Source organism: Rhodococcus jostii RHA1 (assembly GCF_000014565.1).
Lineage (GTDB): Bacteria > Actinomycetota > Actinomycetes > Mycobacteriales > Mycobacteriaceae > Rhodococcus_F > Rhodococcus_F jostii_A.
Window position 1 is genome coordinate 7449878 of record NC_008268.1, and the last position, 56464, is coordinate 7506341.

The following is a 56464-nucleotide window of genomic DNA, read 5'->3' on the forward strand; positions in this document are numbered from 1 at the left end:
CGTCCGATCTTCTCGACCGCACCCGGGCCCCGTTCCAATCGGTGATCAAGGACGCGAAGATCTCCGTCAAGGACATCGACCAAGTCGTGCTCGTCGGTGGCTCCACCCGTATGCCGGCCGTGACGAATCTGGTGCGCGAGCTGACCGGCGGGAAGGAACCGAACAAGGGTGTCAACCCGGACGAGGTCGTCGCCGTCGGCGCCGCCCTGCAGGCCGGTGTTCTCAAGGGCGAGGTCAAGGATGTGCTGCTCCTCGACGTCACCCCGCTGTCCCTCGGCATCGAGACCAAGGGTGGCGTGATGACCAAGCTCATCGAGCGCAACACCACCATCCCGACCAAGCGTTCCGAGACGTTCACCACCGCTGACGACAACCAGCCTTCGGTGCAGATCCAGGTGTTCCAGGGTGAGCGCGAAATCGCCTCGCACAACAAGCTGCTCGGCTCGTTCGAGCTGGCCGGGATTCCGCCGGCACCGCGGGGGGTGCCGCAGATCGAGGTCACCTTCGACATCGACGCCAACGGCATCGTGCACGTGACCGCCAAGGACAAGGGCACGGGCAAGGAGAACACGATCAAGATTCAGGAGGGTTCCGGTCTGTCGAAGGAAGAGATCGACCGGATGATCAAGGACGCCGAGGCTCACGCTGCCGAGGACGCCCAACGCAGGGAGGAAGCGGAGGTGCGCAACCAGGCCGAGTCGCTGGTGTACCAGACCGAGAAGTTCATCAAGGACAACGAGGACAAGGTGCCCGCCGACGTCAAGGAGAAGGTCGAGTCGTCGATCACGAATGCCCAGGAGAAGTTGAAGGGCAGCGACGTCACGGCCATCAAAGAGGCCATCGAGAAACTGACCACCGACTCGCAAGCTTTGGGCCAGGCGATCTACGACGCGCAGGCGAAGGACTCGGCCGCCACCGGCGGTGGGAACGGTTCCTCGGGAGGGGCCGAGGAGGTCTTCGACGCTGAGGTGGTGGACGAACCCGGACGGGAGGACAACCGATGAGCAGCAGCGAGCGCCGCGACGGCGACAAGCCGCCGCGGGAACCGATCTCGATCACCGACAAACGCCGCTTCGATCCGGATACCGGCCGGGTACGCGAGCACACTCCGAGCGAGCCCGTCACCCCGACACCACAACGGGAACCCCAGCCGACCACGTCCGACGCGGAGATGCACCCCGGTGACCGGGCCGATCGGGCGGCGCGCGAACACCCTGATCGAGTGGCGGAGTTGACCGCCGATCTGCAGCGGGTGCAGGCCGAGTACACCAACTACCGGCGCCGGATCGAACGCGACCGACACGCGGCAGTCGAGGCCGCGACGGCGTCGGTGGCGGCGAAGTTTCTCGGGATCCTCGACGACCTCGATCGAGCCCGCGAGCACGGCGACCTCGAAACCGAACCCCTGCGTGCGATCGCGGCCGGGCTCGATGCGATCCTGACCGGCCTGGGAGTGGCCGCATTCGGTGAAGAGGGTGACCGCTTCGATCCCACCTTGCACGAAGCGATCCAGCACGAAGGTGCCGGGGGCGATCCCGTCGTGGGCAGGGTGCTGCGACGCGGCTACACCTTCGGTGACCGCAAGGTGCTGCGGACCGCGACGGTGACCGTGGTCGAGGGGCCCGCGTCGCCGGGGAACGTCACGGGCACCGCACCGGTCGACGGCTCCTGAGACACCGCACACCAGTCTGACGACGCCGATCTCGGAACGCATTGCGCTCTCGTCGCGGCCTGGAGAAGGAAGGAGGATGCCAAGTGTCGCAGCAGGAATGGCTCGACCGCGACTTCTACGCCGTCCTGGGTGTCCCTTCGACGGCGTCGGCCGAGGAGATCAAGAAGGCGTACCGCACATTGGCTCGGGAGCTGCATCCGGACGCAAACCCGCACAACACCGAGGTGGAGGAGCGGTTCAAGAAGGTCAGTGAGGCGTACGCGGTGCTCTCGGACCCCGCCAAACGCAAGGATTACGACCGCGTGCGCCGGCTGCTCCGATCAGGGGGGTTCCCCGGGACGGGTTTTCCTCCTGGCACCGGCTCGGGCGGCTTCGACTTCGGGGACCTGTTCGGGAGCGGTTCGCCCTTCACCATAGGCGATCCTCTGGGTGGGGTCGGCGATGTGCTCGGAGACCTGTTCCGGCGCGCAGGAACCCGAACTGCATCGGCCCGGCCGAAGCGAGGCAGTGACGTCGAGACCGAGACCAGACTGTCGTTCCGGGAGGCGGTTGCCGGGATGGTGTTGCCGCTGTTGATGACCGGGCCGATGGTGTGCACCAGCTGTCACGGCTCCGGCACACGGCCGGGAACCCGGCAACGAACGTGCCCACACTGCCGCGGCGTCGGGGTGCGCAACCGGAATCTGGGCGGCTTCGGGTTCAGCGAACCCTGCGAGGATTGCCGGGGCACGGGATCGATCGTCGACACCCCCTGCCCGGATTGTCAGGGCGCCGGGATCGGGGACCGCACCCGCACTATCTCCGTCCGTGTTCCGCCCGGGGTGAGCGACGGGCAGCGCATCCGGTTACCGGCGCAGGGCGAACCTGGTCTCGGTGGGGCGCCGTCGGGGGACCTGTATGTCACCGTGCGCGTCGAACCGGATCCGGTGTTCGCCCGCAGCGGCGATGATCTCACCGTCACCGTTCCCGTGTCGTTCGCCGAATTGGCCTTGGGGACCGTGCTGTCCGTCCCAAACTTCGATGGTCGGGTCAGTCTGAAGATCCCGCCGGGAACCCAGTCGGGGAGAACGTTCCGGCTGCGCGGACGCGGGGTGCCCCGCCGCGGCGACGCGGTCGGCGATCTGCTGGTCACCGTAGAGGTCGCGGTCCCGTCCGATCTCGGCCACGAAGCCGCTGAGGCGCTGCGGGCGTACGCTCGGGCAGAGGAAATGGGCGGATTCGACCCCCGCTCCGGTTGGGCGGACAGCCGATGATGTCGGGAACGATGTCAGCACCGAGGGACCGCCTCGTCATTTCCGCCGTCGAGATCGACACCCGCATTTTGTACCTGCTTCCCACCCTCGCCACCCAACCGTGAAAAGGAGTGTCCGATGACCCCACCGGACGAATGCGCCGGCGTCCGTTACCTCGTCGATGACGTGTCCGCAGCCACGACTTCTATACCAGCCACCTCGGCTTCACCTTGCATACCAATCTCGCCCCTGCGTTCGCCGACGTGATCCGTGACCCCTTGCGATTGTTGTTGTCCGGCCCGGCCAGTTCGGGTGCTCGCGCCACCACGTCGGACATCACCGGCCCGGGCGGCAACCGTATCCACCTCATCGTCAGCGACCTCGACGCCGAGATCACCCGACTGCGTGACGCCGGTGTCGCCTTTCGCAGCGATGTGGTCAGCGGCCCGGGTGGTCGCCAGATTCTGCTCGCGGACCCCGTCGGCAATCTGATCGATCTGTTCCAGTCCTCCGCACCGGCCAGGTGACCTCGGATCAACCTCACCACCGTACCCGGTTCCGCCGTGCGGGCTTCCGCATGACGTCACCACCCGACGTGATCTCAGGAAGGCTTGTTCTGCGATTCCACGATCCACGCCGCGATCTGAGCGCGTGAGGTGAATCCCAGCTTGGTCAGAAGGTGCTCGACGTGGCCCTGCGCGGTGCGGGGTGAGATCGTCAGGCGGGCGGCGATCTCCTTGTTGGTCAGCCCCTCGGCGACCAGTTCGGCGACCTGGCGTTCGCGTTTGGTCGGATCGGCGGCGGACGTCGGCGTGGGCGGGAGTTGCTCGCCCAGCGCGTAGGCGACGGCTCCGCTGAAACCGAGCGCAGCGCCCTCCCGGTGGGCGGCGGCGTAGGCCTGATCACTCAGGGCCCGCCGAGTCTGACGTTCGCACTCCTGTTGGTACTCGAGCAGACCGGGGAAGACCACCACCGGGCTCCCCACCGACCAGGCGAGTTCCTCCGCGGCCCCCATCAACACGGCCGCGAGCCGGGAGTTGTGCTCCTCGGCGGCAATCCATGCCAGTGCCTGTAGGCAGAGGCTGGCGTTCAGGCGACCGTTGACCCCGCGATTGAGTTGCAGCGACTGCTCGAGTAACCGAATCGCTCGCGCGCGATCACCGTGCCGCCACACCGCGACAGCAAGTGCCCAAAGGGTGTACGACCGATACACCACTTCCCCCCGTGGCTCGGTGATCGCCAGGACCCGCTCGTGGCAGTCGATGGCCCGCTCAGCCTCGCCGAGCATGTCGTGCGTCAATTCGAGGCCGAGGAGAGCGACGACCTGGCAGAGAAGGTCGCCGCGTGCGGCATACACCTGAACGGCCTCGTCGAGATGCGCCCGTGCGTCGGGTAGCTGACCCCCGAACAGTGCCAGGAATCCCTCGGCCAGGTCGAGGTGTGCGCGCGAAATCGGGTCGGTCCGCTGGTCGGCGAGCAGACGACCCTGCCGTACCAGGGCGGTCGGCACCTGAAGGTCGCCCTGTAGTCCGGCCAGGATGCTGTCGGCGTAGAACGCTTTTGCCCGCTCGACAGTAAGGGGGCCCGTCAGGTGGGTGAGGAGGCGGTCGAACCAGTGCCGTCCCTCGCTGAGCAAACCCCGGGAAAGCCAGAACGGGAAGAGGGCGGCGGTGATCCGAAGCCCGGTGTGGGGATTGTCGGACGAACAGAACTCCAGCGCCTCCCGCAGATTCGGCTGCCCCCTGCCGAGCCCGGTGATCCACTCGAGTTGCCGGGAACTGATCCAGTCGGCTTCCGCCTCGAGTGCCAACCGCTCGTAGTATTCCCGGTGTCGGCGACGAAGGTCGGGATACTCGCCGGCCTCCTGCGCCTTTTCCCGGCCGTAGTCCCGCAAGATCTCGAGCATGCGGAAGCGGACTGTCGCGCCGACAGCTTCCCGGGTCAGGATCGACTTGTCGACCAGGAACGTCACCGTGTCGAGGAGTTCGTCCGCTGCGGGATCCGCGTCGCAGACTTCTTCTGCGGCATCGAGTTCGAAGCCCCCGGCGAACACCGACAGCTGTGCCCACACCTTTTGTTCCATGGGCGTGCACAGGTCGTAGCTCCAGTCGATGCACATCCGTAGTGTCTGTTGCCGCGACGGTGCGCTCCGGTTGCCGCGGGTGAGCAATGCATAGCGGTCCGTCAGCCGCGCCAGGATCTGCTCGGGCGACATCGCGCGTAGTCGTGCTGCCGCCTACTCGATCGGCAGCGGCAACCCGTCCAGTCGCCGGCAGATGCGGGCAACGGTGACCGTGTTGTCGTCGGTGAGCACGAATCCGGGGGCGGCCACGGATCGCGACTGGTCACGAAGTTCGGCCAACTCCACCAGGAACACTCCGTCGGGGAAATCCCGTTGCGCCGTGGTCGCGACCCGCACCGCCAGTCGAGTCTTGCCGACTCCGCCGATCCCGGTCAACGTGCCCAGCCGTGAGGTCGACAACAAGTTCTTCGCCTCGGCCAGCTCCGTGCGGCGGCCGACGAAACTGGTCAACTCCAGGGGAAGGCCGCCGGTCCGGACCGAATCCGATGTTGGTGCCGGCCAGCGTCCACCCGGCTCGCGTTCCGGCGAGGAAGAATCCGCGGGGGCCGAGCGCGTGCTCTCCTGTACTACGCCCGGATCGGGGGTCAATGCCATCTCGTCGACCGGGAACCCATGACGACGCTGAGATGCCTGCAGTAGTTCGCCCAGTTCCGCGGCGGAGGGGCGGCGTCCCGGGTCGCCGGACATTGCATGTTCGATGATGGCGCTGACGTCCTCGAGGACGCCGTGCTCCCGGGGATCCGGCACGGGCGCGGAGCTGATCCGGAGGAACTGGGCCACCAACTGCTCGCCGCTGCGACGTTCGAAGGCGGCGTGCCCAGTGATCGCCGCGAACAACGTCGCCCCCAGTGCGTAGACGTCCGCGGCCGCACTCGCCGACTCCCCGGCCAGAATCTCGGGGGCGGTGAACGCCGGCGACCCCGTCACCACGGCGGTCGTGGTCTCGAACCCGCCCGCGATGTGGGCGATGCCGAAGTCCGTCAGCGCCGGCTCGCCATAGTCGGTGAGCAAGATGTTGCCGGGCTTGACATCGCGATGAAGGATCCCTTGGCGGTGCGCGGTCCCCAGTGCCCCGGCCAACTTGACCCCGAACCGCAGCACCTCCTCCAATGGAAGCGTTCCGTCGCGGTGGATCCGCGCATCGAGGGAGCCCTGGGCCAAATAGGGCGTCACGATGAAAGGCCGGCCGTTGTCGGTGACGCCCACCTGCAGCACATTGACGACGTTGGGGTGGCCGGTCAACTGGCCCGCCGCGCGCTGCTCCCGAAGGAACCGCGTCCGGTTCAGCTCGTCCAGGTCGGCGATGAGAACCTTGACCGCCACGGTGCGAGCCAGCGAGATCTGCAGGCACCGGTAGACGACGCCGAACCCGCCGCGGCCGATCTCCCGAGCGTCCTCGAACCCGGCCGCCGCCAGCTCCGCGGTGACCGAACCGGACACGTCCCCTTGCGTCGCGAATGGATCCGCCTCTGTCACCGGCAACACCGACTCATCTACCGCACGCCTCTCGCAGGTATGTCCCCAGAATATCGTTCGACCTCGCCAGCGGAAGCCCATACCGGCACTCCGAGGGAGAAGGAAGCCTTGCCCATTCATAGCGGGTGTCCGACGAGAAACGTCACCAGCGGTGTTGTCGAGCATGCTGATCGCCCACGCACTTGTCTCCAGCACAGACCAGAACCCCGACCACCAACTCGATGCTCAACACCCACCTGATCCAGACGACCGCGGGCGGCGGATTGCGACCAGCCGGTTCCGTGACTAGACGATATGGAGTGACGCACGACTTGTCGTGAGCTCGCTCCCGTTGCGGCGGGACGTCCCCTCGGTCCGATGAAAGGGTGCGCCCGGCGCGGGGGACGATCTCAACGTCGTTCATGCTCGCTGCGCTGCGCGTGCTCCACGTTGACATCGCCGGCCTGCGCCGGGCGGGTCAGCAGTAACCGAGGGACGCCCCCCCGAAAGGAGCCGGTAGAGCGCTCTTGCGGGCCGAGGCCTCACGCACAAGATTCGTGGGTTACCGAGCAGACGAACCTGCCTGCCCGGCCTATCCGACAATTGTGGGAGGCCCCGGTGTTTACCGAGCGTACGAGCATTGGACTGGACGTGCACGCACGTTCGGTCGCGGCAGCGGCCATCGACAGTCTCACCGGTCAGGTGGTCCAGGGACGATTGACCCCGTCCTATGAGCACATCCGATCCTGGATATCGAGCCTGCCGGGGCCGGTAGCAGTTGCGTACGAGGCCGGCCCGACCGGTTTCGGACTGCATCGGGATCTGGCCGCCGCCGGCGTCCGGTGTGAGGTTGTCGCGCCGTCCAAGCTGCAGAAACCATCCGGGGACCGGGTCAAGACCGACGCCCGCGACGCTCTGCACCTGGCCCGGTTGCTGCGCCTGGACGAGGTCACCTCGGTAGCGATCCCCAGCGTCGATCAGGAAGCGGCCCGGGATCTGGTGCGGGCCCGGGAGGATTGCCGCGGGGATCTGATGCGGGCGCGTCACCGCCTGTCGAAGCTGCTGCTTCGGCACGGCATCGTCTACTACGGCGGCCGAGCATGGACCGGAGCGCATGACCGGTGGTTGCGCACCGAAGCGGCGCCGCAGTTGATCTTGCCTGCGACACGGATGGCGTTCGACGCCGACTACGACCATGTGCTCACGATGCAGGCCCGACGTCGGCGACTCGATGCCGCGATCGAGGAGATGGCCGCGGCGAGTGAGTTCACCCCGATTGTCCGCCGGATGTGTTGCCTGCGCGGGGTCAGCACCTTGACCGGTTTCGCGTTGGCGGTGGAAATCGGTGACTGGAATCGGTTCACCGGCAACACCATCGGCTCATTCGTCGGATTGGTGCCCTCGGAGTACTCGTCCGGTTCGTCCCGGGTGCAGGGATCGATCACCAAGACCGGCAACACCCACGCCCGACGGCTCTTGGTGGAAGCTGCCTGGCATCACCGGCCGCGCTATCACATCGGGGCAGTGATGCGGTCCCGGTGGGAGCAGGCACCGGCCGCGGCCCGCACCCGAGGCGACGACGGCAACCGTCGCCTGCACCAGAGGTGGGTGGGGTTTCTCGAACGCAGCAAACGACCCGTGACAGCGAACGTGGCCATTGCGCGGGAACTGGCGGGCTGGTGCTGGTCTCTGGCGGTGATGGACTGCTGACGGTCAACCCCCTGATCTGCTTCGCCGACGACCTCCAGCGGTGACGGCGCGTGGATCGACCCGCGACACAACTATGAGCAGGCCGTCGAGGCCGACGCTCGACCCTAGACACGCGGATGCGATCCAGCCGAAAAACCGTCCTGCGGTACCCAACCCGCGTATATCAGTCTGACCGCGCGTCGCATATCGACACGCTCACCACTGGGACCTGTCGATGAAGTGCAGAGGCGCCTCCAGGGTCGCTCCCCGGAGGCGCCTCACTCTGCCCTCTTGACAGACTCCTCTACATATCAGACGTACTGACCACGGACGTTGGTGACGGCGCTGCTGTTCCCTCAGATCCTCGTCGCGCCCGCCCACGCCTCGTATCCGCCGAGTAGATCGGACACGTCGGCGAGGCCGACCAGGGAGAGCAGGCTCGCCGCGATCATCGACCGGTAACCGCTCGCGCAGTACACGACAGTTGGTGTGCCATAAGCGAATTCGCCCACTCGATCAAGCAATCGAGCCAGGGGAATGTGCACAGATCCGTCAATCACGCCGCGCTCGAGCTCACCGCGACTGCGCACGTCGACGACGACCAGGTCGCCGAGCTCGGCGCGGCGCACGTCAAGCTCGTCGGCCGTGAGCCGAGAGCTGCGCTCGACGAGCTGGGGGTGGCCCAGGGCGCGCGTCGGCTCCTCGAGATACCCCGCGACATTGTCGAAACCGATACGGCCGAGCCGAACCTTCGCCTCGAGTTCGCGCCCTGGCTCACACACCAGGACGATGGCTGTGTCGGGCCGCAACACATCGCCTGCCCACTCCGCGAATCGGCCGCCGAGCCCGACGTTCACCGAGCCGCGTAGGTGGCCGGCGGCGAAGTCGGCCGGTTCACGGGTGTCCAGCACGACCGCGCCACGCTCGCGCAGAGACAACGCGGTGGACAGCGACAGTGCGGGCGGGAGCTGATGGTCGTCGAGCAGCGGCCGAAGCTCGCGATTGCGCCGGGCGTCGAAGGAAAAGTACGGGGGCGTGACGGGTTGGCCTTCCGTGACGACGGCAACGAACTGGTCCTCGGTCATCGGGGCAAGCGCGTAGTTCGTCCTCCGCTGCTCGCCGATCGTCGAGGAATTGCTGGTGGACAGGTTCTTGCCGCACGCCGACCCGGCCCCGTGGGCCGGGAACACCCGGGTTCGGTCGGGAAGGGTGAGGAACTTCTCGGAGATCGACCGATACAGCTGCCGGGCCATCATGTCCGCCGACAAATCGACCGAGCCGAGGAGGTCGGGTCTGCCGACGTCACCGATGAACAGCGCGTCCCCTGTGAGGACCCCGTAGGGCTCGGCGTCGGCCGGGTGGGCATGGATCACGACGCTAATCGACTCGGGCGTGTGACCGGGCGTTGCCCGGATCTCGAGCTGGACCTCACCGAGGTCGAGTCGCTGGCCGTCAGCCAGAACCTCGATGTCGAAGTCGGCCTGCGCACCCTCGCCGTAGCAGATCGTCGCTCCTAGTGCAGCGAGCTCGAGGTGTCCGGAGAGGAAGTCGGCGTGAAAGTGGGTCTCGATGACCCGCTCGATGCGTAAACCCGCCTGTTCGGCATCGGCGAGATAGACCGACACGTCGCGGTGGGGATCCACCACGACCGCCCGGCCCGTCGTCTGGTCACCAACCAGGTAGGACAGCTGGGACAAACAGCCCAGGACGTACTGCTTGAATATCATTCCGCCACTATGCGCGGGGCGTGTTCCCGAGGCGTTCCCCGGAAGGCATCATCGGGGCCGTCCCGCGATGGTGACGGATGCTGCCTGGCTGCGGCAGCGGTCTCGATCGAGCGGTCGGCCGACCTCGTCGAAACGGTCGGCCGCCTCCAAGTAGAAGGAATGTGCGCGCTCGAGGTCGCCCGCGGCCCGGCGCAGTGCACCGCGCGCTTCCCATACCGCCGCCTGCCAGGCGCCGCCTGGCCACATTCCGGCTAGGCGCTCAGCGTCGGTCAGTCGCCGCCTGGCCTGATCACGATGGCCCGTGTCGGCGAACGTCTTCGCTGCCGCCACGAGGTATCCGAGCGAACAGGGTGGGCAGACATTTCTTCCGACGAGGGCGCGGTCGGCCCGTTCGACCTGCCGGACCGCCGACGGGCCGGCGCCGGCCGCCTCGACCAGAATCGCGTACGTCCGCACCACCAGGTGTGGTTCGAGCCATCCCTTCTCGGCCAGGGGAAGGACGCCCTTCAGCTCGCCGACGGCAGCGGACCGCTCGCCTGACGCGAGCATCGCCTCGGCGAGCCGCAATCTCGAGAGAACAAGACCCGCGATCGTGCCGCCGTGCTCGTACAGCGCCGCTGCCGCCGCCAGCCGTGACCGCGCCTCCCCCAATCGCGCCGAGAACAGTGCGCTCTCACCGAGCAGCAGTTCCGCCATCGCCCGGCCCTGGATCGAATCTGCCGTCTGCGCGGTCGAACGAAGGCTCTCGGCGTAGTCGCCGATCCATTCGTGGCCCGCGGCGCTGTACAGGCTGAATTCCGCGAGACAAAGGTGGGCATCGAGAACGTGGCCGGCCAGCTCCGGATCACGCCTGACCGAATCGGCGAACTCGGCGCGGAAGAGTTCGGGCCAGCCGCCTCGCATGTTGGCCAGGATCCCGAGCACCGCGCTCGCTTCCCCCATCTCGCGCCCCAATCCGGACTCGATGGCCAGCGACCGGGCCCGTCGCGCGGTCCGCTCGCACTCGCCATGATCGCCCGAGTTGAGCTGGACGAGTGCCCTGGCCAGCAGGCTCTGGGTAAGCTCACGAGCCGTCGGCGCGGTCGTGGCAGCACCCATCGCGAGGGCCTTCTCATACAACCCGATCGACGTACGGTCCGGCCCGACGCCCAGATCAGCGCGCAGGTGGCGGCGCAGGAGCTCGAACTGCCTCACCACTGCTGCCCGATCCCCGGCCTCGAGCGCACTCTGCATGAGACCGCGGTGGGCCTGTTCGTCGGCCGGGTCGATCGCGAGCACACGGTGCCAGAGCCCCGCGGACTTGAGCAGCTCGAGCCGGAGGGTCCGGAGGCGGTCGCGGGGTTCCTCGGCCCAGGATGCATATCGGTCCTCGGGCAGCAGGTCGCCCGCGTACGAGTCGGCGACGCCGTATCCGGCCCGGGCCGCCAGCGCTCGCCGGGCGCCGGTCTCGAACACCTCGGCGTCGACCATCACCGTGCCGTTCGGAAACAGCGCGATCATCTCGCTTCTGCTGTCGATCGCATCCGGTGACCCGAGCGCGCGGCGAGCAAAGTGTATTGCCTTGCGTAAGTTGGCCGCCCCAGCGGCCGGGTCGAGGTCGGGCCAGAGCTGATCGATCACCTGCTCGCGGTTCATCCGGCGGCGGTCGGCGAGGGCGAGCATCTTCACCAGCTCCGCCGCCCTGGTGTGGCGCCATTGGTGATCGGGAACCGGTCGGCCGTCCACGCGGACGGCGAATCCGCCCAGCAATACGATTTCGCACACCGTCACACAGCCACGGTAATCGAGGAACGGTCGGGGAACATCCCGCCACTACCGTCTATTTCGTCCAGTTCAGACGAGGTCGAGGAGGCGGTGATGGCCGAGCACTACGCGTCGGGTACTTGGAATGTCCGGCCGGGATGCGAGCAGGACTTCGTCGAGAGGTGGATCGAGTTTCTGCAGTGGACGCGCAAAGACTATCCGTCGATGCTGGCCGCGACCCTCATCAGAGATCGCCGTGTACCCGGCCATTACCTGTCGTTCGCCGAATGGGCGGACGAGCAATCACGGGCTGCGTGGCGCGCCGCACCGGAGTTTCGAGCACGCCTCGGCGCGTGCCGAGCGCTGTGCGACGACATGCTCGGAGCCGACTACGACCGCGTCGCGACCGTATAACGCCGGCCACCACAGCATTCACCAGCCACACGATCCACGACGACACCCGGAGGGCAACCATGACACTACAGTTGGGCGACACCGCCCCCGACTTCCACGCAGACACCACCGAGGGCCGCATCGGCTTCCACGATTGGCTGGACGGCTCGTGGGCGGTGCTGTTCTCCCACCCGAAAGACTTCACCCCCGTCTGCACGACCGAGCTCGGATATCTCGCGAGGATCAAGCCCGAATTCGACCGGCGCGCAGTGAAAATCATCGGCCTGTCAGTCGACCACGTCGACAAACATCGCGACTGGGCCACCGACATCGAGCAGACCCAAGGCGTCGCGCCCAACTATCCGGTCATCGGCGATTCGGACTTCGCTGTATCAAAGCTGTACGGGATGCTCCCCGCGTCCACCACCGGCGATCCGGCAACCCGAACGCCCGCCGACAATCAGACCGTCCGCAACGTCTTCGTCATCGGCCCGGACCGCAAGATCAAGCTCATCCTCGTCTATCCCATGACCACCGGCCGAAACTTCGACGAAGTGCTCCGCGTGATCGACTCGTTGCAGTTGACGGCCAACCACAAGGTTGCCACCCCCGTCAACTGGCGCCAGGGCGACGACGTCATCATCGCGGGAGCGGTCTCGAACAGCGAGGCCAAGCAGATCTTCGGCACCTGGGAGGAGCCCAAACCGTACATCCGGATTGTTCCCCAGCCAGTCTGAAAACAACTCGTCACCCCCTTTCCGTTTTGCGCAGGACGTGTGCGCCGGCGGCGTAATGATCGCCTGTTCACCACTTAGTGTCGGTCCTGCTGATTGTCGCCGGTCAACGTTCCCCCAGGGTCGGCGAATATGATTCCGACGCGGGCATGTGGTTTTCGTCGGCGAGGTGCTTATGATCCGGGCGCGTAGCCGAGCGGAAGGCGAAGAACGATGCCCGAGAGGAAGGCTCACAGTCCGAGACCCGAACCCGGTCCATTCGGCGCGGGCGCGCGGGTGCTGGTGCGCCGGCCGTCCGAACCGGCGCAGTCCGGTCGGATCATCGAGGACTACGCCGAGCTGACCGACACCGAGGAGCGCGGGCACGCCTGGGCGCCGGTGCACCGGTGGGCTGTCGCCCTCGACGACGGGCGTCTGGTCTTCGCCGACACCGACGACCTCACCGCCGACCCGAGCACGGAAGGATCCACCGGGTAGACCGGACCTGGCCGGTGGAAGAACCAGCGAGAGACCGTGTCCCCGGGGACCAACCAAGCGAACAGCAGGCGATCGCGCAAGTGCCCGCACGCATCAAGAATGGTCTGGACCTCGTCCGGCGCCAGAAGCCGAGGAATCTTGGACGTCGTTGGAAGCCTCACAACCCGCCTCGCATGCGGCGCGCTCTTGCTGATGCGATGCGGGAATGGCCTCCACCCACTGCGAGCCGCGCCACGGTCCCCGAACGTCACCAGCTCACCAAGGTCGAGCCCATGACGGGTGGCGTGCTGATAACACCGAGATCGTGGACAGCTTGCGGTTCACGGTTGCCTCGCTGCAGTGATGCCCCACCGAGGGCAGTACGGATACCGACTGCTGCCGGACACTCGGGGGTCGCCGCAGCCAGCGGATGAACGCTCCGAGTTCTTCTATTCGTACTGTCTGCCAATCACATTCGACTTCGCTCAGGAAGATGAACCAGTCCTCGAGGTCGTGGGCGTGCGCCCGTGTTCGGCGACCGCTCGACATCGGCCAGGTACCGCAAATAGCGTTCGGCCGGCGCCACGACACCGTTTTCGTCGAGCAGCGTGAATGACGCCGCATCACTCGCCGGATCCAACACCCGCGTCACTTGCATCAAATCTCCCACCGTCGTCGTCATGGACGGCAGCGACGGTAACCCGTCCATGACGCGGCGTGGATCCCAAAACATCGCGTGAACTACGTGAAGGACAGCATCGGGAGGGCTATAGACATCGAACGATTCTCGACAGGAATGCACCGAGAACCCATCGGACACCCAGGCCGCCGGAGCGCTGGCGACGGCCGACGGGGCGGTCACGAATGAACGCCGATCGATCCACTAGATGATTTATCTAGACCGCCTGACGGTTTATGTGCTAGCTTCGTGTTATCGGAACATGACCTGGATCACTCCCCACCCCAGCTGGTGGGGGTCCGTCACAGACATGGCCTGTCGGGCTGTTTTTACGGAGGAGCACCATGCACTCGACCATCGATCAATCGTCGCTCTCGTCGTCGTCCTTCGAGGCGCCGGTTCTGGTTCGCATGGAGGGCGTGAACAAGTACTTCGGCACCCACCACGTGCTGACGGACGTCGACCTCGACATCACGACCGGCGAGGTGCTGGTGGTGATCGGCCCGTCCGGGTCGGGAAAGTCGACCCTGTGTCGCACCATCAACCGCCTCGAGCCGATCAGCTCGGGCCGGATCCTGCTCGACGGCGTCGAACTGCCCCAGGAAGGCAAGCACCTCGCGCGGCTACGTGCCGACGTCGGAATGGTGTTCCAGTCGTTCAACCTGTTCTCGCACATGACAATCCTGCAGAACGTCATGCTCGGGCCGACCAAGGTTCTCGGCGTTCCGAAGAAGGAGGCCGAGGCCACCGCCCGCAGGCTCCTCGACCGGGTCGGGGTGGGTAATCAGGCGGAGAAGATGCCGGCCCAGCTCTCCGGCGGACAGCAGCAGCGCGCGGCGATCGCGCGCGCCCTGGCGATGAAGCCGAAGGTGCTGCTCTTCGACGAGCCGACGTCCGCCCTGGACCCGGAGATGGTCAACGAGGTCCTCGAGGTGATGAAGGAACTCGCCGAGACGGGTATGACGATGGTCGTGGTCACCCACGAGATGGCCTTCGCGAAGTCGGCAGCAAACCGGGTGATCTTCATGGACGCCGGACGCATCGTCGAAGAGGCGGATCCGCACGAGTTCTTCGCCAATCCCCAGACCGAGCGCGCCAAGGACTTCCTGTCGAAGGTCCTGCACTGACCGCCGCACCGTCGACACGAAAAAGGTTGTCTATCATGAGGTTTTCCCGTAAGGCGATCGTGCCGCTGGTGGCCGTGGTCGCCATCGCCGGTATCGCCCTGTTCGGTACCCGCTCGACCGTGACCACGGGCATCACCCCGGCGGTTGCGCAGGCCCCGCAGTTCGCACCCGGCACGACGATGGAGAAGATCGCTCGTGAGGGGGTGTTGCGGGTGGGTACACGGTTCGATCATCCCGGGCTGTCGGCGCGCAACCTGCGCGGCGAGCAGGAGGGATACGAGATCGATCTGGTCCGGTACATCGCCGGCAAACTCGGTGTCCCCGCCGACCGGATCGAGTGGACCGAGGCCAACTCCGCGAGCCGCGAGCAACTACTGCAGCAGGACAAGGTCGACGTCGTCGTCGCGACGCTGTCGATCAACGACAAGCGACGTCAGGTGATCAGCTTCGGCGGCCCCTACCTGGACATCAACAACGACCTGGTGACGGTGAAGGGCAATCCGAAGAACATCACCGATCCCCAGACTCCGAACGGGGTGACGGTGTGCTCGACCCTCGGTGGGGCGGTGTCGGCGTCGCTGCGCAAGAACTTCCCGCAGACGAACCTGATCGAGTTCGACGTCTCGTCCAAGTGCATCGATGCCCTCAAGAACGGGTCGGTCGACGCGCTCGCCACCCAGGGGCCCATCGGCGCCGGGTACGTCAGTAAGGATCAGAAGGACATCGAGCTGATCAACAAGCCCTTCGCGGTCGAGTCGTGGGGGGTGGGTATCGCCAAGGGCGATGTCGCGTTCTGCGAGTTCCTCAACAGCGCGATCACCGATTACTACAGCGACGGCTCCGCCGAGGAAGCCTGGGCCGACAGTCTCGGCCGTTACACCAAGCAGCAGCCGGTCATGCCGGAACTGCAGCCCTGCACCTAGATCTTTCGTCTCACTTCGAGGACATCCCATGCACACCGTAGTCGACCATTTCGGCGCCCTGATGGAGGGTTTCGCGGTCACGCTCACGCTGATCGGCGTCTCCACCGTCCTGGCGCTGATCGGCGGAACGATCCTCGCATCGTTCCGTGTCTCCCCGATCCCACTCCTGCAATCGATCGGCTCCGGGTACGTCGAGACGTTCCGTAACGTCCCCACCGCCGTCATCTACTTCATGACTCTGTTCGCGTTTCCGCAGCTCGGCATCAAGATCCCGTTCTTCTGGGCGGCCGTCGCCGCCCTGGCGATCTACTACTCCGCCTTCTTCTGCGAGGCCGTCCGCTCGGGCATCAACGCGATCCCGGTCGGGCAGTTCGAAGCCGGACGCTCCATCGGTCTCACCTTCGGCGGCTCATTGCGCTACATCGTGCTCCCGCAGGCGTTCCGCAGTGTCGTGCCCCCGCTGATCAACGTGTTCATCGCACTGACCAAGAGTTCGGCGATCGCCAGCGCGTTCGGTGTCGCGGAACTGCTCACCCGCGCCGAAGGCGTGATCGCCGAGGAGAGCCAGGCGGTGCTGTGGATCCTCGCGGCCACCAGCCTCCTGTACCTGGTGATCACCATCCCCGCGGGGACCATCGCCAACCTCGTCGAGAAGAAAGTCGCGGTGGCGCGATGACAACGACAGCAACCAAACCGGCAGCTACCAAACCCACGATCGCCATGTACGACGTACTCGGACCGCAAGGTCAACGGAAAGTCCGCAACGCCACCTGGGTCGGTGCCGCCGTGGTCGCGATCATCGTGGCCCTGGGGCTCTACCAGCTCGGCTCCCACGGTCAGCTCAGTCCCGATCTGTGGTCGGTGCTGCTCGACCGGGACCTGATGCGCAGCGTCCTGAAGGGTTTGCTCGCCACGATTCAGTGCGCGATCGTCTCCATCGTGCTCTCGGTGGTGTTCGGCATGATTCTCGCGGCAATGCGGATGTCCGACAGCAGACTCCTGCGGGGAGTTGTGCGGGTATGGGTGGAGATCTTCCGCGGTCTGCCGCTGCTGGTGCTGATCTTCTTCATCTTCCTCGGCGCACCCCAATTCGGGATCATCGTCCCGACGTTCTGGGCATTGGCCCTCGGCATCTCGCTCTACAACAGCGCCGTGATGAGCGAGATCTTCCGCGCCGGCATCGCGTCGTTGCCCCGCGGTCAGGCCGAAGCGGCGGCCGCGATCGGCATGCGCAAGACCCAGATCTTCCGCATCATCCTGCTGCCGCAGGGCATCCGGATCATGCTGCCCGCCCTGATCAGCCAGGTCGTGACGATCGTGAAGGAAACCTCCCTCGGTTTCGTCATCGGCTACACCGAACTGCTGCGCAGCGGCCGGGTCGCAGTGGAATACCTCGGCGGACAGTACGCCATCCCGGTCTATGTCTTGATCGCGATCATCTACCTGCTGATGAACGTCGGGCTGTCGAAGCTGGCGCGCCGAATCGACGCCCGCTCGTGAGGTAGGAGAAGCCCTTTCCCTCGGCCGATATTTTCCGGGTGGAGAGCGCGATCAGTGCCGGTATCTCGACCGCCCGTACCCCGGTCGAGATACCGGCATTTGTTCTATGGGGAGCCAAGGGGGATGAGCGCAGTTCCGGCATCACCTGCCGTGGCGCGGATGCGCAGAAGCGACGCATCGAGGCTCGCGCGCTGGCCGTTGGCGACTCTCGGGGGCCGGGCGCCGTGCCCGGACGGGTTCAGTCCAGACCGGGCAGGCCGATGGCCGAAATCTCCTCTGCCGCAGCCCGGGTGCATTCGATGTAGTGGGGTGTCCGGTCCTCGGTGAACCGGCCGGTGGGACCACCCAGGGTCAACGCGGCCACGACCGTGCCGTGGGAGTCGACAAGCGGGAAGGACAACCCGGACGAGCCGAGCTCACGCTCGCCGTGGACGAGCTGATATCCGCGTTCGCGCCCGTCCTCGACCTTCTCACGCAACTGGTCGGCGAATTCGGGGCCGTGCGGGGAGTCCGCGGCCACGTCGTCGATCAGTTCGGGGGCGGCCAGCAGCAAAATCTTGCCGGCGGCGCCGGCCCACAGCGGGTACGGCACTCCGAGCGGGATGACGCTTCGCACGGTCGCGGTGCTCTCGCACTGGGCGACCACCACACGGGACAGGCCCTGCCGGATGTACAGGTTCACCGTCTCGCCGGTGTCGGCGCTGAGCTGGCGCATGATGTCGACGACCTCTTCCGGCGGCGCCCAGGTCCTGCCCGCCAGGCGCACCCAGCGCAGCATCTCCGGGCCGAGGCTGTAGGACCCGTCCGCGCGGCTGGTCAGGACGCTGCGCGCACACATCGTCGCCACCAGGCGGACGACGGTGGTTTTCGGCAGTTTCGTCCCCTCGACGAGTTCTTTGAGGCTGCGGGTGGGGTGCGCTGCGTCGAACAGTTCGAGCAGGTCGATCACCCGGGTGACGCTGCGGACACCCGCGTCGGCGACGGCCGGCTTCTCTGCTGAATCCGTAGGTACTGCAGTCACCCTCTGGTCCTCCCTGCTCAGCAACTCTTCCGATGCACCACTCTACGGTTCGGAGAAACCGATCTCTACGGAAACAGGCGAATCGACGAGCGATCTAAACCATCAGGCGGTGTATGTAGACCGCTAGATGGTTTTTGTGGTAGGGTTAGGCACGTCACGCGACGACACCCTTGCTTGGTGGGATTCGCCCACGGAAAGGATCTTCCGATGAAGCTGCTCGACGGAATCCGAGTCTTGGATCTCACCAACGTCCTTGCCGGCCCGTATGCGAGCTACCAGCTCTCGCTGATGGGTGCCGACGTCGTCAAGGTCGAAGTACCCGGCAGCGGCGACCTGGCTCGACAGCTCGGTGCCGACACCGCGCTGTCGAGCCAGAAGCTCGGCGCCTCGTTCGTGGCCCAGAACGCCGGTAAGCGCTCGATGACGGTCAACCTCAAGAGCCCTACCGGCCGGAACGTGTTCGACCGGTTGATCGCCGGCGCCGACGTCCTCGTCGAGAACTTCCGCCCGGGAGTACTCGCCCGGCTCGGCTACTCCTGGGACGAGTTGCACGCGATGAACCCGCGGCTGGTGTACTGCGCGATCTCCGGTTTCGGGCAGACCGGGCCGATGCGGGAGCGCCCGGCGTACGACCAGATCATCCAGGGGCTGTCCGGGATGAGCGCGGTCACCGGCACACCCGACACCGCACCGTTGCGCGTCGGATTCCCGGTGTGCGACACCCTCGGCGGGATGACCGCCGCCATGGCCATCAACGGCGCTCTCGCGTCCCGCGCCCGGACCGGCGAGGGCGTCTACCTTGATGTGTCGATGCTCGACAGTTCACTGACCGCACTGGGCTGGGTGGTCTCGGACTACCTCATCGCCGGACGGCAACCCAGCGCGAACGGCAACGAAAACCCCACCGGCGCACCGTCGGCGACCTTCCAGACCGGATCGGGTGCCCTCAACATCGCGGCCAACAAGCAGGAACAATTCGAGATCCTGTGCAAGCTGATCGGCCGTGAAGACCTCATCGACGACCCCCGGTTCGCGCTGCGCGACGACCGCAAGAACCGTCGCCCGGAACTGCGCGTCGAGATCGAGGCCGCCCTCGCCGCCAAGTCCGCCCGCGAGTGGGAGCCCCTGCTCAACGAGGCGGGGGTGCCCGCGGGACTGGTCCTCGACGTCACCGACTCCCTCGACCTCGACCAGATCACCGAGCGTGAACTGGTCCACCAGGTCGACCTGCCCGACCGCACGGTCAGCGTCCTCGGCACCGGCTTCCACGTCAACGGCCGCCCCCTCGCCCCGGGGTCGGCGCCCCCGACGCTGAGCGAACACACCGACGAACTGCTCACCGATCTCGGCTTCACCGCCGACGAGATCACCGAACTGCACACGGAAGGCGCGGTATGACCACCACCGAACGCCGCCCGGTCCCCGGCGCGACCGAGACCACCATCGACGACGTCACCGGCTGGTGGCGCACCGAGATCAGCGACATCTCACCCGGCGTCATCCGCTACCGCGGCTACGCCATCGAGGACCTGATCCCGACCACCTCCTACGCCGGCATGGTCTGGCTGATGATCCGCGGGCAGCGCCCCACCCCCTGGCAGGAACGACTCCTCGACGCCGCCCTGGTCGCTGCCGTCGACCACGGCCCGCAGGCACCGTCGATCGCGGCCTCCCGCATGGCCGCCACCTGCGGGGTCGGACTCAACAACGTGATGGCCACCGGCGTCGGGATGCTCGGCGACGTCCACGGCGGCGCAGGGGAGCAATGCATGAGCGTGCTCGCCGACATCGTCGAGCAGGCCACCGACGCCACCGATCTGCGCCCCGTCGCCGACCGCATCGTGGCCGACTACCGTTCCGCCAAAAGGTATGTGCCCGGGTTCGGGCACCGGTTCCACCCCCGCGATCCGCGCCGCGACCCGCTGCTCTCGCTGGTCGCCGCGGCCCGCGACGACGGCGCCGTGTCCGGCCAGTACCTGCACGCCGCCCTCGCCCTCGAGCAGTCCCTCGCCGCCGGACGGACCCGACCGGTCCCGATGAACATCGACGGCGCCACCGCCGTGGTGTATGCCGAACTCGGCTTCCCGCCGCCCCTCGGCCGCGGACTGTTCGTCCTGTCCCGCTCGGTCGGCATCCTTGCCCACGGCTGGGAACAGACCCAGCAGGGCGGCCGCAACAAGGGACCGATCCCGCGCACCCTGCTCCCCACCTACACCGGCCACCCCGCCCGCGCCGTCGAGGACACCACCCATGCCGACCGATAACCCCACCACCGGCACACCGACCGCGCCGACGCGCTCGACCTGGGGACAGTTCGAAACCACGCCCGACCGGGGAATGGCCAACTACGCCGGCCCCGACCACGTTCGCGACGCCGCCACCCTGGTCCAGCGGGGAGCCGTCTTCGGCCTCGACTACCTCCTCGACGCGTTCGTGCCATCCCTGGCGACGCTGCGCAGCGCCCCCGAACATCACGTGGTCTCCCGGCACCGCGACCACCGCGACGACTATCTGGACGGATTCTGGCCGCAGGCCGCCAGCCACCTCGACGGGTTGCGGCACCGCCGCCACGCCGAGCACGGCTTCTACAACGGCACCCCCGACGCCGCTATCGCCGCCGGCAATCCGGCCCTCGGCATCAACCACTGGTCCCAGCACCCGATCGTGGGCCGAGGAGTCCTCATCGACATCGGCCGCCACCGCACCCACCTCGGGAAACCCATCGATCATGCCGGCGGCGAAGCCCTCGACATCAGCGAACTCGACGACACCTTGGCCGCCCAGGACGTACAGCTACGCACCGGTGATCTGCTGCTGATCCGCACCGGTTGGGCACAGTGGTTCCTCGACGAGGCCACCGCCGACCAGCGCGCGCAGATCCATACCAGCAAAATCTGCACCGGCCTCGCCCAGTCGCAGGCCGCAATCGACTGGTTCGCCGACCATCAGGTCGCCCTCGCCGCCTCGGACACCTTCGCGCTCGAACGCCTTCCCGCAGTAGCTGATTCACCCTTCGGATCCGACACCGACCACGGCATGATGCACCAGGAACTCATCGCCCTGCTCGGCCTGCCCATCGGTGAGCTGTGGAAGCTCGACGAACTCGGCGAGGACTGCGACCGCGACCGCCGCTACGAATGCCTGCTGACCGTCAAACCCCTCAACCTCACCGGAGGCGTCGGCTCACCCGCCAACGCCACCGCCATCAAGTGACCGCCAAGTACCGTGCCGCGGCGCTGTCAACCGAGGACGGATGGACCGAGGTGATCGACAACGGTTTCATCGCCCTGGTCGGCCCCTTCTACACCCGCACCGACGGCGGTCATATCGAGGTCGCGGTCGTGTGCCAGGACAAGCACCGCAACCGGCGAGGGATCGTGCAAGGCGGGCTGGTGATGACGTTCGCCGACCGCGCACTCGGCATCGCGGCCCGCGCGCACAGCGGCGCCCCCACCACGGCAACGGTGCACCTCGACGTGCATTTCGTCGCTCCCGTCCACGTCGGCGACGTCCTGCGCGCCCGCCCCCACACCGCACCCGGGACCCGGTCGCTGCTGTTCATGCGAACCGACCTCACCGTGGAGGACACCCTGGTCGCGACCGCCACCGGGGTGTTCAAACCCCTACGGACCGCACCCCTCGTCGACGAGTGAGATTCGGTACGACCCAGAGCCCGCAAAACCATCCGAAGGAGGTGTCGTGGTGCAACCCGACAAGCTCGTCGCAGCGTTCGCCCGTATCCCCACCGCCACCATTGGTGACGCCCAGGACCGCTTCGGCTGCCCGACCGGAATACGACCCATGTGGTCGGGAGCGACCGTCACCGGGCGAGCGTTCACCGTCTGCACCCGAGCCGGAGACAACCTCTACATTCACAAGGCGCTCGACCTCGCCGCCGCTGGAGACATCCTCGTCGTCAACGGCGGCGGCGACGAAACCCGCGCACTCATCGGCGATCTCATCGGAACCCGCGCACGAGCCATCGGGCTGGGCGGCTTCGTGATCGACGGCGCGGTCCGTGACGTCGCCGCCCTCGAGCAAATGGGCATGCCCGTCTTCGCCCGCAGCACCACTCCCGCCGGGCCCTACAAACACGGACCCGGCCGGCTCGGTGAACCCGTAGCCATCGGCGGAACCGTCGTCCAGGCATCCGACATCGTGATCGGCGACGCCGACGGGATCGCCGTCGTCGCAGCACGCGCCGCAAACGACGTGCTGAACAACGCCAGACAGATCGCCGACAACGAGATCGCCAAACGCCACCGGTACGCGATGTCAGGCGAGGATCGGCAGCCTCCGCCGGGACCTTGAGAGGCTGAAGTGAAGCGCTCGCCAATTCAGCCAAATTTGATGGCTTTCGCACCGAATCCGTACGGGTTCATCGCGGTGTATGACCGAGAATCCCGGAACTCACACGCTTTTGAATGTCGGCGACAAGGTCAAGGTTCATGCTGAGGGGACCTCGGTGTTCACGATCGTGAGCATTGACGGCGACGAAGCTCTGATCGAGTCGGTTCTCGGCGCCCCAGGGACTTACCCGTTCCACTGCACGCTCGAACGCCTAGTTCCGTTCGAGTCCTGACACAGTGAAAAATGCACCCTGAACTGCTCAGATGACCCGTCCCCTGTCGGAGATGACCCTCGCCGGTTCAAAGCGGTGACCGCATCGCGGATCTGGGCGCGCTGCCCGGCGTAAAGGTCACGAATTCGGGTGTCCGCGGTGATCCCGAGCATGACCATGAAGCCGGTGGGGGCCTGGCCTGCGCGGGCCACCACTCCCGGACGGGTTGTGCCATGCTGGGGACACATTGTCGAAGTCGCGGGGGTGACATGACTGTTCATACGTTGGTGCTTTCGACAGGCCCGAACATCACTCGCCGCCACCACCGATCAAGTGGACTGGGGTCGGGCCATTGGATTGGATCGTCAGTAGGTCCACGAGGGTGCCGGCCGGCCCGCCGTTCTCGTCGCGGTCGGTGTACATCGCCTGGATCCGTTGCAGGATCTCCGGTGTGCTCAACACCCGGTGGGTGGGAATCGCATGGTGCGGTGCGCTCGCGGAGGGGTGCAGGCGTGTCATGTGGTTACTCTCGGTCGCACAGGTGTGGGCCGCGCGCTGTGGTCGAGGCGCGCGGGTCGTGCCGGTCATCGTCGGCCCGCTCCCTGTCAGTGTTCGGGCTCATGCGACGGCGAGGCTAGGGGACAAGGTCCTTTCCCGTTGAGTGGTGCCAGGACCGGGGTATCGGAGCGGGCGGCGACGTGCAGGGCAGCCGGGGAGTTTTCGAGGGCGGGGCGGTTGTCGAGGTCTCGGCGGGCGGCCTTCTCGACGAGCAGCGGAACGTAAGCGCGGACCCTCCCGTTGTCGAACCGTTTGTGGATGATGCTCCCAATCATCGTGACGGTGTTCGCGGTCGAGTCGGGGTTCCTGCAAAATTTCCTCATGACCACGTCGCCGACCGGCGGCCAGTGGCTCGCCTGCCTCGGGCGGTCACTGATCATCCCGATTGTCGTCCAAGCGGAGAAGGCGATCCGGCGGCGTTGCCACCACTACTCGGAGCCGCCCGCACCGACGACCGCCCCCGCCGTCGTCGACCCCCACCGCGCACGCTGAGCCGCGAACCATGTCCTGGACAGGAAGCCTCGGCCGGTTACCCGGGATCGCGACGGCGCGGCGTACCACCGGGAGTGGCTACGCCCCGCCGGACTGGTCCTCGCCGCTCTACCGATTCCCGACGGGATGGGGTGCGCGGAGGCCGCCGAGTTACCCGCCTACGCTGGCGTCGACCGGCCGGTTGCTGCGTCAGTTCTCGCGTTCGAAGGTGATAAGCAATCCCTCGACGCCGCCTGGGCCGAGTCGGCCTTTGACGTCGGTCGAGGTGATGGTTTTCAGGCGCCAGCCCTGTTGGGCGTGCTGGTTCAGTAGCCTTTCGAGCTTGTCGCCGGACATCTTGCCGCCGATCATCTTCTCGCGGATCTCGACGACCTTGTATGAATACACCATTACCCTCTCTCCTTCTCTCGAGGTTTGAGGTGGTCGAGAACCTGGTCGTCGTCACTTCCGATCTGGCATCGGCACACCCTGTCTCGGCATTGTGTAGCAGCCGAGCACTCTATGGGGCTGGTGGAGCGATTCCGACGCCCGAAAATTGGAATACTCGGTTGCGCACGCCTTCGATTGTGCCGTGGGTGGGAGTGATGACGAGGGAAGCGCGGTGCGGAAGGGGATTCGCCGAGCAAAGGTGACCGACCCCCGTGGGGCTTGGAGGGGGACGGAGGCCGGTGAATGACTGGGCTACCCCACCAAGCTTGGTGCCGGGTGCGTGGGACAGCGACCGAACACCCTGGTTCAACCGAGCGCGGTAGGCCGAAGTCCTCCTGTACTCCCCGACAAAAGGAGCTTTGTACTCGATTCCTTGACCGCGACAGGGACGCTAATCGGTGTCTTTGGTGTGCTGCCGATGCCGCGCGCGGAGAAGAGCGCGGTGCCGCTCGAGGGCAGCGTCGGTATCGCGGAGGATCTGCCGTTGCCGGCGAGCGAGGGCGTATCGCACGGCGGCACTGCGCTGCCGCAATGTGCATGGGCGGCTGCGGAATCGTCGTCGAACAGAACCGCGGCGGCGTTTGTCGCACTCGATCAGCACCCAGTCGTACGCCAGCCGGGCTGGGGCCCCTTTGTCGAAGAGCACCGGCATCACGGTGTCGTCGAACAGGTCAAGGGGGATAGGCGCGAGTCGGTGCTGGAGGCGGCCGAGCGCTTGTGCCGCGGTGACGACTCCCATGACATGCGATGGTAAGCGGCACTTCGTGCGCACGGAGTCAATAAGTGTGTCTCACGGTCGAACCGAGGTCCTTGTGAGCGGTGTCGCCGACGTGCCCGCTGAGGATCGGCACCCGATCAGAGGGCCGGTGGGGTCGCCCGGGCTCGGCGCTTTGCTCGCGCTCGAACTGCTCATCCGCTCGGCCCGCACAGCCACCGCTCAGGACTCCACCGCTGGAGCCGACCTCGTCGTGAGCAATGATTCGCGCCTCAGTGTCGTGAACTACGTTCGTACTGCAGGACAACTGATGGGATATGGGGATCAGATCTCATCTGTCGCTTCGCCCGAGTTCTGTGGTGTCGGGTCCGGGATCCGCCTCATGCGGAACGAGTTGAACACCCCGATGAGGCCGGCGAGGATGGGGATGAGCAGGGCGACCTGAAGGGCGAGGGGTCGTGTGCCGGTGTTGATGCGGACGATCTCGTCCTGAATCGCCGGGGGTTGGTCGACGAGTAGTTGTTCGAGTTGGGTGTTGCTCATGACTTCGGCGTCGTCCTCGAGCACCTGCGCGACCTGTTGCTGCTCTGCCGGCGGGAGCACGGTGCTCGATTCCGTCATCGAGGTGAAGGTGAGGGACAGTGTTGCCAGCATGATGGCGCCGGCGAACGCCAGCCCGAACGAGAGCCCGAACGATCCCGCTGCGGAATTGACGCTGGCGGCCTCGCTGATCCGTTCCTCCTCGATCGGGGCGAGTGTGTAGTTGTTGAGCTGGGATACCAGCAATCCCAGCCCGGATCCGGCGATCACCAACGGGATCACCAGGCCCCAGCCGAACTCGGCGCGCGGCACGATCGGGATCAGCGCCGCGATCCCGATCGTCAGCAGCACGAATCCCCACCGGATGATGCTGCTCGGGCGCCGGTCGCCGGCCTTCTTGCCCGCGAGCAACGCCACCGCGAACATGCTGAGGGAGAGGGGTGCGAGGGACAATCCCGCCTGCATCGCGTTGTACTCGAGCACCATCTGCAGGTAGATCGGCAGCGCGATCATCGTGCCGCCGAGGGCGATCTGCTGGAGCATCTGCCCCGAGATGCCCAGTCGGAAGATCTTGGAGCGGAACAGATCCGGGTCCAGCAAGGCCGGCTTCCCTTGACGATTGCGCCGTACGAGCCAGTAGGCCAGCGCGGCCAGCGCGACCGCACCGATCACCAGGAGCGCCGCAACGGATTCGCCACCCTCCTGCCACACCAGGATTCCCAGCACGATGCCGCCCATCCCCAGAACGGAGAGGACCGCGCCCACCAGATCGATCACCCGGGGCCCGGTGTACGGCACATCCTGGACCAGTGTGATGCCGGACAGCACGACCGCGATGATGACGACCTCGAGCACGAACCCGATGCGCCACGAGAGGTAGGTGGTGATGAAACCGCCGAGCAGCGGTCCGACGGCGGCGGCGATCGCGGCCGCCGCCCCGACGAGGGCGTAGACCTTCTTCTGCGCGGCGCCTTCGAAGTTGCCGTGGATGAGGGACTGCATGGCGGGCAACAGGAGTGACGCGCCGATTCCACCGAGTATCGCCCAGAAGATGATGATCGCGGTCAGGCTCTGTGCGAGCGCCATCGCGGACGCACCGACTGCGTAGCCGAGCAGGCCCAGCACGTACGCCCGTTTGCGTCCGATGAGGTCGCCGACCTTGCCGCCGATCAGGATGAACGCGGCAGAAACCAGCGCCTCGAGTGCGATCGCGGCCTGGACGCCGCTGACGGTGGTGTCGAGGTCGCGAACCACCGACGAGATCGACACGTTCATCAGCGACGTGTCGACGACGAGCACGAACATCGCCATTGCCAGCAGGATCGCGAGTGTCCGCCGAGGGCCCGTTGCCCGCTCGGAATCACCGTTGGTCGGTTCTTCGGTCATAGGAGGCCCACCGTCCGTCCATTCCGCTGCACCCGAGTGTCCCATGCACGGGGCGAGGTATCTGAAGGGCACGATCCCCGGCCGGACCTCCGGAAACGAGTCTTTCTTCTCTCCTTCTCGCGCGCCCGGTTTGTGTCGTTCATCGAGGGTTTGCTGTTGCCGGCATGCATGGTCGGTGGGTCTGCATCGAAGGGGAGACGCGGAACCGGTGTCTTGCTATCCGGTCCGTGCGTGGGGAGTGCTCGGTCCGTTTACAGTTCGCCGTCCCGGCTTCGGCATCAGACGGGCTCGGGGGTCGGGCGGAAGGCGCTGCTCGACTCGGTCTGCGGCGGCCCGGAGATACGGGTCCCGCTGCGGGTGGGCGCGGACGGTGGGAGAGTCCGGGCCGTGCCGGTCGATCTTCTCGCGCAGCCGCTGATCCAGACTCAACGCCTCGCCGTGCGGACCGGTCGTCTGATCGGCGACGGTCAGCGCGTCCGAGACCGCGTCCTCGACGAAGCCGAACTGGCTCAGTTCGTCGCCCAGGCCGGTGACCGCGGCGACGAACCGGGCGCCGGAGTGATGAGCGACCAGGTCGCACACCCGCTCCGGCCAACCATGGGCTTGCAGATAGCGGGCGCCGTCGAGCGGGTGAAACCCGGTCTCGCGCAGCTCGGCGGCATAGCCGATGTCGTGCAGCCACGCGGCGGCCACCAACGTGTCCCGGTCCGCGGCCGGGACCGTGGGTGCAAGCGCCAACGCCCGGGCCGCAACCCCTGCACAGTGATCTGCACGCATGCGGTCGCGGGCAAGGACGCGCAGTGTCAGCGCCCGGGCGCGGGGCACCAATGGCGACCGCGTCGCATCATCTGCCATGACCACACCTCTCCCGCACGGCGCCGATCCACCACCGGCCGCCACCGGTCGGGCTGTCGCAGCCTGGCATCACAGGATATATCGGGCCGACGGCGTCCCGACGGGGTTCGCCGCTTCTACAGTCGGTGACGGCGACGTGCGGTTGAGGCGCCGGGGGAGTGCACCGTCGGAGCCGCGAGGAACGACGGACACCGGCTCGTCGGGGCATCGGGGTCCTGGAGACCACTCCGCGGGCCCACACCTGCCGCGAAGTGCCGCCATCATCGGCCCGACCGGAGGACGATGAACCTTCCGGAACACTTCACGCGTTGCCCGGGAAGGGAAACGGTCATGTCCGAGGAATCTCTGGTCAAACGCGGTGTGGCGCAGGGGTCCGCGAGGGGTGGGGCGGTCCTGCTCGTCACTGTCGGTGTCCTCGAAGTACTCCAGGGCCTGTCCGCGATCGCCAAGGACGAGGTAATCGTCACCGGAATCGACTACACCTACCAATTCGACCTCACCGCATGGGGATGGACCCACCTGGTTCTCGGCGCGCTCGTCACCGCCGCCGGAATCGCCCTGTTCACTGGTGCCACCTGGGCGCGAGTGGGCGCCATGGTGATCTGCGCAGTCTCGATCCTCGTCAACTTCCTCTGGTTGCCCTACTACCCGATGTGGGCGATCACGATCATCGCCCTCAACGCCGTGGTGATCTGGGCCGTCTCGACCTGGCACCCCGACACAGACCGAGCCGCACAGCCCTCTCCACCTGCGAGATGAACTGCCATGCGAGCACTGGACCACGAACAGTGCGACCAGCACGCGCCGAGCGCAGGCGGCCGTCGACACGACCTCGCGCCGCGGTGACGTCGACCGGGTGTGAGGCGTGGCCGCCATGACGTGGGCGCTGCCGGCGATCGCGGTGGTCCTGCTCGGCTTCGCGGCGGTCTCCGGGCGCGTGGCGGGCACGCCGATCACCGGACCACCCCCATCCGGAGACCCGACCGGCCCCAGATACTCGACGGTGATCCCCGCACCCCCGGCCGCGCATCCGTCGTCATCGACCGAAGGACCGGCAGGCGATGGTGTCCCCAAGAGTCCAGCCCACATTCCGCGGCGGACCCGATGGGCTGAGGCGGACAATGAGCAGATACGGCGTGCGGGCAGCCCCCGCCGGAAGGGGGTACGTCATGACCGAGGAGTCGTCGACCGAACAGCGCGTGGCGACCGCCACGTCGATCGGGGCGGCCACTCTGGTGCTGACCGTCGGTCTCCTCCAGTTCGCCCAGGGCATCGCCGGCGTCGCCGAGAGCGAAGGGTTCTCGGTGGGGATGGAGTACACCTACCGGTTCGACCTCATCGCCTGGGGCTGGTTTCATATCGCCTTCGGGGTGCTGCTCTGCGTGGTCGGTCTCGCTTTGGCCGCCGGGGCGCGTTGGGCGCGGGTGGCGGCGATCGTCTTCGCGGCCATCTCGATCCTCGCCAACTTCCTGTGGCTGCCGTACTACCCCTCCTGGTCGATGGTGATCATCGCACTTGACGTCGCGGCGATCTGGGCGGTGTCTACGTGGAAGCCACCACCGTAGTGAAACGAACGGAACCGCAGTCGAAACCAGATCGATTCTGTGGCGACCCCGGGTCGGTAAGCGGCAGATCTCTGCAGAGGGATCAGCCGGCGCCTGCGCCTCCTGTAGCTATACTCGGGACGCGGCCTCCTCCGGTAACTATTCGGGACGAGCCCGAAAGCCCGGGGCCGGCAGCGTCGAGCGGGTGGTTTTCGTCGGCGAGGTGCTTATGATCCGGGCGCGTAGCCGAGCGGAAGGCGAAGAACGATGCCCGAGAAAAAGGATCACAGTCCGAGACCCGAACCCGGTCCATTCGGCGCGGGCACGCGGGTACTGGTGCGCCGGCCGTCCGAACCGGCGCAGACCGGTCGGATCATCGAGGACTACGCCGAGCTGACCGACACCGAGGAGCGCGGGCACGCCTGGGCGCCGGTGCACCGGTGGGCCGTCGCCCTCGACGACGGGCGCCTGGTCTTCGCCGACACCGACGACCTCACCGCCGACCCGAGCACGGAAGGATCCACCGGGTAGACCGGACCTGGCCGGTGGAAGAACCAGCGAGAGACCGTGTCCCTGGGCACCGGTTTGACGTTGAAGCCCGAGGCGAATCCGACGCAGGTCCAGCTCTCACCAGCGGGTACCGTCACCACCACCTCACCGGACGCCCCGGCGCTCAGCGCTGGTACCGCGGTGCGGTACCGGCCGCGAAGACCATCGCGGGCGCGATGACCGCCGACGCGATGGCGGTGTGTACCGCGATCTTGTTCTTCATGATGCTCACCTCGTTCTGAGAGTCCTCGACTCTTGCAGGAACGGGTGGCGAAACAGCCCCTCGGTGATCGGGATCGGTTATGAGCCAGGTCATCGCGAGGTCGGGCACGTTGATGTGCTTCAGCGCGGGTGGTCGGCTCGTGTCCGCGTGGCCGGTGACTGGGTGACCGCATCCCGGCGTCGTGAGGAGCAGACCTCAGCCGAGGTTCAGCAGCAGTACTACCCCCCCGGGGTCTGCGGCCTACGGGCTCAGCGGTTCGCCGGTGACGAGGAAGATCACCCGGCGCCCGACCACGACAGTGTGGTCGCCGAAGCGTTCGTAGAAGCGGCCGAGCAGGGTGATGTCTACCGCGGCCGGGATGCTGCCGGTCCAGGACGGGTCCTGGATCAGGGTGAGCAATCGTCGGTGCAGGTTGTCGAGCTCGTCGTCGCGTCTGCCGATCTCGGCGGCCAGTTCGGGATCGTGCGTGCGCAGGACCTGTTCGGCGAGGCCGGCCAGTTCGGACGCCACCCGCCCCATCCCGGCGAGCACTTCCTCCGCCTCACCGGAGGCGACGTGCTCGGGATGGCGGCGGCGGACGCTTTCGGCCACATGCTGCACCAGCCCGCCCATCCGGCTCAGATCCGTCACAAGGTGCACACCGGTGACGACCTGACGGAGATCACGCGCCACCGGGGCCTGCAGCGCCAGCAGCGCCATCGCCTGCTCCTCGCACGGACCGCGTAACGCCTCGATCTGCTCGGTGAGGTCGAACACTCGCTCGGCCAGCGGCAGATCGGCCAGCATAAGTGCGTCGGTCGCCGCCTGCACGGCCTCCCCGGCCAGGTGACACATCGACGCCAACCGGTCGGTCAGTGCGTCGAGTTGTTCGTGAAATTTCATCCGCATACGCATCATCATCGTGCACTCCGCCGATAGGTGGGCTCGACAGCTGCCCGGGTCTGACGGAAGCGCGGGTCTGACGGCAGTGCCGTTCATCCGGCGATCGGCACCGCTACCACCGCTGGCGCAGTATCCGGCACGATCCCGGCGGTGAGCTGCCGAGCCGGTCGTGCCACTACTGCGAATGTTCCCGTCTTTCAACCCTTTCCGGGTTCCAGGTCGATACGGCCCAGATGACGACGACGTCGAGTGCGATGATCACCAGCGACCACACCGGGTAGTACGGCAGCCACAGGAAGTTCGCCAGAATCGAGATCGCGGCAACGATGATCGCTGACACCCGGGCCCATGTGGCTCCGGTGAACAGGGCGAGGCCGACGATCGCGACGAGGGCGCCGAGGACGATGTGGATCCAACCCCAGGTGGTGAGGTCGAACTTGTAGACGTATTCCACCCCGACCACGAATACTTCGTTCTCGGCGACGGCGGCGATGCCCTGAAAGAACTGGATGATGCCGACGGTGACCATGATGACGGCCGCCGCCATCGAGGTGCCGCCCGCGAAGCCTTGTTTGGTCGATGGATACTCGGACACGGACACGGCTGTCCCCTTTCCCCACAGCTACGAATTTCGCTCGGTATGACGATTGTCCGCCGCAGCGTGCTGTCTTCGCCGGAGAACGTGGATTCCGGCGGAACGAGGCCGGTGACGATCTTCGGGGTGCTGCTCTGCGTGGTCGGGTTCCGGTCGTCCTCGAAACCTTCGCGAGCGTGGGTCACGCTCGTTCGGCTTGCCCGCGCAGTGGCCGCCCTGAGCAGGTGCGAGGAATAATGGGACAGATCTCTGCTGCTGCATGATGATTGTGGTCCGGCATGCGCCTCCACATTCGTGGTCAGCCTCCCCGGTCTTGTCGAAGGATTAGGCTCACACTGCCCGGGTGTGGTGGGCGGCCGCCGACACCGGTCCCTCTCCCGGGCCTGGCCATCTCCTCTCGCCGCTTACGACAGACGTGGTGAGTGCCGCGCGAAGACACGCCGCCCTCCCCGGCTGCTGATCGTGGCGCGCACCGCCGGCTCGGTGTGCGGGTGGTGGGAAGTTCAGGTGTGTGCAGCGGTTCGGGTTGCGCCGGTGCCGGCTGTTGGTGGCATCGAGTGTGCGCGTGGCGGCTCGTTCGATCAGGAGGGGGACGAAGTCTCGGATGCGGCATCCCTCGAACCGACCCTTCGCTGGAGCGTCGACGTGCATGGGATGTGGTGTCGAACACGGCGTTGTCGTGCGCTGGTTGGTGTTCGGGGCCGAGCCGCGCTTCTGCGAGGGTCTGGTTCGGTTGATGCTGAGTTGTGTGCGGGGGCGATGTGGTTGTTACCGTCCCGCGTCGGATTCGGAGGTGGTGGGGAAGGGGCTGGGGCCGAGTGCGAGGGTGAGGGAGGTGGGGTGGAGTCCGATCTCGGTCCGGCTGGTGGTGAGGATCAGCGACCCGGTGCGCGGGTAGGTGCCGATCCAGTACGACGGCGTGGTGCGGTACGGCCCGGAGTCGTCGGAGCGGGGTTCGGTGGGGTGGAGCGAGTCGGCGGGGCCGTCGAGGTCGTCGACGAGGACGAGCACGGACAGGTAAGACCACCGCGGCGACCAGTCGTGGGGGTCGGTCAGGGGACGGGTTTCGTAGCGGGCGAAGTCGGCACGGATCCCGGTGACATCCATCGCCAGTTGCAGCAGCAGCCCGGACGCGAATGCGGTGACCGCGGACAGTTCGAGGGTCAGGTCTTTCTCGGCCGTGATCGGCATCGGTGCGTGCACGCGAAGGCCCCGGTCAGCAGGCGGCGCGATAGCCGGCCAACGATGGCGGCGCATGCTTCGTCTTCGCACCTCTCGCCGCCCGCCGAGGTCGGGATCAGGCGGCGGGATTGTTTGTTTCCCAGAAACATTCGTCCGGGACCCCATTGGTGCAGAGCTGGAGAGGTCCCGCAGACGACTGGCGGCCGTGACGGTGAGTCGGGGTGTCCAGCCCGCGACGCTGCCACCCGCGTCGGTGTCCGACACCGGGACCTGGGAAGGGCGGTGCCTCGGTCGCGTTCGGTGCTAGGTCAGTGCTTTGCTTTTGATCGTCTCGAACTCCTGCGGTGTGATCGCCCCCGAATCGAGCAGCGCCTTGGCGTCGGTGATCTGCTGGGCCGGGGATTTGCCCGCGACGTCCCGGATGTAGGGGTCCTGGGCCTGTTTGACCTGACGGAAGGCCGCCGCGGACCGCTCGGTCATGCCCTGGTTGCGCACGATCAGGTAGATCAGCGCCGACAGGAACGGGATCAGGAACAAGAACAACAGCCACAGCGCCTTGAGCCACCCGGACATCTGGTGGTCCCGGAACAGGTCGGTGATGATCGCAAACAGCACCCTCAGGTAGGCCACGAACAGGAAGAAGACGACGATAAACCAGAAGAACTCCCAGAAACTGTCCATTGTTGTGCTCCGTCCACTTGGTGATTCCGGTCAGGAGGCCAGGGTCCTGGCCTCCTGGTCGTTGAACTCGTCGTCGGTGAGCACCTCCTGATCGCGCAGTTCACCGAGCTGCTTCAACGCCGTGAGACGGTCGGTACCGCCGGTCGGTGGTGGCGATGCCGGTGGGGTGGACGGCGGCTGTGGCGCAGCCGACGGCGGCTGTTGGGCGGCCCAGCGCTGGCCTTGCCGCCGCGAGACCCGGCCTGACACGGTGGTCGCGGTTCCCGCGATCACGGCGGTGCGGGTAATTCCGCGGAGAAGTCCGGGCATCGTGCGCTCCTCCTGCTATCGGGTGGGGCCGTCGAGAGAATCGAGCGTCGCCAGGTGCCTTGGACGGGTATCCGTCCCGACGCGACGAGTTGGGCTCCTTCACGACGTAGCGCGGAGGCGAACGGTGCGGCCCAGCGGTTCTCGTACACGAGGATCGCGCCGACACAGCCCGGTTCGAGGACGGCTCCCGCCTGCTCGAGATCGCCGCGGTCGATCAGGCCCGACGATGCCTCGGCGAACAGGGTCACGTCGACGGTCCCGGTGAAGCCCAGATCCTCGACGGCAATCCCTGCGAGCGATCCGTCGGCGTCTTTGCGGACGAAGACCAGGTCGAGTACCCGGATGATGTTCGCCTCGACCAGGTCGAGCAGCAGGGGAAGAGCCGAGCCGTCGGGCGGGTGGTCGGCGGGAAACTCCACGACCAGGTAGTCGATGGGCCCGACGTCGTCGAAATCGGTGTCGGTCACCGCGCTGACCTCGCTTCTGAAGACCGCAGCGATACAACATCAGGCGAAATATCTGCGCCTCCGGGCATGCGAAATGCCTCGTACCAGCACGCACAGTTTCCCATCCACGCCTCAGAACGCGCCGGAAAACGACAACACCCGATCGCCCAGGCAGCCCTGAGTATTTTTCTCGTCCGGATCTTCGACTCCTGGCTATTCCGCTGGGTGATCAGCTCGCGCGGGAACCGCTCGGAGGCGCAACCGTCAGCCGAAACGCCGGCCTGGGTAGTGTGCTCGTCATTCCGGGACCGCCGTGGGCATGGACCGTCCTCGGTATCGACTGCCCGTCGGTGCTTCGGTTCGGCGGCCGCGATCGCGCCCCGGGCCCGCGCCCGCCTGAACCGACGTCTACGCCCGGATGCCCGTCGAGCCCGATTCCGGCAGCGTCCGTCGAACGACTGGCCGGGAATGCGCGCAAGTCGCGGTGGCGTACCCGTCGCGCGGCGCACACTTGGGAGCGCGCGTACAGCATCCGAGTCCACAGAGGTGAACCATCGTGCCCGATAAATCGAGCGTCAATCAGCAGATCGCAGCTGACACGGTGATCGGTGCCGCGGTCTTGCTGGTCACCGTCGGCGTGCTGCATATCCTTCAGGGGATCGCCGCGGTCGCCAATGATGACGCCCTCGTCGTCATTGCCGAGTACACCTACGAATTCGATCTGACCGTGTGGGGGTGGATCCACATCGTGCTCGGGGTGGTGATCGCGCTGGTCGGTGCCGCCCTGTTCCGCGGTGGAATATGGGCGCGGACGTTGACGGTCACCATCGCGGCACTATCGATCGTCGTCAACTTCCTGTGGCTGCCCCATTACCCGGCGTGGGCACTGCTGATCATCGCCCTCGACACGGCGGTGATCTGGGCGGTACTGACCTGGATTCCGAATCCGGCTGGTACTAGGTGACTCGCGGCGATCAACGAACGTCCTGCAGGACGCACACAGGCCGGCACATTCGGGTACGCCGCGCACAGTCATCCGGCTGATGCCACCCAGGGTGCGGTCGACGCGCCGTGTCCGCGATGGCGTCGACCGTGCGACTGTTCGAGGGACGGCTGGTCGGGCCGGTTCACCATAAAGGTTCCCGCCCGGTGTCGGCTCTACCTCCGCGTGCACGGTGTTATTTGTGGGTGGTGAGGATCATCCCGTCGCCCTCGTCCCGGCAGTATGTACGACGACTTGTCGTCCTGCCAACGGACACGTCAGACTCCTTGTAGGCGGTCAGTTCGCCTCCGGTTGGGCGGACACGGTTTCTCCGGATCAGTGGAGACGAGAATTCTGGGTCGTCGGCCACGAAACAGCTGATTGACACGCTGGCGTAAATACCCGGACGGGGTTCCTTCGCCCGAGTTGGCTTGGTTTGCCGCGCAAACCAACCGACCGAAGGAACCCCATGACCAAGTGTGCCAGGGAAGTGATGGAGATCTTGGAAGCCTACGACCTGACCCAGTGTGCGCATTCGGCGGCGCAGCTGGTCGGGTGTGACGAGAAGACGGTGGCCAGGTATGTCGCGCTCCGCGACGCCGGCCGCGACCCGGCCGAGCGTGAGCGCCGCGCACGCTCGATCGACCCGTTCCTCGGGAAGATCGAGGAGCTGGTGGAGGCCTCACAGGGCCGGATCCGGGCGGACGTGGTGCACGACAAGCTCACCGCGATGGGCTTCGACGGCACCGACCGCACCACCCGCCGCGCGGTCGCCGAGCTCAAGGCGAGCTACCGGGCCGGGCACCGCCGGAAGTATCGGCCTGGGGGCACCTCCCACGCAGTGGGGGAGGATCCCGGAGCCGGGCATGTGGCTGCAGTTCGATTGGGGCGAGGGCCCGCGGGTCGGTGGCCGGCGTACCCAACTGTTCTGCGCGTGGTTGTCGTGGTCGAGGTTTGCCGGTGGTGGTGCCGGCGTGGGACCAGCAGCTCCCGACGTTGATCGCCTGCCTGGACACCACGCTGCGCCGGATCGGTGGGGCGCCGACGTATCTGCTGACCGACAATCCCCGAACCGTCACGATGGACCGGATCGCCGGTGTCCCCGTCCGTCACCCCGACATCGTTTCCGCAGGAAGGCATTACGGCTGCGTCGTGCACACGTGTGAACCGTTCGATCCGGAATCGAAGGGCGGCGCCGAGCATACGGTCAAGATCGCGAAGGCCGATCTGGTGCCGACCGAGGCGAACCTGCTCGAGGAATACCCGAGTTTCGCCGAGCTCGTCGACGCATGTGAGCGGTGGTGCGAGAAGGTCAACGCCCGCCCGCATCGCGCCGTCGGGGCCGCCCCGGCCGAGCGGTTGGCAACCGAACTCGGCAGGCTGCACGTGCTGCCCGAGGATCCGCATCTGCTTGCCCTCGGTGAGGAGCGCCTCGTCGGCTTCGACCAGACCGTCAGCTGGGGCAACGTGCGGTACTCGACCCCGGACGGGCACCAAGGGACGAAGGTGTGGTGCCGGGTCACCGGCGACGAATTGGTGATCGTCGCCCGCACCGGAAGCGGTGTCGCGGAGATCGCCCGCCACCGACTGTCCACCCCAGGGAACCCAAGAATCGTCGCCGCGCATTACCCGCATCACCCCGACGACGGATCGGTGCTGCGCCTGCCCAAACCCCGCCCGCGCACCGCGGCCGAGATCGACTTCCTCGCCCTCGGCGAGGGCGCACACCGCTGGCTGACCGAGGCCGCCGCCGGAGGGGTCGTCCGGATCCGCCACAAGATGGCCAGGGCAGTCGAATTCACCCACGTCCCCGGGCGCCGGACGGGTCGATCAGGCATTGGCCGTGGCCGCGGCGGCGGGCCGGTTCGGCGACCGTGATCTCGCCTCGATCCTCGACCACCTTGCCGCCGCCGCACAGCCCGGACCTGTGGTTGTGGTCGACGAAACCCACACCACTTGGGCCCGGCACCGCCGGGTGGGGCCGGGTGGGCGCATGAACAGCAATTCGGCGCCGCCCCTCCCCGACGAGCTGGCCAAGATCTGCACCCGCATGCGGCTGCCGTATCTGCGCAAGGCCGCCCCCGACGTGCTCGCGACCGCCCGGGCCCAACGCTGGGACCCGGCCGAGGTGGTGCGGGTGCTGCTGCAAGAGGAAGTCGTCGGCCGGGACGCCGCCACCCGCCGGATGCGCCGCAAGAACGCGAAATTCCCGACCGGCAAGACGTTCTCGTCGTGGCGCCCGGAGGAGTCCTCGATTCCCGAGGCCACCCAGAACGCGCTCACCACGCTCGAATGGGTGCACCGCCGGGAGAACCTGGCCGTGTCCGGAGCCGTCGTTATCGTCGGTTTGAGCTGAGAAGCCTTTCGTTTGCGCTGGTCATGACGTTTCTGCGATTGATGCAATGTGGTTGGTGGCGGTCCCTTGGCGGGTGAGTTGGCGGCGCAGGTCGAGGTTCTCGCCGTGGGCCTGTTCGAGGGCGTCTCGCAGGGCTCGGACTTCGGTGCGGTGCTGTTTCTTCAGCTCAATGATCTGCTGGCTGAGTGTGTGGATGAGGGTGTTATCCGAATCCGGTGCGGTGGCGGCGTCGACCGGTCGGGCGGTGGCCCGCAGCCGTTCGATGCGGGGCCGCAGTTCGGCATGGTTGTAGAGGAAGGCGTGGGAGACGCCGGCCTCGCGTTGGACGGCTTGGAAGGTGACGCGTTCGCCGCGTTTGAGCAGACGCCGGATGGCCTGCTCGGCATCGGCGGTCTTGCGGGTGGATCTGGACTTGGCGGCGGCGACCAAGGCGGCTGTGCGGTCTGCATGTGTGGTGGTCAGGGTCGTGTCCTCAGTGTGATGGGGATGAGGGTGAGTGGGATCGGGCCGGTCGTGGTGGCGTGAGAGCCACCGCCTTGGATGGCGCGGCCGGGATCGGTCGGCAGTGCTTCCAGCAGCTTGGTCAGTGCCTCTCTCTCGGCGCGGCGGTGTGTGAGCCAGACGTTGTCGTCGGGCATGGGGCTGCCGTGTCGGATCTCGAATTCGGTTGTGGTGCGGTCGATCAGGGTGGTTGTGTCGTCGAGTTGGCGTTCGAGGACGGTCCGGTGGGTGGTGTCGGTGGCGAACACCGAGCAAGTGAGGCAGGCGTTGCCCTTGTCGCAGGATTGGAGCGGTGGCAGTAGACACCAGCCGTTGGGCAGGAATCGGTCGGCTCGGTCGAACAGGTGCATGCTGTCGTGGTCGTCACGGGAGAACTGGATCCGGGTTCCGTCGGCTTTCAGTTTCACCGTCGCGAGGAACGCTTGTTCGGCGTGCTGTTCACGGGCGGCGATGTAGTGCATGGTCATCGTCGGGGTGGCATGGCCTGCGTAGCGTTGCAGGACGTGGATCGGCAGACCGAGCTCGGCCAGCCGAGTCAATCGGGTGTGGCGAAATCGGTGGGTGTGGCTGAGCCTGATCACGCGGCCTTGGCTGTCGGTGATCTGCACCCGGTCGCTGAACTCACGCAGCATCCAGGTGTAGGTGCCTTGGGGATAGGGTTTGCCGCCGGTGCGGTTGCCGACGCGCTGGACGAACAGAAACCGCGGCTCGTGCTCGGGGAATTTGTCGCGGACCCAGCGTTGCTGCTCACCGATGACCTCGGTGACTTCCCGGTCGACCAAGATGGTGTCTGGTGCGATATCGATCTTCGTTTGCGCATAGTGAAATCGTGCGATCTTCTCAGTGCCGGGTGCGGTGATTGTGGTCGCCGGAGGCGCGGTCAGGCAGTCGAATGCGCAGGTGCGGATTTCGCTGGCGCGCCGTCCGGTGAGGATCTGCATCAGGATCATCCGCATGGCTTGTGGATCATCGAAGCCGTTGGCCTGCAATTGTGTTCCATCGCCGCGGGTAATGAGCATCTGGTGTTCGCGGGGCAAGCCGAGCAGCGGCAACGCCGCCAGGATCTGGCCCATCGCGTGGTCGTCGACGTAATGGTCGTCGTTGAACTCGCGCGTGTGCTTGACGCGGGCGACCTGCCGGAACCAACTCGCGGCGTGCGCCTCGGTGACCCGTGACCACGGCTCTGCGCCGAGCAGCTGGTGGGCTTCGCCGCGGTTATCGGCGACGAACGCGAACAGCTCACCGACCGCTCGCAGGTCGTCGTTGATCTGACGTGGATGCACCGGTCTGTCGGCGAATCGGCGGTCGTTGCTGCGCAGCAGCCGGTTGGCGGGGTCGGCGTCCCAACGCCGGAACGCCGCCGCCTGTGCGGCGGCGTTGGCGGGGTCGCCGAGGACCTGCAGCGGGTCGTCGAGAGTGCCCAGCCAACGGTCGAACCTGGTCAGGCATTTGACTCGTTCCTGGCTGACCGTCGACCACCGTAAGGTCCCGGCCTCGAGTGCGGTCCCCAAATGCCATTTCGCTGCCTCTCGCAGCCAGCGATGACGGATCTGCCCGGGTGAACAGCCGTAGTTGGCCTGCGGTTCCCGCCCGGTCAGCGGAATCCGCGGATCGCAGCGCGGGTGCCATTCGTCGAGATCCCACCAGTGGCCGTCATGACAGCGCGCCAGCAGCGCCAGCCGAGCGAATCGGAACATCACCCGCAGCCGGGCGATGCTGCCATGGGGCGGCAGCCGCCCCCAGCGGGTCGCATAGAACCATCGCTGCAACGCCGCGGCCTGATCCCAGTCCATCGCGCGGATCGACGGTGGGAACGGATGCTGTTCGCGGATCGCTCGTCGGAGGATGTTGGCCATCTGATTGGTGGCCAGGACGGAGGATCGGGTGCCGTCCAGTGCCTGCCAGTGCGCCATCCAGGCCAGCTCGGCAGCAATCGTCTCCGGCAGGCCGTGCAGCTTGATCCGGGCCTTGGCGTTCTCGGTGATCTTTTCCCAGTTGTCGATAGCGGGTCCGATGATCGGTCCGCGCCATTGCGGCGGCAGCTCCTGCAGGAGCTGCCAGATCGGGTCTTTGTCATCGGCCGGGGCGCAGATAGGGTGGCCGCTGCCCCATTCATTCGGTCACCTGCCAGCCGGCCGCATATGATCGCCAGTTCGCCGCCGCCCGCAACGCCTCGTCCTCGCGAACCCAGCCGTAAAGGTCCAAAGTCGTTTGGACATGAGCGTGACCGAGCCGCCGCGATACCACCCACTCCGGTGTCCCCGCCAGCAACAACGCGGTCGCATGGCTGTGCCGGAACCAGTGCGGAGACCAACCCTCGACACCGATGCCCCTTCGCCGCAACGCATTCGTCTTGTCCCGCACCGTCCCTTCCCGAAGCGACGACAGGAACGGCGGCCGGAAAAGATTCACCAGCAACGGCGACTCGACCCTCAGCGGCAGGCCCAGCTCGGTTGCTCGGCAGGCGATGTGGGTCAGGTAGTCGGCGAACAACCGCTCCAAGTCCGCGCCGACATAGACCCGACGCGGACGCATCATCTTCACCCGCGCCCCGTTCGCGTTGTCGTGTCGCGGCACGATCTCGACGAACGGTGTCCCGCCGCGACCCATCACGAAGTCACTGATCCGCAGACCCAAAGCCTCACCCAACCGCATGCCAGTCTCAGCCAGCAGCGCGAACAGAAACCGGTCCCGCAGATTCCCGACCCATTCACCAGTGGCCGAATCGAACACGGCGCATCCATTCAGGATCGCCTGGATCTGCCCAGGCAACAACAGAGGTGGCCGACCAGTACCGCGGTGACCGCGGCGCACCCGCACCAGCGACGACGGCCGCGCTGCCGCCCGAGCATCCAGATGCGCCAGCAACCCCCGAGCCGGCATCCGCCGCGGTGCCCCGCGCATCAACCGTCCCGCGACCGGAACCCCGAAAACCGCTTCCTGCCAACGATAGAACGACATCAACGCCGCCAGCCGCGCCTCCAACGTCGAAGCTCCCGGTACCTGCTCCTGCGGGACCAGGCTGCGTTCAACCGTCCGGCCGTTGCGCAACCACGACAGGAACCCCGTCACCGCGGGGACACCGACGTCCCGCCACTTCCCGACCTCGTCGCGCTGCTCCAGGAACGTCCACCACTGAGCCAACGCCGTCGCATAGCCGCGCACCGTATTCGGCGACCACAGAGTCCGGTGAGACTCCAACCACTCCTCGACCGGATCAACGGTCCGATACGACGCATCGACCACCGTCCACGTCCGACTCCCACCAGGCGGTCGCACCGCCAGACCGTACGCCACAAGCACCGCCCCCATCGTTGTTGCACTCCCTCTGATAACCGGGAAACAACGATGGCAAAGCAAGATCAACAAACATCGTCGAAGACGTTAATGAGAGTCGACGAACTCCCGTTGATAACGTCCGGGACGGGGAAGAGTCATTTCGTCGAAGCGCTCGCGCACGCCGCGATCGAGGCCGACCTGCGGGTGCTGTGGTTCACCCTCGAAACCCTCACCCAGACGGTGAACAAGGCGAAGGCCGACGGGTCGGTCGCCCGCACGGTGGCGAAGGTCTGCTCCTGCGATCTCGTGGTGGTCGATGACATCGGCATGCTGCCCGCCGGGCAGGACGCCGCCGAGGCGTTCTACCGCATCGTCGACGCCGCATACGAGCGCCGCTCGGTCGCCGTGACGTCGAACATTCACCCGTCTGGATTCGACACGATCATGCCGAAGACCCTGGCCACCGCTACTGTCGATCGGCTCCTGCACCACGCCCACGTCATCGTGACCAAGGGCGATTCACACCGCCTCGCCGACGCCCTCGCCGGCAAGGGCGTGCACCCACTCGACTAACGACGCGGACCAACGGCACGGGCCGCCACCGGTCTTCAACGACCACACATCCGGAAGTTTGATGTCCACAGATCCGGAGATCTCATGTCCGCCCGCCCGGACTTCCTCGCGTCCGTTGACACTTTCGGGGATGATTGTCAGTGGTGCAGGGCGGTGACCGAATTGCGGATCTGGGCGCGCTGCTTGGTGTCGAGGCCACGGACTCGGGTCCGATTTCGGCCTCGACGCGAGATTCGGGACGAGATTGTGCGGGAAGTCTGGTTGCGTGACGACATTCCGACATTGTCTGACAGACACTCGACCGAGCGGGCATCGGGAGCGGCAGGTGTGAAGCGGGGAGGGTGAGTGAGAATGAATCATATACGGGTACATGCAGTTTGGGCCAAGGAGGCGTTCTGTGTTAGCCGTATTCCTTGCCGATATGCACCGCACACTCTGCCGGTCGCTCGTTGACTCACATTCACGATTAGTCTGTGCGGTGATGGATACGTCCGAGGAGGCCGCGCGTGCGTCGGCGGCCATGACTGCGGAAGGCTAGCGGAGTTGGCCATGAACGTTATCAGCGGTGCCGCGCGTGCCGCCAGAAATGCAGTCGCGGTTCTTCGGAACGCGGGTGAGGGCGCCTGGTCCTTTACGAGCAGCAAGCGGCGGCAACGGACGCAGACGTCGGAGGAAGCCAGAGCCGGACTCGAGGTGGAACCCCAGATCACCATCAAGCCTGAGTCGGAGCCGACCCCGTCCGAGGTGCCGCCCGCGAAGAAGGCTGTAGCCGAGTCACCTGCGAAGGAGGTCGCTTCCGCCAATCCGACCCGGTCGGAGACGCGGCCCACCAAGCGAGGCGCCAAGGCAATCGCCGAACGGGTGCCGTCCGAGACGCCGCCCTTGAGGAAGACTGCGGCCGCCCGGTCCGAGACGCCGCCCGCCAAGGAGGGTTCTGTGAAGGCGCCCGCGAAGAAGGCTGCCGCCAAGGCGCCTTCGAAGAAGGCTGCTGCGAAGGCACCTGCAAAGAAGGCTGCCGCCAAGGCACCTTCGAAGAAGGCTGCTGCGAAGGTGCCAGTGAAGAAGGCTGCCGCGGAGGTGCCCGCGAAGAAGGCTGCGGCCGGGAAGGTTCCCGTGAGGAAGGCTGCGGCCGCCAATCCGGCCCGGTCGGAGACGACCCGCGCCAAGCGAGGTGCCAAGGCAATCGCCAAACGGGTGCCGTCCGAGGTGCCGCCCGTGAGGAAGGTTGCGGCCGCGAAGGCGCCTGTGAAGAAGGCTGCCTCCGAGGCGCCGGCGAAGAAGACCGCTGCAAGAACCGCGAAGAAGGCCGCTGCGAAGGTGCCCGCGAAGAAGGCCGCTGCGAAGGCGCCTGTGAAAAAGGCCGCTGGGAAGGCACCCGTGAGGAAGGCGGCGGCGGCCGGTAATGAGTGATGTACTTACCGGTGCGCGATGCTCATAAGGGCCTGGACCTGTGTTGCCGAGCGTTCGCCCCACCCGGGGGAGCGGGCGCTCAGCTGTCGGTTGCCGAGCCAGGGATAGGGGTCTGGGGTGTCGAACGTCCCGCCCGGGCTTCTTCGTGTCCATTGACAGCGAGGTCGGCCGCCTCGGAGTGGCGGGCAGGACCGGTGCGTGGTGTAGGTGCTGTCTCGGCTCCGGCATCAACGAACTCGCACGTCTCTCACGATCGGGGATGAACCCGGCGGACCACCGTTCGCCTCTGGGATCGCGCCTGCATCGCGCCGAGGACCTGCTGCCGCCGGCTGCCGGATACTGGCCTCGTTCGGGAATGGATGGGCTTCGGGAGCGCGGGGTGCGAGTGGCCGCGGCAATGTCTGTCGGGGCGCCGATCAGGAGCGGGGACGTGTCGTTTCTACTGTTCACAGTGGCTATTTCGCGCTGTCTCCGGGGTATCGCGCGGTGAAATGCGCGATAAGCGAACCTGACTACAAGAGCCCACGATGCACAGCACGATCCGTGCAGCAATCGGGGTAATCCACTCACCCACGACAGGACCGAGAAGTGGGACGTCGGCCCTCTAGTCGAACTGTCAAGTATTTGAATCAGTTCGAGCTGAATGCGCCCACGCGGAACTATCCGACGGGGTCCGTTGTTGACGTATGCAGCAGTCGCGAAGTATCGCGGCACTCGACGAAGGGGTACAAGAGATATGCGCATCGGAATCATCGGAGCTGGTCAGATCGGTGGCACGCTTACACGCAGGCTGACTGCGCTCGGTCACGATGTGCGCGTGTCGAACTCTCGGACACCCGACACCCTCGCAGACCTCGAGGCGGAGACCGGCGCAAAGGCGGTACTGAACACCGAAGCCGCCGAGGGTGCAGACCTGGTGATCGTGAGCATCCCGCAGAAGGACGTCGTGGACCTTCCCTCCGACATCCTCGCAGGCGCTGCCGCTGGTGCTCCGGTGATCGAGACAAACAACTACTACCCGCAGCAGCGAGACGGATTGATCGCCGCCATCGAAGGCGGTCAGGCAGAAAGTGAATGGGTGCAAGAACGCCTCGGGGTGCCGGTGTTCAAGGCATTCAACGGAATCTGGTGGAAGCACCTTCTCGAGAAGGGCCTACCGGAAGGCTCGAGCGGCCGGATCGCGCTCCCCGTCGCCGGCGATGACGCACTGAAGAAGCAGGTGGTATTCGATCTGATCAATCAACTCGGATTTGACCCTGTCGATGCGGGCACAGTCGAAGACTCCTGGCGTCAGCAGCCGGGAACCCCAGTCTACGGCAAGGATTTTGATCGGGAAGCTACGTTGAAGGCACTGGCGCAGGCAACGCGTGAGCGCACAGACGAGTGGCGTGCTGTGGCGCAGTGAGTGCTCGGCCGGTGGGTTGGTCCTGGTGCGACGCGCGTCCAGGACGGCATCGGTATCGAGACGGCGGGGGGCGCGGGCGCCCGATCCGGTGTACGGCCGCCATCCGCTGGGCAGGGTGCGGGCGCTACTCGTGTCGGTGGTTGTTGCGGCGGTGGAACAGGATCGGGTCCTGGTCGACGATTCGGTCCCGCTGGCTCCGGGGTGGCCTGCCTACACAACACCACATTGCGACCCGCGCTAGCCGGGGTGTCGTGATTTGGCTCGTTGACACACAACTTGTTGGACACGCGCAATAGCTGAACGCCACTTCCGATGCCGTCGCCGCTCCGCAGCGCGTTCAAACACAAGGTCTGGCGAACTCGACTGCCGTTAATGCATACAGCTCCCTGGGACTCCACCAGCTCCCAGGCAAAAGTCGGCCGGATACCCCTTGCATGCGTCGGAGGCTGCATCCTGGCCGCGCGGTGACGGGAACGAACCTCCAACTGAGGCGGCTTTAGTTTAGAGGCTGGCTACGCAGTCAGATCGATGATGAGCTTGCCTGGGTGGCCGTCGGAGAACGAGTCCACGAAGGCGGCCGGCAGCTGCTCGAATCCGGGCAATACCGATTGCACGGCCTCCAACTGTCCGGAACGGATGAGTTCGCCGAGCGTGACTTCAACCTCTGCTGCGCGGTCCATGTAGTCGAGCGCGACGAATCCTTGTGTGAGGATACGCTTGGTGAGAAGCTGTCCGAAATTGTCTGGACCGGAGGGGCGTTCGGTCAAGTTGTAGCCGTCGATCAGGCCGCACAACGCGATGTGTGCGTGGTTGTTCAGCCGGGTGATCGATGCCTCGAACATCGGGCCCCCCGAGTTTTCGAAGAGGCGGTCGATGCCATCCGGTGTTGCCGCCTCGAGTTGGTCCTTCCAATCAGGGGCCTTGCGGTCGACGACGGCGTCGGCGCCCAGTCGGGCCACCATCGAGCACTTCTCGGCGCCTCCTGCGACGCCGACAACCTGTGCACCCGCCTGCTTTGCGAGCTGGACAGCCACGCTTCCGACTGCGCCCGAGGCGCCGGAGATCAAGACGGTGTGCCCTGGTTCCGGGCGCAGGATGTCGCACACTCCGGCCCACGCGGTCAGGCCCGTCATCCCGAGGACGCCAAGGTAGTGCTCCAAGGGAACGTCCTCGCGTGATGTGATCCGGTCCCAGTCGGTACCGGGCGAGCTGACGATCTGGCGCCGTTGCCAGCCGACGAAGCCACGAACGATGTCGCCGGCGGTGAAGTTGCTGTTGCGTGAGGCCCTCACGCGTGCCAGACCGAAAGCGCGAACTGGCTCTCCGAGTGCAACTGGGGGAAGATAACTCGGTCGGTCGTCGAGCCAGCCCCTGATGGCCGGATCGATCGAGATGAAGAGGGTCTCGAGTGCGACGTCGCCAGCCTCGAGTTCGGGCAGGGCGACGTCCTCCACGCGGAAGTCCTCCACGCTCACGTGCCCGTGGGGGCGCTGCGCCAGGACGATCTGTTGTGATGAATTCACGGTGTGCTCCTTCGTCACCACCGACGGTAGAAGTCATGACAAGGCGAAACTTGGCCCTATGCGCACGGGATTCGACGAGCGCGCACAGCGCGCATCTCAATGCCGAATGCGATGCGCCTGATGAAAGCAGGTGCGCGCAAACAGCCAAGACGTGATGTCCATCACTTCATAGGGTCGGTGGGAAATGGGCTTCGTGCCGAAGAGCCCACCTGAAAGATCCGGAGTCAACGCAATGAATGACACACGCGCCGACCGACCTCTCGAGATTGCGGTCACCATCGATGACTTCGTCCTGTGGGACGGCGTTCCCATGCCGGGCGACACGACTCCCACTGACATCACGCGTTCTGTGGCGAAAACGCTGAACGACTACGGACTCAAGGGGACCTACGGTTTCTCTCACACATACCGGCTCGAGAACGAGCCAGAGCAAATGGAGGCCTTCGAGGCGTGGGCCGAAGCGGGCCATCACCTGGGTAACCACACTCACCAGCATGCTCCACTGCGCTGGATGCCCGACGCGGCATTCCGATGCGATTTTGAGACTGCCGAGAAGTATATCGGTCATCTGATCGACGCCGCACCGTCGAAGTACTTCCGGTACCCCATGGACATGTCATCAGGATCCGAACGACGTCGAGGGGAAGTCGAGAATTACCTCGCAGATCTCGGCTACCGCACGGCCCCGATCACCAGTTGGTTCAGTGATTTCGCGTTCATCATGCCGTACTTCCGCGCGATGACCCTAGGCGACAGGGACGTGCAGAAGCAGGTACGCGACCTGCACGTGTCGACCGCGGTTGACATGCTCTACAAGCACGCGGACACCGCGCACACCCTGTTCGGTGCCGACGCACCCCTCATCTGGCTCGTACACGGCACCACGATCTCTCGTGACACCCTCGCTCCGATCCTCGAGGCATTCCTCGAGCGTGGCGTGGAGTTTGTCACCCTCAATGAGGCGATGAAGCATCCGGTGAACTTCGGGAAGCCGCCGTGTAATGAGAGCTTCACCAACCAACTACAGAGATTCGCGCTTGCTGCGGGCTTGCCGAAACCTGAACTCGACTTCGAGCGGCTGGCCGAGATCCTGAACCTCGCGCCCATTCCCGGCCTCGACACGATGGCGACCTACGAAGAGCGCATGTTCAAGCCGTTGGCAAAGCGGGTGGGAGCTGACTACGACTGGGATTGGTCCTGAGTCGGAAATCCACATTCACACCGTCACACCGTCACATCTGAAAGCAGGATCATGCTCAACCTGGCCACCATGCTTGCCGACACCGCTCGACGCACTCCCAGCAGAACCGCTGTCATCGAAGGTGACCGAACCCTCACCTTCGGTGAAATCGATGCGGCTGCGAACAGTGTTGCCCATTTTCTTCTCTCCCTGGGGTTGCGCCCAGGCGACCGTGTCGCCCTGACGATCGCGAATGTTGTCGAGTTTCCGATCGTCTACTTCGGCATCCTCAAGGCCGGTGGAGCCGTCGTGCCGCTCAACACGATGCTCAAGCGGGAGGAGGTCGCCTACCACCTCCGTGACTCGGGCGCGACGGCCTACTTCTGTACCGTGCCGGGGCTCGACGACGAGGCGTGGCGCGGCTTCCAGGACGTCGAATCCTGCGAGCATCTGGTCACTGTTGGCCCCGCTTTGCTCGATGAGCCGGGCGTGGGAACAACCTTGGCTGAGGCATTGGCCGAACACCCAGCGGAAGACGTCCTGCAGGTGACCGAGGCAACGGACACCGCGGTGGTCCTGTACACGAGCGGGACGACCGGCAAGCCGAAGGGGGCGGAGCTCTCCCACGCCAACATCGTCCTCAACGCCATCGGGCATAACCAACTGCTCGACGCCCGAGCCGACGACGTACACCTGGTCACTCTTCCGCTCTTCCACTCGTTCGCACAGACCGTACAGCTGAACGCCGGTTTCGCAATGGGTGCCACCCTGGTCCTGCTGCCACGATTCGACGCAGCTCAGGCCCTGGCGTTGATGACACAGCACCGGGTAACGGTCTTCGCCGGTGTCCCGACGATGTACTGGGCCCTGCTCAACAAGGCCGCTGACGGAATAGACGTTGACCTCGCCGGTCTCCTGCGGGTCGCGCTGTCCGGCGCAGCTGCCATGCCCGTCGATGTGCTGGAGCGGTTCAGGGATGTCTTCGGTGTCGGGATCCGGGAAGGCTACGGACTCTCCGAAACCAGCCCGACCGTCACGTTCAACCCCCTCGACCAACCGAACCGGTCGGGATCGATCGGCAAACCGATCTGGGGAGTAGAGGTGAAGCTCATCGACGATCACTGGAACGAGGTCCCCGCCGGTGAACCAGGAGAACTCGCCGTACGTGGATACAACGTGATGAAGGGATACCTGGGGCGGCCCGAGGCGACAAAGGACGTGATCCGCGACGGCTGGTTCCGCACGGGCGATATCGCAACGCGAGACGAGGACGGCTACTACTTCATCGTCGATCGCGCCAAGGACTTGATCGTGCGGGGAGGCTTCAACGTCTATCCGCGTGAGCTCGAGGAGGTGATCATCGGCCATCCAGAGGTCAGCCTCGTGGCCGTCGTCGGAATCCCCGATGAGCGAAGCGGGGAGGAAGTGAAAGCCTTCGTCATCCGCGAGCCTGGATCGGAGTTGAGAGAAGAAGACCTGATCGGCTGGTCACGGGAACGGTTGGCGGCTTACAAGTACCCGCGCCTGGTGGAGTTCAGGGACACCTTGCCGATGAACGCGACAGGAAAACTCCTCAAGCGGGCTCTGCGATGATCACGCCGTTGGCGTGGGCGCCGGCGCGCGCTAGCGTCGACTGTGGCACGAGTCACAGTTTCGGCATACCGGTGTGAGAAGGTGTTGCGTCCTTGTATTCCGTCGATACGTTGCGCAGCAACGAGCACGACCAGCGTGAGCGCGGTGATTGGTGGCGCGATCAGGTCTCGTCGATCCACTGTCCGATGGCCTTCTCCCTTGCGGACAGCTACCGGGGAACCCTTCAGCATCAATACTCGGACACGTACCAGCTAGTTCGTTGGTGGGGCGAAGCGGAGGTCCTCTCCCGCACGGCAGCGGACATCCGTCGACATCCACATGGCGCCTACGAACTGCTCCTACCGGTCCGGGGTGAAGTAATCCTCGAGCAGGATCGTCGTGAAGCCACGATCACACCGGCGGTCATGGCTCTCACGTCGCTGGACACCGCGACTGTACTGCGCCATGGTGATGGCTTCTCCTCCGTTGCATTCGTGATTCCACGTGAGCGGATCGAGGCGCGGGTGCCGACATTGCCGCCCGCCGGCACCGTCCTCGATGCGACATCTGGACTGGGGCGCATCGTTGTCGACGTGGTCAGTAGTCTGCGCAGGGAGCGGCACGAGCTCACCGGTAGTCAGTTCGACGCGATCGCCGACCGAATCGTGGATCTCGTGGCGCTCGCCTACAACGCAGACACGGCCGCCCCCTCCGTCGATGTTCAGGAAGGGTTGGTCACCGCGATCCGACGCTTTGTTCGAGAGAATGCGCACGACCCGAACCTCACAGGTGCCGTGGTCGCGACGCGTCTCGGCTGGTCGCTCCGGCATGTTCAGGCCCAGTTGCAGCGGATTGGCACAACGCCGTCGGACCTCATCCGAGAGGAGCGTCTGGCGTTGGCCCGGTTGCGTCTTCAGGACCGTGGCTGGAGCCACCAGAGCGTGACTCAGGTGGCATACTCCTCAGGATTCGGCGACCTCAGCACTTTCAGTAATGCGTACCGGCGGGCCTTCGGTGAGCGCCCGTCCGACACACGTTCTGCGGCATCCGAAAACGACTGAATCAGCAGAACCCGCGGGCCCGCTCGACGACCGGGCTTGCCCTCAGCTCCGCTTGTGTCTACTGCGCACGACGCAAGCGAAGTGCGCTGACCCCCAAGAGATAACGTCAATGCGGTCCTAGCGTAGATAATATGAATAGTGCAACCACCTCCGAAGTGCGACCGGCACCCGACACCCTCTTCTCTGTCGCCGGGAGGACCGCCGTCGTAACCGGTGGCTCACGAGGGATCGGCGCCATGATCGCCCGTGGCCTGGTACAGGGCGGTGCCCACGTCGTCATCACCAGCCGAAAGGAAGAGCAATGCCGCGCGACGGCCGAAGCCATCCATTCCGAGGCAGACGCTGCGGGAACGGCAGGACGCTGCACCCCCGTCGCCAGTGACCTGTCGTCGGCCGAAGGGGTGACCGGTCTGGTCGACTGGCTCGGCGAGCACCTGACAAGCATCGACGTCCTGGTGAACAATGCCGGGGCCACCTGGGGTGCGCCACTTGAAGAGTTTCCCCTCATCGGTTGGACGAAGGTGCTCAACACCAACCTTGTCGCTCCGTTCTACCTCATCACCGGAACGCTTCCGCTTCTGCGCAATGCAGCACGCCCCGACCGGCCCGCTCGTGTCATCAACATCGGCAGCGTGGATGCCTTGACTACACCGAGCTGGGAGAACTACTCCTACAGCGCGAGTAAAGCCGGGCTGCACATGCTCACCCGCCACTTGGCCAAGCAACTGGCGGCCGACGGCATCACGGTCAACGCGATCGCCCCCGGCCCGATCTTGACGGACATGCTCGGACACGTCGCGGCGGATCCAGAGGTCGAGGCAGAGCTCCTCGGGCGCGTCCCGCTGGGCCGCTACGGACAAACCGACGACCTGATCGGCACGGTCCGGTTCCTAGCCTCACGTGCGGGCTCTTATCTGACCGGCAGCATCATTCCGCTCGACGGTGGGATCTCCGGCTGCGCCGGCTGAACCTTCGCCCCACCTTCTTCCACATCAGCAATCACCGATTCGAGGAACAACCCTGCCTGAAGCTGTCATCGCCGCCACTGCACTTTCGCCGATCGGTAGAGCGATCAAGAGTTCGTTGAAGGACATTCAGCCCGATGGCCTCACCGTCCAAACCGCGGATGTGGTGTCTCGCCGCTCTCGCGAGGGGGTGCCGAACCGGGCCGACACGGCGGCATCACCCTCGCAGGCTCGGGTGCTCACCGCCCTGCTGGTGCGCCGTGACCGGGACTGGCACCGGGCCCCGATCCGGGCGTGGGCGATCTGTGTCCTCGCCTCCGTGATCGCGGTCGCCGCCGTCGGTCTGCTGATCATCGTGGGATAAAGGCCTCGGTACCGACCGCCGAGCGCTTACGCTCGGCGAATGGCGATGAAGCTGCCCGCCGATGAGCGCCGCGCCCAACTTCTGGAGGCGGCGTTGACGATCGCGGCCGAGCGGGGCGTCGACGCGCTGACCATGCGCCCGCTCGCCGCTGCCGCCGGGACGTCCGTGGGGATTGTGCACTACCACTTCCACAACAAGGACACCCTCCTCACACAACTGGGGGAAACCCAGATCTTGCAGGTCAACGAGGGGATGCGGCTGGCGTTCGGGCAGTACACCGAACCCGCCGGGCTGTCGGGGATCCCGGCCCTCGAGGATCTGCTGCGCGCCGGGATCCGTGGTCTGTGGCCGATCATCGAGTCCACCCCCCACCACCAGCTGCTGACCTACGAGCTGACCGCCCACGCGCTGCGCCGACGCAGCGCCGGCAACCTGGCGGCCGGGGCGATCGCCCAGCGGCAGTACCGCACCATGGACGCCGAGACCGTCGCGTTCCTCACCCTGTGCGCGAGGCGAGCCGGCGTCACCTGGATCACCCCGGTCGATCAGGTCGCCCGGTTCGCGCTCACCTGCGTGAACGGGTTGGTGCTGCGCTGGCTCGTCGACCGGGACAGCGACGCCGCCCTGATCGCCCTCGACGACCTCGCGGCGATCCTCACCACCAAAGCCCGCTGACCCTCGGCTACGTCCTTACGGGCGTCGCCACCCGCGGACTGACCGCTCACTCTGCGAAGCGGCCTGGGGCGTCCACAACGTTGTGTCGCACAACGCAATAGCAAGCAGGGCGGGAGTTGAGCAAGAGTCCACTCCACCGGCTTTCCCCGGGCGCGTGGGATGAGCGGGCGGACACGGCGCTATCGTCTACCGCTTGGCGTAGTCGGCGACGCCGGTCCAGTCGATGACCACGCAGGGCTCATCGCCGAGAATCCAGGCGTCGTGTCCGGGCGGGCAGATCATGAGATCGCCGGGGCCGAACTCCATGTCCTGCCCGTCGTCCATGACGATCTTCATACGACCCGAGATGACGTAACCCATGTGAGCGGCCTGGCAGCTGTCTGTCTTGGCTATCGGTTTGACGTGTTTGGACCACTGCCAGCCGGGCTGGAAGGTCGCCCTCCCCACAGCGCCGGACGTGACGTTGACGAGTTCGAGCTTGCCCATGTCGTCCTCGAAGGGGCGGGTTTCCTCGGGCGAATCGAGACTCTTGCGGATGAGACCGGACATCGTTGTCCTCCCACGTCGTTTGGGCGGCACCCACAGATGCGGCGGATCTTCGACCGGCAAATCGGGAACCGCGGGCTGAAGCGAATTTGCTGCCTCTTCGATTCTGGGCGGGCACCCTGATTACCGCAATATCGAGCGTCAGTCCGTGGGCGAGCGCAGCGGTCGCACTGGGCGAACTGAGTCTTCTCGGAGCGCGGTGGATCCGTATCGGAGGGGTCACGGCCGAATGCCCCACGACGAGTACACCCTGCAACTGATGATGTGCGTGCTCGATCCGCACAGGCGGCGACACCGCGCTGCACCGCGGGCACGGGGGCACTGGGCACTGGGCACTGGGCACTGGGCACTGGGCACTGGAGATGATCCTCACCGAGAACTTCTGACAGCGGAAATGGCGCTGAACGAACCACAGTCCTGGGGCGATCCCGACCCTGGCATCGCTGGGCACTTCCACGGAAAGGGACTCTTTGGCCACGCTGGGCAGACTGTCCCGTGATTCGCCCAAAACCAATGTTCTGAGGATTCCGCACGGGACTGTGGCTGAGGTTGCCTGGGATCGAGCCGGGTAACGGTGGGTGTGCCCGCGCGGATACAGTCACCGTGTCCTGACGAGGGGGCGCGGAGGGAGCGGGACGTGGTGCGGCGCGGTGTGCGGGTCTTGATGGCGGCGGTGCTCGGTGTCCTCTTCCTCGCAATGATGGTTCCGGTGCCGGCGAGCGCGGAACCGCTGTACCCGTGGCCGGACCCGGATCCGTTCTACCTCGCGCCCGCCGATCTCGGGGCCACGGCGCCGGGCGAGGTGGTGCGGACGCGGCGGATCGACACCTGGATGTACGCCAATTCCGATGGGTGGCAGGTCGCGTTCCGGTCGACGAACTCGGCCGGCAACCCGATTCTGGCGGTCACCACGGTGCTTCTACCTAGGGGTGTGGCGAATCCGCCGTTGGTGTCGTATCAGGCGATCGTGAACTCGTTGGGAACCAAGTGCGCGCCCTCGCGGGCGTTGTTCAACCTGGAGATGCAGGAATCGCCGGGAATGTTGCTGGGTCTGCAGCGGGGGTGGGCGGTCTCGGTGCCCGATCACCTCGGCCCGACCGGTGCGTACGGTGCGGCCAAGCTCGGCGGCATGATCACCCTGGACAGTGTCCGTGCGGTGCAGCGGGTGACCGAATTGGGGCTGGCGAACAGTCCCGTGGCGCTGGCGGGTTACTCGGGTGGGGGGATGGCGAGTGCGTGGGCGGCGGCGCTCGCGCCGACCTATGCGCCGGAGCTGAGGCTGGCGGCGGTGGTGCAGGGCGGGGTGCCGGCGGATCTCGAGCAGATGGCCGAGGGGCTGGGGTTCAACCCGCATCCGGGGTTCGGGCTGGCCTTCGCGGCGGCGATCGGTCTCGAGCGGGAATACCCGGACCGGTTGCCGGTGTCCTCGCAACTCAATGAGACCGGTCTGTGGTTGCGGGACTGGATGAGCAACGAGTGCCGGCGGTTCCTGCTGTTCCACGGTGCGTTCCGCAACGCCGGGCAGTTGGCGGCGTCGACGAGTCTGATGGCGAGTTCGGCGGCGCGTCAGGTGTTGCGGGAGAACAGCCTCCGCTATTTCGAGGGGGTGCCCACGGCGCCGGTGTACATGTGGCACGGCACGCTCGATGGGCTCACTCCGTTCGATTCGGTGGCGGAGGTGGCGCACCGGTACTGCGCGGCGGGTGCGAAGCTGACGTTCGTGCCGTACGACATTTCCGAGCACATGACCACCGCGGTGGTGGGTTTCCCGGATGCGTACGAGTTCATCGCGGCACGGTTCCGGGGGGAGCCCGCCCCGACACGGTGCTAACCACCGGACCCCGGCGCGGAAAAGCTGACGGTGGACGAATGTCGCTAGCAGCAAGGCGATTCCAGGTCTGATCCGGACCGGGCGCGGGAGATGAGCATCGTATCGCGCGACCGTGGGGTCCGTGTCGCGCGGAAACCGGCCTGAACTGACCGTTCTGCCTTACCGTGGCGGTACGGCAGGTGAGGAGGCGCGGGTGGCCCGGGACTTCGCGGGATGGTTGTCGTCTCAGGGCTGGACGGTGCTTGCCGACACGGATGTCGTGGACATCGTCGCCGAGAAGGACGGCCGCCGGCTCTACGCCGAGGTCAAGGGTGCGAGCGCCGCGCCGGATTTGGACGTCGATACCGCCATCGGGCAGCTGGTGCGGCGGATGCCGAGCGAGGCCGATCAGTCGGTCTCGTTTGCGCTGGTCGTGCAGGACGAGCCGCGATCGGTGGACGCCGCGGGGCGGGCACCGCAACGGATTCTCGATCTGTTGGGGATGGCGCTGTATGCGGTCGATGAGGACGGCGGGGTGCGGCAGCTCTCCGGCCGCGTGTGAAGACCATCCCCCTGGCGTGAGCGGGATCGTGGCGGCGCGATCGAGGGTGTGCGATGCGGACCAACGACCGAGTCCTTGGTCGGTCCGACGTGTTCAGGCCCAGTCGCGGCACATTTGTTGCTCGGCGTCGGCGAAGCGGCTGCGGTGGCGGTGGCGGACCAGGAAGCGACTGGTGAGGGAAATTCGTCGATCTGCTTGGGGATGACACGGACGGCAAGTTCCTCACCGGACAGGTCGGCGCCGGGCAGTCGAAGGACTCGGCGATGTCTCTGCCTTCGACGTTCACGACCGAGGCCTGGGTGTCTTTCCGGCGGGCGGTGAAGTCGGTCGCTATAACTGATCTTTTCCTCGTGCTTCGGGGTTAGGACTGCCACCCAAAACGGTCCGGCGGCGCGCCACGCCATCGGGGTCTGGCGTGCTGTGGTTAACCTTTTCGGGGCGGTGACGGGGATGGTGAGGCGCCGGTTCGGCTTCGTATTCTGTCGTTGTCGTTGTTTGGGGCGCCCGGTCGGTGCCGGTTCGCCCATGCGGTCAGTGCCCGTGTCGGTGTTCGAGCTCACGAGCTTGTTCTGACGGGAGGGGCTGGGAGACTTCTTGTCATGCAGCAACTTCTCGCCGATCACGAACTGCTCGTCACCGTGGTGATGGTTGTGGTCGTGGTAGCGCTTGCCGCCGCCGCGGTGTGGACGATCTTCCGCTGACCGGCACGGTGCCGGACCGTAGGCGCGGCGACCTGCACCCTGGACCTTGCGGGTCCAGAGGTGGGGGGCGAGTTGGTGATATGCCCCGATCGCCGGGAACGAAGTTCCGGGGCTGACCACTTTGTGCCGAACGGTCGGTTCGGCATTGTCGGTGGCTCCTGCCCCGGGTAGCGTCAAATTCAGCGGCCCGGGCGGCCGCGAAACATTTTATGCGTGGTCGTCCGCTTCGCGTTCCCCACAGCGCGAATCGAAGGAGTGCGGTCATGATTACATCAGTGGCGTCCCATCTGTCAGGTCGGGAGTCTGCAAACCTTGGTGCACCTCGTCGACGGAGGCCTGCGCGTCGGCTGAGGGCCGGAATGTCGACCCTGGGAGTCACCGCCGCGGCAATGATCCTGGTGGCTCCACCGGCCGCCGCTGCGACCATCGACACCACCACGACGGTCTCGATCCAGGGTATGGCTGCGACAACGTGTCCAGTCACCTTGAGCGCACAGGTGTCACCCGCTTTCACCGGTGGGACGGTCCTTTTCAAGGAGGGCAATGTCACGCTCGGCACCGCTGCGGCGGTGACGAACGGAACCGCCAGTGTCCAGCACACCTTCAGTACGACGGGTG

The 56464-nt window shown here is 66.0% G+C and carries 54 protein-coding genes and 7 pseudogenes (2 of these 61 cut by a window edge); 37 read left to right on the forward strand and 24 right to left on the reverse strand.

Going from position 1 to position 56464, the window contains the following annotated elements:
- The 4 genes and pseudogenes from dnaK to RHA1_RS33940 form a co-directional block, all read left to right on the forward strand.
- Positions 1-1004: the 3' portion of a molecular chaperone DnaK gene (gene dnaK, locus RHA1_RS33925; RefSeq protein ID WP_011598673.1), read on the forward strand. The gene continues 844 nt to the left of window position 1, outside the view; the window shows 1004 of its 1848 coding nt (coding positions 845-1848); the start codon falls outside the window, past its left edge; it ends in the stop codon at positions 1002-1004.
- Positions 1001-1672, forward strand: a complete 672-nt coding sequence (gene grpE, locus RHA1_RS33930; protein WP_011598674.1) for a nucleotide exchange factor GrpE — start codon at positions 1001-1003, stop codon at positions 1670-1672. Before dnaK ends, grpE begins: the two co-directional genes overlap by 4 nt.
- A gap of 83 nt (positions 1673-1755) precedes the next feature.
- Positions 1756-2925 carry a molecular chaperone DnaJ gene (dnaJ, locus tag RHA1_RS33935; protein WP_011598675.1) on the forward strand — a complete coding sequence of 390 codons (1170 nt, stop codon included), beginning with the start codon at positions 1756-1758 and terminating at the stop codon, positions 2923-2925.
- A gap of 117 nt (positions 2926-3042) precedes the next feature.
- Positions 3043-3431, forward strand: a pseudogene (locus RHA1_RS33940) (VOC family protein).
- Between the two features lie 74 nt (positions 3432-3505).
- Here the strand turns inward: RHA1_RS33940 and RHA1_RS52175 are convergent.
- A pseudogene (locus RHA1_RS52175) lies at positions 3506-6463 on the reverse strand (protein kinase domain-containing protein).
- A gap of 597 nt (positions 6464-7060) precedes the next feature.
- Here RHA1_RS52175 and RHA1_RS33950 point away from each other — a divergent pair.
- Complete coding sequence (locus RHA1_RS33950; RefSeq protein WP_011593996.1) at positions 7061-8152, forward strand: IS110 family RNA-guided transposase; 1092 nt, start codon at positions 7061-7063, stop codon at positions 8150-8152.
- A 335-nt stretch (positions 8153-8487) separates the two neighbouring features.
- Here RHA1_RS33950 and RHA1_RS33955 read toward each other — a convergent pair whose 3' ends face one another.
- A complete protein-coding gene (locus RHA1_RS33955; protein WP_011598680.1) occupies positions 8488-9858 on the reverse strand; it encodes an MBL fold metallo-hydrolase in 1371 nt (456 codons plus the stop codon).
- 48 nt (positions 9859-9906) lie between these two features.
- Complete coding sequence (locus tag RHA1_RS33960) at positions 9907-11628, reverse strand: AfsR/SARP family transcriptional regulator (RefSeq protein ID WP_016880201.1); 1722 nt, start codon at positions 11626-11628, stop codon at positions 9907-9909.
- A gap of 87 nt (positions 11629-11715) precedes the next feature.
- Here RHA1_RS33960 and RHA1_RS44750 point away from each other — a divergent pair, with 87 nt between their 5' ends.
- The 3 genes from RHA1_RS44750 (at position 11716) to RHA1_RS33975 (ending at position 13205) form a co-directional block, all read left to right on the forward strand.
- A complete protein-coding gene (locus tag RHA1_RS44750) occupies positions 11716-12015 on the forward strand; it encodes an antibiotic biosynthesis monooxygenase family protein (protein ID WP_016880202.1) in 300 nt (99 codons plus the stop codon).
- Between the two features lie 59 nt (positions 12016-12074).
- Positions 12075-12731 (forward strand): peroxiredoxin, encoded by a 657-nt coding sequence (locus tag RHA1_RS33970; RefSeq protein WP_011598682.1) that lies wholly within the window; start codon positions 12075-12077, stop codon positions 12729-12731.
- Between the two features lie 210 nt (positions 12732-12941).
- Positions 12942-13205, forward strand: a complete 264-nt coding sequence (locus tag RHA1_RS33975; protein WP_011598683.1) for a hypothetical protein — start codon at positions 12942-12944, stop codon at positions 13203-13205.
- Between the two features lie 448 nt (positions 13206-13653).
- On the opposite strand, the gene RHA1_RS52180 is transcribed toward RHA1_RS33975, so the two are convergent.
- Positions 13654-13866, reverse strand: a complete 213-nt coding sequence (locus RHA1_RS52180; protein WP_237726985.1) for a hypothetical protein — start codon at positions 13864-13866, stop codon at positions 13654-13656.
- Between the two features lie 407 nt (positions 13867-14273).
- Here RHA1_RS52180 and RHA1_RS33980 point away from each other — a divergent pair, with 407 nt between their 5' ends.
- From RHA1_RS33980 to RHA1_RS33995, 4 genes are read left to right on the forward strand one after another with little or no spacing between them, the layout of a single operon-like run.
- Positions 14274-14990 (forward strand): amino acid ABC transporter ATP-binding protein, encoded by a 717-nt coding sequence (locus RHA1_RS33980; protein ID WP_011598685.1) that lies wholly within the window; start codon positions 14274-14276, stop codon positions 14988-14990.
- Positions 14991-15025: 35 nt separating this feature from the next.
- Complete coding sequence (locus tag RHA1_RS33985) at positions 15026-15913, forward strand: glutamate ABC transporter substrate-binding protein (protein WP_011598686.1); 888 nt, start codon at positions 15026-15028, stop codon at positions 15911-15913.
- 28 nt (positions 15914-15941) lie between these two features.
- Positions 15942-16589 carry an amino acid ABC transporter permease gene (locus RHA1_RS33990; protein WP_011598687.1) on the forward strand — a complete coding sequence of 216 codons (648 nt, stop codon included), beginning with the start codon at positions 15942-15944 and terminating at the stop codon, positions 16587-16589.
- The gene (locus tag RHA1_RS33995; protein WP_011598688.1) at positions 16586-17413 is read left to right on the forward strand and encodes an amino acid ABC transporter permease; all 828 of its coding nucleotides are present in this window, start codon (positions 16586-16588) and stop codon (positions 17411-17413) included. The genes RHA1_RS33990 and RHA1_RS33995 overlap by 4 nt, the downstream gene beginning before the upstream one ends.
- A gap of 238 nt (positions 17414-17651) precedes the next feature.
- On the opposite strand, the gene RHA1_RS34000 is transcribed toward RHA1_RS33995, so the two are convergent.
- A complete protein-coding gene (locus RHA1_RS34000; protein WP_011598689.1) occupies positions 17652-18434 on the reverse strand; it encodes an IclR family transcriptional regulator in 783 nt (260 codons plus the stop codon).
- A gap of 207 nt (positions 18435-18641) precedes the next feature.
- On the opposite strand from RHA1_RS34000, the gene RHA1_RS34005 reads away from it, so the two are divergent.
- The 6 genes from RHA1_RS34005 to RHA1_RS34030 all read left to right on the forward strand — a co-directional run bounded on the left by RHA1_RS34005 (position 18642) and on the right by RHA1_RS34030 (position 23016).
- Positions 18642-19832: a CaiB/BaiF CoA transferase family protein gene (locus RHA1_RS34005; protein WP_011598690.1), complete on the forward strand. Its 1191-nt coding sequence runs from the start codon at positions 18642-18644 to the stop codon at positions 19830-19832.
- Positions 19829-20698 carry a citryl-CoA lyase gene (locus tag RHA1_RS34010; RefSeq protein WP_011598691.1) on the forward strand — a complete coding sequence of 290 codons (870 nt, stop codon included), beginning with the start codon at positions 19829-19831 and terminating at the stop codon, positions 20696-20698. Before RHA1_RS34005 ends, RHA1_RS34010 begins: the two co-directional genes overlap by 4 nt.
- Entirely contained in the window at positions 20685-21647 is a 963-nt protein-coding gene (locus RHA1_RS34015) for a cyclase family protein (RefSeq protein WP_011598692.1), read from the forward strand. The genes RHA1_RS34010 and RHA1_RS34015 overlap by 14 nt, the downstream gene beginning before the upstream one ends.
- Positions 21644-22087, forward strand: a complete 444-nt coding sequence (locus tag RHA1_RS34020) for a PaaI family thioesterase (RefSeq protein WP_011598693.1) — start codon at positions 21644-21646, stop codon at positions 22085-22087. Before RHA1_RS34015 ends, RHA1_RS34020 begins: the two co-directional genes overlap by 4 nt.
- A 46-nt stretch (positions 22088-22133) precedes the next feature.
- A complete protein-coding gene (locus tag RHA1_RS34025; protein ID WP_016880207.1) occupies positions 22134-22745 on the forward strand; it encodes an RraA family protein in 612 nt (203 codons plus the stop codon).
- 79 nt (positions 22746-22824) lie between these two features.
- On the forward strand, positions 22825-23016 hold the full coding sequence (locus tag RHA1_RS34030) for a hypothetical protein (protein WP_016880208.1): 192 nt from the start codon (positions 22825-22827) through the stop codon (positions 23014-23016).
- Positions 23017-23304: 288 nt separating this feature from the next.
- Here the strand turns inward: RHA1_RS34030 and RHA1_RS49610 are convergent, their stop codons facing one another.
- Positions 23305-23514 carry a hypothetical protein gene (locus tag RHA1_RS49610; RefSeq protein ID WP_016880209.1) on the reverse strand — a complete coding sequence of 70 codons (210 nt, stop codon included), beginning with the start codon at positions 23512-23514 and terminating at the stop codon, positions 23305-23307.
- Positions 23515-23600: 86 nt separating this feature from the next.
- A complete protein-coding gene (locus RHA1_RS49615) occupies positions 23601-23876 on the reverse strand; it encodes a three-helix bundle dimerization domain-containing protein (RefSeq protein ID WP_378590006.1) in 276 nt (91 codons plus the stop codon).
- Here RHA1_RS49615 and RHA1_RS34040 point away from each other — a divergent pair.
- Positions 23812-24045 (forward strand): annotated as a pseudogene (locus tag RHA1_RS34040) (hypothetical protein); the annotation flags it as partial. The gene RHA1_RS49615 and the pseudogene RHA1_RS34040 overlap by 65 nt on opposite strands.
- Before the next feature lie 189 nt (positions 24046-24234).
- Here the strand turns inward: RHA1_RS34040 and RHA1_RS34045 are convergent.
- The 4 genes from RHA1_RS34045 to RHA1_RS34060 form a co-directional block, all read right to left on the reverse strand.
- On the reverse strand, positions 24235-24432 hold the full coding sequence (locus RHA1_RS34045) for a DUF4177 domain-containing protein (protein WP_202800464.1): 198 nt from the start codon (positions 24430-24432) through the stop codon (positions 24235-24237).
- A 433-nt stretch (positions 24433-24865) separates the two neighbouring features.
- The gene (locus RHA1_RS52185; RefSeq protein WP_011598698.1) at positions 24866-25213 is read right to left on the reverse strand and encodes a hypothetical protein; all 348 of its coding nucleotides are present in this window, start codon (positions 25211-25213) and stop codon (positions 24866-24868) included.
- A 300-nt stretch (positions 25214-25513) separates the two neighbouring features.
- The gene (locus RHA1_RS34055) at positions 25514-27115 is read right to left on the reverse strand and encodes an MFS transporter (RefSeq protein ID WP_011598699.1); all 1602 of its coding nucleotides are present in this window, start codon (positions 27113-27115) and stop codon (positions 25514-25516) included.
- A 216-nt stretch (positions 27116-27331) separates the two neighbouring features.
- Positions 27332-27970, reverse strand: a complete 639-nt coding sequence (locus RHA1_RS34060) for an HD domain-containing protein (protein ID WP_011598700.1) — start codon at positions 27968-27970, stop codon at positions 27332-27334.
- Positions 27971-28300: 330 nt separating this feature from the next.
- Between RHA1_RS34060 and RHA1_RS34065 the strand changes: the two genes are divergently transcribed.
- The 3 genes from RHA1_RS34065 (at position 28301) to RHA1_RS34075 (ending at position 30045) form a co-directional block, all read left to right on the forward strand.
- Positions 28301-28729, forward strand: coding sequence for a DUF7144 family membrane protein (locus RHA1_RS34065; protein WP_009480185.1), 429 nt, complete (start codon positions 28301-28303; stop codon positions 28727-28729).
- Positions 28730-29139: 410 nt separating this feature from the next.
- Positions 29140-29535: a DUF7144 family membrane protein gene (locus tag RHA1_RS34070; RefSeq protein WP_016880214.1), complete on the forward strand. Its 396-nt coding sequence runs from the start codon at positions 29140-29142 to the stop codon at positions 29533-29535.
- A gap of 246 nt (positions 29536-29781) precedes the next feature.
- Positions 29782-30045 (forward strand): hypothetical protein, encoded by a 264-nt coding sequence (locus RHA1_RS34075; protein WP_016880215.1) that lies wholly within the window; start codon positions 29782-29784, stop codon positions 30043-30045.
- 481 nt (positions 30046-30526) lie between these two features.
- Here RHA1_RS34075 and phoU read toward each other — a convergent pair whose 3' ends face one another.
- The 7 genes and pseudogenes from phoU to RHA1_RS34115 form a co-directional block, all read right to left on the reverse strand.
- A complete protein-coding gene (gene phoU, locus RHA1_RS34085) occupies positions 30527-31174 on the reverse strand; it encodes a phosphate signaling complex protein PhoU (protein WP_011598704.1) in 648 nt (215 codons plus the stop codon).
- A gap of 169 nt (positions 31175-31343) precedes the next feature.
- Entirely contained in the window at positions 31344-31763 is a 420-nt protein-coding gene (locus RHA1_RS34090; protein WP_029537647.1) for a DUF7144 family membrane protein, read from the reverse strand.
- Positions 31764-32093: 330 nt separating this feature from the next.
- Positions 32094-32414 carry a three-helix bundle dimerization domain-containing protein gene (locus tag RHA1_RS53685; RefSeq protein WP_085990423.1) on the reverse strand — a complete coding sequence of 107 codons (321 nt, stop codon included), beginning with the start codon at positions 32412-32414 and terminating at the stop codon, positions 32094-32096.
- 117 nt (positions 32415-32531) lie between these two features.
- Positions 32532-33020 carry a hypothetical protein gene (locus tag RHA1_RS34100; protein ID WP_011598705.1) on the reverse strand — a complete coding sequence of 163 codons (489 nt, stop codon included), beginning with the start codon at positions 33018-33020 and terminating at the stop codon, positions 32532-32534.
- A 228-nt stretch (positions 33021-33248) separates the two neighbouring features.
- Positions 33249-33626: an SHOCT domain-containing protein gene (locus tag RHA1_RS34105; protein WP_011598706.1), complete on the reverse strand. Its 378-nt coding sequence runs from the start codon at positions 33624-33626 to the stop codon at positions 33249-33251.
- Positions 33627-33656: 30 nt separating this feature from the next.
- Positions 33657-33935, reverse strand: a complete 279-nt coding sequence (locus tag RHA1_RS34110; RefSeq protein WP_016880218.1) for a hypothetical protein — start codon at positions 33933-33935, stop codon at positions 33657-33659.
- A 15-nt stretch (positions 33936-33950) separates the two neighbouring features.
- Positions 33951-34402, reverse strand: a pseudogene (locus RHA1_RS34115) (DUF6325 family protein).
- 535 nt (positions 34403-34937) lie between these two features.
- On the opposite strand from RHA1_RS34115, the gene RHA1_RS34120 reads away from it, so the two are divergent.
- The 3 genes and pseudogenes from RHA1_RS34120 to RHA1_RS34130 all read left to right on the forward strand — a co-directional run.
- The gene (locus tag RHA1_RS34120; protein ID WP_011598709.1) at positions 34938-35345 is read left to right on the forward strand and encodes a DUF7144 family membrane protein; all 408 of its coding nucleotides are present in this window, start codon (positions 34938-34940) and stop codon (positions 35343-35345) included.
- 487 nt (positions 35346-35832) lie between these two features.
- Positions 35833-37360 (forward strand): annotated as a pseudogene (istA, locus tag RHA1_RS53690) (IS21 family transposase).
- A pseudogene (locus RHA1_RS34130) lies at positions 37357-37692 on the forward strand (ATP-binding protein); the annotation flags it as partial. The pseudogenes istA and RHA1_RS34130, both read left to right, overlap by 4 nt.
- Before the next feature lie 48 nt (positions 37693-37740).
- Here RHA1_RS34130 and RHA1_RS34135 read toward each other — a convergent pair.
- The 3 genes from RHA1_RS34135 to RHA1_RS34145 all read right to left on the reverse strand — a co-directional run bounded on the left by RHA1_RS34135 (position 37741) and on the right by RHA1_RS34145 (position 41466).
- Complete coding sequence (locus tag RHA1_RS34135; protein WP_237726986.1) at positions 37741-38148, reverse strand: DUF6262 family protein; 408 nt, start codon at positions 38146-38148, stop codon at positions 37741-37743.
- A 29-nt stretch (positions 38149-38177) separates the two neighbouring features.
- Positions 38178-40133 (reverse strand): tyrosine-type recombinase/integrase, encoded by a 1956-nt coding sequence (locus tag RHA1_RS34140; RefSeq protein ID WP_011598714.1) that lies wholly within the window; start codon positions 40131-40133, stop codon positions 38178-38180.
- Positions 40134-40332: 199 nt separating this feature from the next.
- The gene (locus tag RHA1_RS34145; RefSeq protein ID WP_423816283.1) at positions 40333-41466 is read right to left on the reverse strand and encodes a tyrosine-type recombinase/integrase; all 1134 of its coding nucleotides are present in this window, start codon (positions 41464-41466) and stop codon (positions 40333-40335) included.
- Between RHA1_RS34145 and RHA1_RS34150 the strand changes: the two genes are divergently transcribed.
- The 3 genes from RHA1_RS34150 to RHA1_RS34160 all read left to right on the forward strand — a co-directional run bounded on the left by RHA1_RS34150 (position 41356) and on the right by RHA1_RS34160 (position 44887).
- Entirely contained in the window at positions 41356-42072 is a 717-nt protein-coding gene (locus RHA1_RS34150) for an ATP-binding protein (RefSeq protein ID WP_423816284.1), read from the forward strand. The genes RHA1_RS34145 and RHA1_RS34150 overlap by 111 nt on opposite strands.
- A gap of 549 nt (positions 42073-42621) precedes the next feature.
- The gene (locus tag RHA1_RS52970) at positions 42622-43482 is read left to right on the forward strand and encodes a hypothetical protein (RefSeq protein WP_011598718.1); all 861 of its coding nucleotides are present in this window, start codon (positions 42622-42624) and stop codon (positions 43480-43482) included.
- A gap of 643 nt (positions 43483-44125) precedes the next feature.
- On the forward strand, positions 44126-44887 hold the full coding sequence (locus RHA1_RS34160; RefSeq protein ID WP_081437500.1) for an NAD(P)-binding domain-containing protein: 762 nt from the start codon (positions 44126-44128) through the stop codon (positions 44885-44887).
- A gap of 512 nt (positions 44888-45399) precedes the next feature.
- Here the strand turns inward: RHA1_RS34160 and RHA1_RS34165 are convergent.
- Positions 45400-46410, reverse strand: coding sequence for an NADP-dependent oxidoreductase (locus RHA1_RS34165; protein WP_011598721.1), 1011 nt, complete (start codon positions 46408-46410; stop codon positions 45400-45402).
- Between the two features lie 184 nt (positions 46411-46594).
- Between RHA1_RS34165 and RHA1_RS34170 the strand changes: the two genes are divergently transcribed.
- The 6 genes from RHA1_RS34170 to RHA1_RS34195 all read left to right on the forward strand — a co-directional run bounded on the left by RHA1_RS34170 (position 46595) and on the right by RHA1_RS34195 (position 52227).
- The gene (locus RHA1_RS34170; protein ID WP_011598722.1) at positions 46595-47611 is read left to right on the forward strand and encodes a polysaccharide deacetylase family protein; all 1017 of its coding nucleotides are present in this window, start codon (positions 46595-46597) and stop codon (positions 47609-47611) included.
- Between the two features lie 51 nt (positions 47612-47662).
- Positions 47663-49183 (forward strand): long-chain-fatty-acid--CoA ligase, encoded by a 1521-nt coding sequence (locus RHA1_RS34175; protein WP_011598723.1) that lies wholly within the window; start codon positions 47663-47665, stop codon positions 49181-49183.
- A gap of 92 nt (positions 49184-49275) precedes the next feature.
- Positions 49276-50223 (forward strand): helix-turn-helix transcriptional regulator, encoded by a 948-nt coding sequence (locus tag RHA1_RS34180; protein ID WP_011598724.1) that lies wholly within the window; start codon positions 49276-49278, stop codon positions 50221-50223.
- Positions 50224-50354: 131 nt separating this feature from the next.
- Entirely contained in the window at positions 50355-51191 is an 837-nt protein-coding gene (locus RHA1_RS34185) for an SDR family oxidoreductase (protein WP_011598725.1), read from the forward strand.
- Positions 51192-51306: 115 nt separating this feature from the next.
- On the forward strand, positions 51307-51552 hold the full coding sequence (locus tag RHA1_RS34190) for a hypothetical protein (RefSeq protein WP_011598726.1): 246 nt from the start codon (positions 51307-51309) through the stop codon (positions 51550-51552).
- A gap of 39 nt (positions 51553-51591) precedes the next feature.
- Complete coding sequence (locus RHA1_RS34195) at positions 51592-52227, forward strand: TetR/AcrR family transcriptional regulator (protein WP_011598727.1); 636 nt, start codon at positions 51592-51594, stop codon at positions 52225-52227.
- A gap of 186 nt (positions 52228-52413) precedes the next feature.
- On the opposite strand, the gene RHA1_RS34200 is transcribed toward RHA1_RS34195, so the two are convergent.
- Positions 52414-52776: a cupin domain-containing protein gene (locus RHA1_RS34200; RefSeq protein WP_011598728.1), complete on the reverse strand. Its 363-nt coding sequence runs from the start codon at positions 52774-52776 to the stop codon at positions 52414-52416.
- A gap of 661 nt (positions 52777-53437) precedes the next feature.
- Here RHA1_RS34200 and RHA1_RS34205 point away from each other — a divergent pair.
- Positions 53438-54604 carry a lipase family protein gene (locus RHA1_RS34205; RefSeq protein WP_029537654.1) on the forward strand — a complete coding sequence of 389 codons (1167 nt, stop codon included), beginning with the start codon at positions 53438-53440 and terminating at the stop codon, positions 54602-54604.
- A 193-nt stretch (positions 54605-54797) separates the two neighbouring features.
- Entirely contained in the window at positions 54798-55145 is a 348-nt protein-coding gene (locus tag RHA1_RS34210) for a hypothetical protein (protein WP_016880227.1), read from the forward strand.
- Positions 55146-55360: 215 nt separating this feature from the next.
- Here the strand turns inward: RHA1_RS34210 and RHA1_RS53695 are convergent.
- Positions 55361-55672, reverse strand: a pseudogene (locus RHA1_RS53695) (hypothetical protein); the annotation flags it as partial.
- A 563-nt stretch (positions 55673-56235) separates the two neighbouring features.
- On the opposite strand from RHA1_RS53695, the gene RHA1_RS34215 reads away from it, so the two are divergent.
- A protein-coding gene (locus RHA1_RS34215; RefSeq protein ID WP_237726987.1) for an Ig-like domain-containing protein crosses the window boundary here: on the forward strand, positions 56236-56464 show its 5' portion. Its footprint extends 134 nt past the window's final position; only the first 229 of its 363 coding nucleotides appear in the window; it begins with the start codon at positions 56236-56238; its stop codon lies beyond the right edge, outside the window.

Bases quoted from the DNA above. Each gene is read 5' to 3' on its own strand.
- grpE (WP_011598674.1), top strand. From the start codon at position 1,001: ATGAGCAGCAGCGAGCGCCGCGACGGCGACAAGCCGCCGCGGGAACCG.
- RHA1_RS33955 (WP_011598680.1), bottom strand. From the start codon at position 9,858: ATGATATTCAAGCAGTACGTCCTGGGCTGTTTGTCCCAGCTGTCCTAC.
- RHA1_RS44750 (WP_016880202.1), top strand. From the start codon at position 11,716: ATGGCCGAGCACTACGCGTCGGGTACTTGGAATGTCCGGCCGGGATGC.
- RHA1_RS33970 (WP_011598682.1), top strand. From the start codon at position 12,075: ATGACACTACAGTTGGGCGACACCGCCCCCGACTTCCACGCAGACACC.
- RHA1_RS33975 (WP_011598683.1), top strand. From the start codon at position 12,942: ATGCCCGAGAGGAAGGCTCACAGTCCGAGACCCGAACCCGGTCCATTC.
- RHA1_RS52180 (WP_237726985.1), bottom strand. From the start codon at position 13,866: ATGACGACGACGGTGGGAGATTTGATGCAAGTGACGCGGGTGTTGGAT.
- RHA1_RS33980 (WP_011598685.1), top strand. From the start codon at position 14,274: ATGGAGGGCGTGAACAAGTACTTCGGCACCCACCACGTGCTGACGGAC.
- RHA1_RS33985 (WP_011598686.1), top strand. From the start codon at position 15,026: ATGAGGTTTTCCCGTAAGGCGATCGTGCCGCTGGTGGCCGTGGTCGCC.
- RHA1_RS33990 (WP_011598687.1), top strand. From the start codon at position 15,942: ATGCACACCGTAGTCGACCATTTCGGCGCCCTGATGGAGGGTTTCGCG.
- RHA1_RS33995 (WP_011598688.1), top strand. From the start codon at position 16,586: ATGACAACGACAGCAACCAAACCGGCAGCTACCAAACCCACGATCGCC.
- RHA1_RS34005 (WP_011598690.1), top strand. From the start codon at position 18,642: ATGAAGCTGCTCGACGGAATCCGAGTCTTGGATCTCACCAACGTCCTT.
- RHA1_RS34010 (WP_011598691.1), top strand. From the start codon at position 19,829: ATGACCACCACCGAACGCCGCCCGGTCCCCGGCGCGACCGAGACCACC.
- RHA1_RS34015 (WP_011598692.1), top strand. From the start codon at position 20,685: ATGCCGACCGATAACCCCACCACCGGCACACCGACCGCGCCGACGCGC.
- RHA1_RS34030 (WP_016880208.1), top strand. From the start codon at position 22,825: ATGACCGAGAATCCCGGAACTCACACGCTTTTGAATGTCGGCGACAAG.
- RHA1_RS49610 (WP_016880209.1), bottom strand. From the start codon at position 23,514: ATGACACGCCTGCACCCCTCCGCGAGCGCACCGCACCATGCGATTCCC.
- RHA1_RS49615 (WP_378590006.1), bottom strand. From the start codon at position 23,876: ATGAGGAAATTTTGCAGGAACCCCGACTCGACCGCGAACACCGTCACG.
- RHA1_RS52185 (WP_011598698.1), bottom strand. From the start codon at position 25,213: ATGGGAGTCGTCACCGCGGCACAAGCGCTCGGCCGCCTCCAGCACCGA.
- RHA1_RS34055 (WP_011598699.1), bottom strand. From the start codon at position 27,115: ATGACCGAAGAACCGACCAACGGTGATTCCGAGCGGGCAACGGGCCCT.
- RHA1_RS34060 (WP_011598700.1), bottom strand. From the start codon at position 27,970: ATGGCAGATGATGCGACGCGGTCGCCATTGGTGCCCCGCGCCCGGGCG.
- RHA1_RS34065 (WP_009480185.1), top strand. From the start codon at position 28,301: ATGTCCGAGGAATCTCTGGTCAAACGCGGTGTGGCGCAGGGGTCCGCG.
- RHA1_RS34070 (WP_016880214.1), top strand. From the start codon at position 29,140: ATGACCGAGGAGTCGTCGACCGAACAGCGCGTGGCGACCGCCACGTCG.
- RHA1_RS34075 (WP_016880215.1), top strand. From the start codon at position 29,782: ATGCCCGAGAAAAAGGATCACAGTCCGAGACCCGAACCCGGTCCATTC.
- phoU (WP_011598704.1), bottom strand. From the start codon at position 31,174: ATGCGGATGAAATTTCACGAACAACTCGACGCACTGACCGACCGGTTG.
- RHA1_RS53685 (WP_085990423.1), bottom strand. From the start codon at position 32,414: ATGCACGTCGACGCTCCAGCGAAGGGTCGGTTCGAGGGATGCCGCATC.
- RHA1_RS34100 (WP_011598705.1), bottom strand. From the start codon at position 33,020: ATGCGCCGCCATCGTTGGCCGGCTATCGCGCCGCCTGCTGACCGGGGC.
- RHA1_RS34105 (WP_011598706.1), bottom strand. From the start codon at position 33,626: ATGGACAGTTTCTGGGAGTTCTTCTGGTTTATCGTCGTCTTCTTCCTG.
- RHA1_RS34110 (WP_016880218.1), bottom strand. From the start codon at position 33,935: ATGCCCGGACTTCTCCGCGGAATTACCCGCACCGCCGTGATCGCGGGA.
- RHA1_RS34140 (WP_011598714.1), bottom strand. From the start codon at position 40,133: ATGGCGCACTGGCAGGCACTGGACGGCACCCGATCCTCCGTCCTGGCC.
- RHA1_RS52970 (WP_011598718.1), top strand. From the start codon at position 42,622: ATGAACGTTATCAGCGGTGCCGCGCGTGCCGCCAGAAATGCAGTCGCG.
- RHA1_RS34160 (WP_081437500.1), top strand. From the start codon at position 44,126: ATGCGCCCACGCGGAACTATCCGACGGGGTCCGTTGTTGACGTATGCA.
- RHA1_RS34170 (WP_011598722.1), top strand. From the start codon at position 46,595: ATGGGCTTCGTGCCGAAGAGCCCACCTGAAAGATCCGGAGTCAACGCA.
- RHA1_RS34175 (WP_011598723.1), top strand. From the start codon at position 47,663: ATGCTCAACCTGGCCACCATGCTTGCCGACACCGCTCGACGCACTCCC.
- RHA1_RS34185 (WP_011598725.1), top strand. From the start codon at position 50,355: ATGAATAGTGCAACCACCTCCGAAGTGCGACCGGCACCCGACACCCTC.
- RHA1_RS34195 (WP_011598727.1), top strand. From the start codon at position 51,592: ATGGCGATGAAGCTGCCCGCCGATGAGCGCCGCGCCCAACTTCTGGAG.
- RHA1_RS34200 (WP_011598728.1), bottom strand. From the start codon at position 52,776: ATGTCCGGTCTCATCCGCAAGAGTCTCGATTCGCCCGAGGAAACCCGC.
- RHA1_RS34205 (WP_029537654.1), top strand. From the start codon at position 53,438: ATGGCGGCGGTGCTCGGTGTCCTCTTCCTCGCAATGATGGTTCCGGTG.